Annotated in this window: 49 protein-coding genes, 2 tRNA genes and 1 pseudogene; 28 read left to right on the plus strand and 24 right to left on the minus strand. The window is 72.5% G+C overall.

Going from position 1 to position 56271, the window contains the following annotated elements; all coding sequences use genetic code 11:
* Window positions 1-37 precede the first annotated feature (37 nt).
* Window positions 38-532, minus strand: coding sequence for a DUF3145 domain-containing protein (locus ACFWBF_RS23055; protein WP_385604983.1), 495 nt, complete (start codon window positions 530-532; stop codon window positions 38-40).
* 248 nt (window positions 533-780) lie between these two features.
* On the opposite strand from ACFWBF_RS23055, the gene ACFWBF_RS23060 reads away from it, so the two are divergent.
* Window positions 781-1677: an SGNH/GDSL hydrolase family protein gene (locus ACFWBF_RS23060; protein ID WP_385604985.1), complete on the plus strand. Its 897-nt coding sequence runs from the start codon at window positions 781-783 to the stop codon at window positions 1675-1677.
* A gap of 88 nt (window positions 1678-1765) precedes the next feature.
* Here ACFWBF_RS23060 and ACFWBF_RS23065 read toward each other — a convergent pair whose 3' ends face one another.
* Complete coding sequence (locus ACFWBF_RS23065; protein ID WP_385604988.1) at window positions 1766-4204, minus strand: glycoside hydrolase family 3 protein; 2439 nt, start codon at window positions 4202-4204, stop codon at window positions 1766-1768.
* Window positions 4205-4357: 153 nt separating this feature from the next.
* On the opposite strand from ACFWBF_RS23065, the gene ACFWBF_RS23070 reads away from it, so the two are divergent.
* The 4 genes from ACFWBF_RS23070 to ACFWBF_RS23085 are packed head-to-tail and all read left to right on the plus strand — an operon-like array spanning window position 4358 to window position 7081.
* Window positions 4358-4933, plus strand: coding sequence for a TetR/AcrR family transcriptional regulator (locus ACFWBF_RS23070; RefSeq protein WP_385604990.1), 576 nt, complete (start codon window positions 4358-4360; stop codon window positions 4931-4933).
* Between the two features lie 57 nt (window positions 4934-4990).
* Window positions 4991-6118 carry a low temperature requirement protein A gene (locus ACFWBF_RS23075; RefSeq protein ID WP_385604993.1) on the plus strand — a complete coding sequence of 376 codons (1128 nt, stop codon included), beginning with the start codon at window positions 4991-4993 and terminating at the stop codon, window positions 6116-6118.
* Between the two features lie 4 nt (window positions 6119-6122).
* Entirely contained in the window at window positions 6123-6341 is a 219-nt protein-coding gene (locus tag ACFWBF_RS23080; RefSeq protein WP_385604996.1) for a hypothetical protein, read from the plus strand.
* Window positions 6338-7081 (plus strand): carbon-nitrogen hydrolase family protein, encoded by a 744-nt coding sequence (locus ACFWBF_RS23085; protein WP_385604998.1) that lies wholly within the window; start codon window positions 6338-6340, stop codon window positions 7079-7081. The genes ACFWBF_RS23080 and ACFWBF_RS23085 overlap by 4 nt, the downstream gene beginning before the upstream one ends.
* Here ACFWBF_RS23085 and ACFWBF_RS23090 read toward each other — a convergent pair.
* A complete protein-coding gene (locus tag ACFWBF_RS23090) occupies window positions 7078-7758 on the minus strand; it encodes a TetR/AcrR family transcriptional regulator (RefSeq protein WP_385605001.1) in 681 nt (226 codons plus the stop codon). The two genes, ACFWBF_RS23085 and ACFWBF_RS23090, sit on opposite strands and share 4 nt — an antisense overlap.
* A 105-nt stretch (window positions 7759-7863) precedes the next feature.
* Between ACFWBF_RS23090 and ACFWBF_RS23095 the strand changes: the two genes are divergently transcribed.
* Window positions 7864-8706: a patatin-like phospholipase family protein gene (locus ACFWBF_RS23095; RefSeq protein ID WP_385605004.1), complete on the plus strand. Its 843-nt coding sequence runs from the start codon at window positions 7864-7866 to the stop codon at window positions 8704-8706.
* Between the two features lie 7 nt (window positions 8707-8713).
* On the opposite strand, the gene ACFWBF_RS23100 is transcribed toward ACFWBF_RS23095, so the two are convergent.
* The 3 genes from ACFWBF_RS23100 to ACFWBF_RS23110 form a co-directional block, all read right to left on the minus strand.
* Complete coding sequence (locus tag ACFWBF_RS23100; RefSeq protein ID WP_385605008.1) at window positions 8714-9529, minus strand: EI24 domain-containing protein; 816 nt, start codon at window positions 9527-9529, stop codon at window positions 8714-8716.
* Window positions 9530-9606: 77 nt separating this feature from the next.
* A complete protein-coding gene (locus ACFWBF_RS23105) occupies window positions 9607-10029 on the minus strand; it encodes an organic hydroperoxide resistance protein (RefSeq protein ID WP_385605011.1) in 423 nt (140 codons plus the stop codon).
* A gap of 64 nt (window positions 10030-10093) precedes the next feature.
* A complete protein-coding gene (locus ACFWBF_RS23110; RefSeq protein ID WP_385605014.1) occupies window positions 10094-11113 on the minus strand; it encodes an NADP-dependent oxidoreductase in 1020 nt (339 codons plus the stop codon).
* Between the two features lie 98 nt (window positions 11114-11211).
* On the opposite strand from ACFWBF_RS23110, the gene ACFWBF_RS23115 reads away from it, so the two are divergent.
* Entirely contained in the window at window positions 11212-11634 is a 423-nt protein-coding gene (locus ACFWBF_RS23115) for a MarR family winged helix-turn-helix transcriptional regulator (protein ID WP_385231056.1), read from the plus strand.
* 9 nt (window positions 11635-11643) lie between these two features.
* Here the strand turns inward: ACFWBF_RS23115 and ACFWBF_RS23120 are convergent, their stop codons facing one another.
* The gene (locus ACFWBF_RS23120) at window positions 11644-12396 is read right to left on the minus strand and encodes a hypothetical protein (protein WP_385605018.1); all 753 of its coding nucleotides are present in this window, start codon (window positions 12394-12396) and stop codon (window positions 11644-11646) included.
* Between the two features lie 78 nt (window positions 12397-12474).
* Between ACFWBF_RS23120 and ACFWBF_RS23125 the strand changes: the two genes are divergently transcribed.
* Window positions 12475-13071: a hypothetical protein gene (locus ACFWBF_RS23125; protein WP_385605021.1), complete on the plus strand. Its 597-nt coding sequence runs from the start codon at window positions 12475-12477 to the stop codon at window positions 13069-13071.
* Here ACFWBF_RS23125 and ACFWBF_RS23130 read toward each other — a convergent pair.
* Complete coding sequence (locus ACFWBF_RS23130; protein ID WP_385605024.1) at window positions 13068-13778, minus strand: esterase/lipase family protein; 711 nt, start codon at window positions 13776-13778, stop codon at window positions 13068-13070. The genes ACFWBF_RS23125 and ACFWBF_RS23130 overlap by 4 nt on opposite strands.
* 232 nt (window positions 13779-14010) lie before the next feature.
* Between ACFWBF_RS23130 and ACFWBF_RS23135 the strand changes: the two genes are divergently transcribed.
* The gene (locus ACFWBF_RS23135; RefSeq protein ID WP_365927936.1) at window positions 14011-15048 is read left to right on the plus strand and encodes a rod shape-determining protein; all 1038 of its coding nucleotides are present in this window, start codon (window positions 14011-14013) and stop codon (window positions 15046-15048) included.
* On the plus strand, window positions 15045-16592 hold the full coding sequence (locus tag ACFWBF_RS23140) for a GAF domain-containing protein (protein WP_385605027.1): 1548 nt from the start codon (window positions 15045-15047) through the stop codon (window positions 16590-16592). The genes ACFWBF_RS23135 and ACFWBF_RS23140 overlap by 4 nt, the downstream gene beginning before the upstream one ends.
* On the opposite strand, the gene ACFWBF_RS23145 is transcribed toward ACFWBF_RS23140, so the two are convergent.
* The gene (locus tag ACFWBF_RS23145; RefSeq protein ID WP_385605030.1) at window positions 16581-17024 is read right to left on the minus strand and encodes an Lrp/AsnC family transcriptional regulator; all 444 of its coding nucleotides are present in this window, start codon (window positions 17022-17024) and stop codon (window positions 16581-16583) included. The genes ACFWBF_RS23140 and ACFWBF_RS23145 overlap by 12 nt on opposite strands.
* Window positions 17025-17094: 70 nt before the next feature.
* On the opposite strand from ACFWBF_RS23145, the gene ACFWBF_RS23150 reads away from it, so the two are divergent.
* Together ACFWBF_RS23150 and ACFWBF_RS23155 are read left to right on the plus strand one after the other, a co-directional pair.
* Window positions 17095-17715 (plus strand): lysine transporter LysE, encoded by a 621-nt coding sequence (locus ACFWBF_RS23150; RefSeq protein ID WP_385605033.1) that lies wholly within the window; start codon window positions 17095-17097, stop codon window positions 17713-17715.
* 145 nt (window positions 17716-17860) lie between these two features.
* On the plus strand, window positions 17861-19204 hold the full coding sequence (locus ACFWBF_RS23155; RefSeq protein WP_385605036.1) for a carboxyl transferase domain-containing protein: 1344 nt from the start codon (window positions 17861-17863) through the stop codon (window positions 19202-19204).
* A 31-nt stretch (window positions 19205-19235) separates the two neighbouring features.
* Here ACFWBF_RS23155 and ACFWBF_RS23160 read toward each other — a convergent pair whose 3' ends face one another.
* On the minus strand, window positions 19236-20096 hold the full coding sequence (locus tag ACFWBF_RS23160; RefSeq protein ID WP_385605039.1) for a helix-turn-helix domain-containing protein: 861 nt from the start codon (window positions 20094-20096) through the stop codon (window positions 19236-19238).
* A 48-nt stretch (window positions 20097-20144) separates the two neighbouring features.
* Between ACFWBF_RS23160 and ACFWBF_RS23165 the strand changes: the two genes are divergently transcribed.
* On the plus strand, window positions 20145-20510 hold the full coding sequence (locus ACFWBF_RS23165) for a cupin domain-containing protein (protein ID WP_385605042.1): 366 nt from the start codon (window positions 20145-20147) through the stop codon (window positions 20508-20510).
* A 97-nt stretch (window positions 20511-20607) separates the two neighbouring features.
* Here ACFWBF_RS23165 and ACFWBF_RS23170 read toward each other — a convergent pair whose 3' ends face one another.
* Window positions 20608-21906, minus strand: coding sequence for an MFS transporter (locus ACFWBF_RS23170; protein ID WP_385605044.1), 1299 nt, complete (start codon window positions 21904-21906; stop codon window positions 20608-20610).
* A gap of 216 nt (window positions 21907-22122) precedes the next feature.
* Here ACFWBF_RS23170 and ACFWBF_RS23175 point away from each other — a divergent pair, with 216 nt between their 5' ends.
* A complete protein-coding gene (locus tag ACFWBF_RS23175; RefSeq protein WP_385605047.1) occupies window positions 22123-23280 on the plus strand; it encodes a glutamate--cysteine ligase in 1158 nt (385 codons plus the stop codon).
* Between the two features lie 59 nt (window positions 23281-23339).
* Here ACFWBF_RS23175 and ACFWBF_RS23180 read toward each other — a convergent pair whose 3' ends face one another.
* The 8 genes from ACFWBF_RS23180 to ACFWBF_RS23215 form a co-directional block, all read right to left on the minus strand.
* Complete coding sequence (locus tag ACFWBF_RS23180; protein ID WP_385605050.1) at window positions 23340-24692, minus strand: DNA cytosine methyltransferase; 1353 nt, start codon at window positions 24690-24692, stop codon at window positions 23340-23342.
* 10 nt (window positions 24693-24702) lie between these two features.
* On the minus strand, window positions 24703-26388 hold the full coding sequence (locus ACFWBF_RS23185; protein ID WP_385605053.1) for a DUF6339 family protein: 1686 nt from the start codon (window positions 26386-26388) through the stop codon (window positions 24703-24705).
* A 143-nt stretch (window positions 26389-26531) separates the two neighbouring features.
* Window positions 26532-27428 (minus strand): hypothetical protein, encoded by an 897-nt coding sequence (locus tag ACFWBF_RS23190; protein WP_385605056.1) that lies wholly within the window; start codon window positions 27426-27428, stop codon window positions 26532-26534.
* Window positions 27425-29356, minus strand: coding sequence for a hypothetical protein (locus ACFWBF_RS23195; protein ID WP_385605059.1), 1932 nt, complete (start codon window positions 29354-29356; stop codon window positions 27425-27427). The genes ACFWBF_RS23190 and ACFWBF_RS23195 overlap by 4 nt, the downstream gene beginning before the upstream one ends.
* Window positions 29353-30378: a PD-(D/E)XK motif protein gene (locus ACFWBF_RS23200; protein WP_385605062.1), complete on the minus strand. Its 1026-nt coding sequence runs from the start codon at window positions 30376-30378 to the stop codon at window positions 29353-29355. The genes ACFWBF_RS23195 and ACFWBF_RS23200 overlap by 4 nt, the downstream gene beginning before the upstream one ends.
* On the minus strand, window positions 30375-32933 hold the full coding sequence (locus ACFWBF_RS23205; protein ID WP_385605065.1) for a Z1 domain-containing protein: 2559 nt from the start codon (window positions 32931-32933) through the stop codon (window positions 30375-30377). Before ACFWBF_RS23205 ends, ACFWBF_RS23200 begins: the two co-directional genes overlap by 4 nt.
* Window positions 32934-33409: 476 nt before the next feature.
* Window positions 33410-33483 (minus strand) — tRNA-Ile (locus ACFWBF_RS23210).
* 185 nt (window positions 33484-33668) lie between these two features.
* Window positions 33669-33741: transfer RNA gene (locus ACFWBF_RS23215), tRNA-Asn, on the minus strand.
* A 146-nt stretch (window positions 33742-33887) separates the two neighbouring features.
* Between ACFWBF_RS23215 and ACFWBF_RS23220 the strand changes: the two genes are divergently transcribed.
* From ACFWBF_RS23220 to ACFWBF_RS23235, 4 genes are all read left to right on the plus strand, one after another.
* Window positions 33888-34193 carry a YtxH domain-containing protein gene (locus ACFWBF_RS23220; RefSeq protein WP_385605068.1) on the plus strand — a complete coding sequence of 102 codons (306 nt, stop codon included), beginning with the start codon at window positions 33888-33890 and terminating at the stop codon, window positions 34191-34193.
* A 138-nt stretch (window positions 34194-34331) separates the two neighbouring features.
* Window positions 34332-35786, plus strand: a complete 1455-nt coding sequence (locus tag ACFWBF_RS23225; RefSeq protein ID WP_385605071.1) for an FGGY family carbohydrate kinase — start codon at window positions 34332-34334, stop codon at window positions 35784-35786.
* Window positions 35787-35953: 167 nt separating this feature from the next.
* Entirely contained in the window at window positions 35954-37687 is a 1734-nt protein-coding gene (locus ACFWBF_RS23230) for an ABC transporter ATP-binding protein (RefSeq protein ID WP_385605073.1), read from the plus strand.
* Window positions 37684-39606 (plus strand): ABC transporter ATP-binding protein, encoded by a 1923-nt coding sequence (locus ACFWBF_RS23235; protein ID WP_385605075.1) that lies wholly within the window; start codon window positions 37684-37686, stop codon window positions 39604-39606. Before ACFWBF_RS23230 ends, ACFWBF_RS23235 begins: the two co-directional genes overlap by 4 nt.
* A gap of 92 nt (window positions 39607-39698) precedes the next feature.
* Here the strand turns inward: ACFWBF_RS23235 and ACFWBF_RS23240 are convergent, their stop codons facing one another.
* Complete coding sequence (locus ACFWBF_RS23240; RefSeq protein ID WP_385605078.1) at window positions 39699-40844, minus strand: RNA polymerase sigma factor; 1146 nt, start codon at window positions 40842-40844, stop codon at window positions 39699-39701.
* 93 nt (window positions 40845-40937) lie between these two features.
* On the opposite strand from ACFWBF_RS23240, the gene ACFWBF_RS23245 reads away from it, so the two are divergent.
* Window positions 40938-41549, plus strand: coding sequence for a hypothetical protein (locus ACFWBF_RS23245; RefSeq protein ID WP_385605080.1), 612 nt, complete (start codon window positions 40938-40940; stop codon window positions 41547-41549).
* A complete protein-coding gene (locus ACFWBF_RS23250; protein ID WP_385605083.1) occupies window positions 41546-42550 on the plus strand; it encodes a nucleotidyl transferase AbiEii/AbiGii toxin family protein in 1005 nt (334 codons plus the stop codon). The genes ACFWBF_RS23245 and ACFWBF_RS23250 overlap by 4 nt, the downstream gene beginning before the upstream one ends.
* Here ACFWBF_RS23250 and ACFWBF_RS23255 read toward each other — a convergent pair.
* From ACFWBF_RS23255 to ACFWBF_RS23265, 3 genes are all read right to left on the minus strand, one after another.
* A complete protein-coding gene (locus tag ACFWBF_RS23255; RefSeq protein ID WP_385605086.1) occupies window positions 42516-44594 on the minus strand; it encodes a molybdopterin oxidoreductase family protein in 2079 nt (692 codons plus the stop codon). The two genes, ACFWBF_RS23250 and ACFWBF_RS23255, sit on opposite strands and share 35 nt — an antisense overlap.
* Window positions 44595-44728: 134 nt before the next feature.
* Window positions 44729-45499: a glucose 1-dehydrogenase gene (locus ACFWBF_RS23260; RefSeq protein ID WP_385605089.1), complete on the minus strand. Its 771-nt coding sequence runs from the start codon at window positions 45497-45499 to the stop codon at window positions 44729-44731.
* A gap of 68 nt (window positions 45500-45567) precedes the next feature.
* A complete protein-coding gene (locus ACFWBF_RS23265; RefSeq protein WP_385605113.1) occupies window positions 45568-46182 on the minus strand; it encodes a vancomycin high temperature exclusion protein in 615 nt (204 codons plus the stop codon).
* A gap of 320 nt (window positions 46183-46502) precedes the next feature.
* On the opposite strand from ACFWBF_RS23265, the pseudogene ACFWBF_RS23270 reads away from it, so the two are divergent.
* The 4 genes and pseudogenes from ACFWBF_RS23270 (at window position 46503) to dnaG (ending at window position 52068) form a co-directional block, all read left to right on the plus strand.
* A pseudogene (locus tag ACFWBF_RS23270) lies at window positions 46503-47359 on the plus strand (sirohydrochlorin chelatase).
* 55 nt (window positions 47360-47414) lie between these two features.
* Window positions 47415-48755: a deoxyguanosinetriphosphate triphosphohydrolase gene (locus tag ACFWBF_RS23275; RefSeq protein WP_385605092.1), complete on the plus strand. Its 1341-nt coding sequence runs from the start codon at window positions 47415-47417 to the stop codon at window positions 48753-48755.
* A gap of 93 nt (window positions 48756-48848) precedes the next feature.
* Complete coding sequence (locus ACFWBF_RS23280) at window positions 48849-50123, plus strand: NAD(P)/FAD-dependent oxidoreductase (RefSeq protein WP_385605094.1); 1275 nt, start codon at window positions 48849-48851, stop codon at window positions 50121-50123.
* Window positions 50124-50157: 34 nt separating this feature from the next.
* Complete coding sequence (dnaG, locus tag ACFWBF_RS23285; protein WP_385605097.1) at window positions 50158-52068, plus strand: DNA primase; 1911 nt, start codon at window positions 50158-50160, stop codon at window positions 52066-52068.
* Between the two features lie 21 nt (window positions 52069-52089).
* Here dnaG and ACFWBF_RS23290 read toward each other — a convergent pair whose 3' ends face one another.
* Window positions 52090-52551 carry a gamma-glutamylcyclotransferase family protein gene (locus tag ACFWBF_RS23290; RefSeq protein ID WP_385605099.1) on the minus strand — a complete coding sequence of 154 codons (462 nt, stop codon included), beginning with the start codon at window positions 52549-52551 and terminating at the stop codon, window positions 52090-52092.
* A 168-nt stretch (window positions 52552-52719) separates the two neighbouring features.
* On the opposite strand from ACFWBF_RS23290, the gene ACFWBF_RS23295 reads away from it, so the two are divergent.
* From ACFWBF_RS23295 to ACFWBF_RS23310, 4 genes are all read left to right on the plus strand, one after another.
* Window positions 52720-53421, plus strand: coding sequence for a hypothetical protein (locus ACFWBF_RS23295; RefSeq protein ID WP_385605102.1), 702 nt, complete (start codon window positions 52720-52722; stop codon window positions 53419-53421).
* Complete coding sequence (locus tag ACFWBF_RS23300; RefSeq protein ID WP_385605105.1) at window positions 53418-54692, plus strand: ATP-binding protein; 1275 nt, start codon at window positions 53418-53420, stop codon at window positions 54690-54692. Before ACFWBF_RS23295 ends, ACFWBF_RS23300 begins: the two co-directional genes overlap by 4 nt.
* Before the next feature lie 205 nt (window positions 54693-54897).
* Window positions 54898-55440, plus strand: coding sequence for a hypothetical protein (locus ACFWBF_RS23305; RefSeq protein WP_385605108.1), 543 nt, complete (start codon window positions 54898-54900; stop codon window positions 55438-55440).
* A 132-nt stretch (window positions 55441-55572) separates the two neighbouring features.
* Window positions 55573-56220, plus strand: coding sequence for a class F sortase (locus ACFWBF_RS23310; RefSeq protein WP_385605110.1), 648 nt, complete (start codon window positions 55573-55575; stop codon window positions 56218-56220).
* The last annotated feature ends 51 nt before the right edge of the window (window positions 56221-56271 follow it).

Genomic DNA, 56271 nt, shown 5'->3' on the forward strand with positions numbered 1-56271 from the left:
GCTGCCGGGCGGGGGCCCTCGTACGTGTGCGGTCCGCTCAGACGACCTGGTGGAGCCAGCGCACCGGGGCGCCCTCGCCCGCGTGGCGGAAGGGCTCCAGCTCGTCGTCCCAGGGTTTGCCGAGCAGCTTGGCGATCTCCGCCTCCAGGTCGGTCTCGCCGAGCGCGGCGCGGGCGAGCGCGGCGCGCAGCCGGTCCTCCGGGATCAGGATGTCGCCGTGCATGCCGGTGACGGCGTGGAAGATGCCGAGCTCCGGCGTGGAGCTGTAGCGATCGCCCTCGGCGGTCGGGCAGGGTTCTGCGGTCACCTCGAAGCGGAGCAGGTGCCAGCCGCGGAGCGCCGAGGCGAGTTTCGAGGCGGTGCCCGCTTCGGCCTGCCAGGAGAACTCGGCTCTCCAGGTGCCCGGGGAGGCGGGCTGCCTGATCCAGTCGAGGTTCACCCGCACCCCGAGCACGCCCGCAACAGCCCATTCCACATGCGGGCAGAGCGCGCGCGGTGCGGAATGCACGTACAGAACTCCACGTGTCGTCACCGGGACCTCCAGTGTGGGACGAGGTCGGGAATAAACTCCAGAAAACGGACAGAATGTGACGTGATGTAATTTACCGGAAATGATCCGACATCGCGTCGCGGGACCTGCGGCCGAAACGCCACGGGAAAAAGCTACCGTGCGCCAGGGGTCATGGTGTGACGTACGGTCGCTCCAAGGCCCGTAAACGCAGAGCATTCACTCAGCAGGACGCCCCCGAACGATGCGGGGCGACGAGGAGGGACCACCCGATGCGCACCACCGCTCCGCGCCGCCGCGCGCGCCGGACTCTCGCGGGTGCGGGCGCGGCGGTCGTCGTGCTCGCCGGTGCGCTCGGCGGGTGTTCGTCGGGCGGGTCGGGCACCGGGAGTGACCGCGGGGCGCAGGCCGGGCCGCGGTGGAACACGGCGCCCGCCTCGATCGCGGCGGTGGGCGACTCCATCACACGTGGTTTCGATGCCTGTTCGGTGCTGGCCGACTGCCCGGAGGTGTCCTGGGCCACCGGCAACGACCCCGAGGTCCGCTCGCTCGCGGCCCGGCTGCTGGGTGACGCCGAGGTGCCCGCCCGCAGTTGGAACCTCGCGGTCACCGGCTCCCGGATGGCGGACCTGCCGGGGCAGCTGACCGCGGCCGCTGCGCACAAGCCCGACCTGGTCACGGTGATGGTGGGCTCGAATGACGCCTGCCGGCCGGCGGCTTCCTCGATGACGTCGGTGGCCGCTTTCCGCAAGGGCTTCGAGACGGCCCTGGCCGATCTGCGGACCGCCTCTCCCGCCTCCCAGGTGTACGTCTCCAGCGTGCCGGACCTCCAGCGGCTGTGGGAGCAGGGCAAGGACGATCCGATGGTGCGCAGGATCTGGAGCCTGGGCATCTGTCAGTCGATGCTCGCCGATCCGCAGTCGGCGGCCGCCGGGGCGACGGCCCGGCGCGAGCAGGTGCGGGCGCGGGTGGTCGAGTACAACGAGGTGCTGCGCGAGGTCTGTGCGAAGGACGCACTGTGCCGCTACGACGGCGGCGCGGTGTTCCAGTACCCCTTCGGGGCGGAGCAGTTGAGTCGCTGGGACTGGTTCCACCCGGGCAAGGGCGGGCAGGCGCGGCTCGCGGAACTGGCGCACCGCCAGGTGACGGCGGCCGAGCCGCCGCGTTGACGCGTCCGTGGGCGGAAGGGTCCGGGGGCGGGTGTCAGGGCCCGCCCCCGGACCGGCTTTCAGGGGTGATTTCCGGCCATACGGTGTGTCAGGCGATGTCGAGCGTCACGGTCAGCCGGGTGTCACCGTGCGAGTGGCTCGCGCGGACCTCGTAGGTGCCGCCGACGCGCTGCCAGCCGCGCGCGGCCTCGTCCCAGATCTCGAAGGCCCGGGCGGGCAGCGGTATCTCCACCTCGACGCTCTCGCCGGGGCGGGCCTCGACCCCGGCGAAGGCGGCGAGCCAGCTCGCGGGCCGCTCCACGCGGTCCCCGACCGGAGCCAGGTAGACCTGGACGACCTCGCGGCCGGGCCGGGCGCCGGTGTTGGTGAGACGGACCCGCGCGGCCGTGGCGGTGGTCTCCAGCGACTCGTACGCCCAGTCGGTGTAGCCGAAGCCGTGCCCGAAGGGGTAGGCGGGGGTCACGCCTTGGGCCTCGTACGCCCGGTAGCCGATGAAGAGCCCCTCGCGGTACTCCAGGCGCCCCTCGGCCGGGACCACCTCGGTGACGGGGGCGTCGGCGAACTCCGCGGGCCAGGTGGTGGGCAGTCGCCCGCCCGGCTCAGCGTCGCCGAGGAGTACGTCGGCCAGTGCGGCCCCGCCCTCCTGCCCGGGGAACCAGGTCAGCAGGACGGCGGCCACGTCCTCGCGCCACGGGAGTTCCACCGGTGAGCCGGCGTTGACGACGACGACGGTGTTCGGGTTCGCGGCGGCGACGGCACGGACCAGGTCGTTCTGCCGCCCCGGGAGGGTGAGGTCGCGCCGGTCGAAGCCCTCGGACTCCACGCGCTCGGTGGTGGCGACGACCACGACGGCGGTGTCCGCGGCGCGGGCCGCCTCCACGGCCTCGGCGATGAGCTCGTCGGCGTCGCGCCGCGGGCCGAGGTGGAGCAGGGAGAACATGATCGCCTTGAGCGGCAGCCCGCTCATGTCGGGGACCTGGTAGGTCAGCGAGACCTCGACCGGCTCCCCCGAGGTGAGGGCGATGCGGGCGCGCTCGCTGGGGGCGCCGAAGAAGGCCTCGAAGGGATCGGCCTCGTCGCCCATCTCCTGGACGCCGTCCCACAGGGGCCGGCCGCCGACGGCGAGGGCGAAGGCGCCGAGTCCGCGGGTGCCGAACGCGTGCTCGCCGCTCTCGCGCGGCAGGAACGTACCGGTGACCTCGATGCTCGCCATGGTCTCGTACGACGCGCCCTCGGGCAGGTCGTCGCCGATCCACTGGACCTGGCCGGACGGGAGGCTGCCCTCGCCGAGGACGGCGCCGGAGGCGTCGCGGCAGATCGCGCGGAGCTCGAAGCCCTTGTCGGCGGCGCCGAGTTCCTCGGAGGGGTCGGCCCCGACGGCGAAGGTCAGCGCGCCGTCCGGGAGGGCCGCGGTGAGGCCGTCGAGCGGGGAGACGACGCGCTCGGGGAAGACGGTGGCCGAGCCGCCGCCGAGGACCCGGGCGTCGCGGGCGGCGGCGCCGAACAGGGCCACGGTGCGGCCGCCGGCGGGGTCGAGGGGCAGCGCGCCCTCGTTCCTGACCAGGACGAAGCCGCGGGCGGCGATCTCGCGGGCCAGTGCCTGGCCGTCGATCGGGGCCGGGGGCTCGGCGACGACGGCGGGGGCGCCCTCCAGGACGCCGACGCGGGCGGCGAGGCGCAGGACGTTGCGTACGGCGTCGTCCACGGCGGCTTCGGGGACCTCGCCGGCGCGCACGGCCTCGGCGAGCGGGGCACCGTAGACGGTGGTCGGGCCGGGCATGGCCACGTCGAGGCCGCCGAGGATGTCACCGGTGGTGGAGCGGGCGGCCATCCAGTCGGAGACGTTGTAGCCGTCGAAGCCCCATTCGCCGCGCAGGACTTCGTTGACCAGGTACCGGTGCTCGGTCATCGTCGTGCCGTTGACCTGGTTGTAGGCGGTCATGATGCCCCACGGGTGGGCATTGGCGACGATGGCCTCGAACGGCGCCAGGTACAGCTCGCGCAGCGGGCGCGGGGCGATGACGCTGTCGACGGTGAAGCGCTCGGTCTCGGCGTCGTTGCCGACGAAGTGCTTGACGGTGGTGCCGACCCCGCCCTCCTGGACGCCGTTCACGTATCCGCTGCCGATGGCGCCGGTGAGGTACGGGTCCTCGGAGTAGCACTCGAAGTGACGGCCGCCGAGCGGGGAGCGGTGCAGGTTGACGGTGGGCGCGAGGAGGACGTGGACGCCCTTGCGGCGGGCCTCCTGGGCGAGGAGCCGGCCGGCGCGGCGGGCGAGGGCGGGGTCCCAGGCGGCGGCGAGCGCGGTCGGGGAGGGCAGTGCGACGGACGGGTCGTCGGCGGTCCATCGCACGCCGCGCACCCCGATGGGGCCGTCGGACATGACGAGGGACTTCAGCCCGATCTCGGGGACGGCGGGCAGGGACCACATGTCCTGGCCGGCCAGCAGCCGGGCCTTGGTGTCGAGATCCAGCTTGCCCAGTGCCGCCTCTGCGGCGTCTTCGCGGACCTGATCGGCATCGGTCACGGCCGTGCCTCCTCATCGAGTGCGGTGCGTGCGGTGTGCGGTTGCCCCCATCGTGGACCTGTTCCCTGTAGAACGGTAGGGTTCGTAATCTGTTCGTGATCAGAGGATGTCGTACGGTCCTGCTGGCAGGTGGTGACGGAGAAGGGGGCCGCGATGGTCAGGGCGAGGAGCGAGGAGCGGCGCGAGGACATCGTCCGCGCCGCGGTCGAGGTGATCGCGGAGCGCGGCTACCGGGGCGCGTCCCTGGGCGCGGTCGCCGAGCGCGTGGGCCTGACCCAGCAGGGGCTGCTGCACTACTTCCCCACCAAGGAGGCGCTGCTGGTCGCCGTCCTGGAGGAGCGCGACCGCTGGGACACCGGCGGCGGCCCGCGCGCCTCGGCCGGCGCCTGGCGCCTGGACCTGCTCGCCTCGCTGGTGGACTACAACGCGATGCGGCCGGGCATCGTGCAGACCTTCTCGGCGCTGCTGGGCGAGAGCGTCACCGACGGGCACCCGGCGCGGGAGTTCTTCACCGAGCGGTACGCCCAGGTGCGCGGGGAGATGGCGGAGGTCCTGCGCGCCGAGTTCGGCGACCGCCTCCCGTCGGGCCTCACCCCCGAACAGGCGGCCCCGCTGCTGACGGCGGTGATGGACGGCCTCCAGTACCAGTGGCTGCTCGCCCCGGAATCGGTGGACATGCCGGCCGCGTTCCGCTCCTTCCTGACCCTGCTGCGGGGGCCCGGCGCGTAGGCCCGGGAGCCGACCGGGCATCCTTTCCCCGGGATTGCGACGGGGGGAGAGCGGGAGATGGAGACGGAGACGGAGAAGAAGGTCACGTGGTCGGAGCTGTTCTTCGACCTGGTGCTGGTGTTCGCGGTGACCCAGGTCTCGGCGCTGCTGCACCACGACCACGGATGGGCGGGCACCGGCCGGGCGCTGATCGTCTTCGTGCCCGTGTACTGGGTGTGGGTGGGCAACACCATCCACGCCAACACCCATGACGCGGACCGGCCGCTGAACCGGATCGCCCTCTTCGCGGCCGGGCTGTGCGGCCTGTTGATGGCCCTGGCGCTGCCCGAGGCCTTCGGGGACCGCGGACTGCTCTTCGCCTGCGCCTACTTCTGCGCCCGCCTGGTGCTCGCGGCTCTGGCCCATGGCCGCAGGGGGCACCTGAGGCCGACTCCGGTGACGCTGTCGGTGCTGGTCAGCGGCCCGTTGCTGCTGGCCGGCGGCATCCTCGACGGCAGGGCCCGGATCTGGCTGTGGGCGCTGGCCGCCGCCGTGGAGCTGGCCTCGCCCCGGCTGACGCGCCGCAACATGATGCGGCTGAACTTCGACTCGGGGCATCTCGCCGAGCGGTTCGGCCTGTTCGTGATGATCGCGCTGGGCGAGTCGATCGTGGCGGTCGGCGCCCCCGTGGCCACCTCCCCGCAGTTGGGCGCCGGCTCCCTGGCGGCCGTGGCCGCGGCGTTCACCCTGGTGTGCAGTCTGTGGTGGGTGTACTTCCACCTGGCCGCGAGCGCGGTCCGGCACGGGCTGGAGACGGCGGCCGTACGGGCCGACGTGGCCCGGCAGGTGCTCTCGTACGGCCACCTCTCCCTGATCGCCTCGGTCATCGGGGTGGCCGTCGGCATGGCCGAGGCCGTCGCCCACCCCGGCGCACGCCTCCCGCTCGGGGTGACCGCCCTGCTCTACGGGGGCTGCGCCCTCTTCCTGGCCACCTTCGGGTACACGCGCTGGCACCTGTTCCGCTCGTGGTCGGTGACCCGGCTGGCCGCGGCCGCCGTCACCCTGGCCCTGCTGCCGCTGGCCGCGCTGCTGCCCTCGCTGGGCGCGCTGGTCCTGCTGACCGCGGTGGTGACCGCCCTCAACCTGGCCGAGCTCGGCCTCGTCCGCACCCGCGGCGAACTGCCGGGCACCGCGGCGCCGGTCTAGTGCTGTGACCGGAAAGGTTCACCGCGTCGCGGCGCCCGGCACGGCACTCGCCGCCTGCGCCGCCCGGCCCGATCTGGCGCTGGTCTCCCTGCATCCCGAGGACGCCCCGCGCCGCCTGGTCTACGCCGCCACCCCGCGCGGGCTCGCCCCCTCCCCCGCCGTGGCGGCCTTCCTCGCCCTGCTGCGGGAGACCGCGGCCGGGCTGGCATCCTGGGACGCGTGAAGATCGCCGCCGCGCAGATGACCTGCGTTCCCGCCGACCCGGCCGCCAATGCCGCGCAGGCCGCGGAACTGGCCCGACAGGCCCGGGAGCAGGGGGCCGCGCTGGTGGTGTTCCCCGAGTTGGCCCTCACCGGCTACGAGTTGGCGGCCATTGCCGCCGACCCGGGGCTGTGCCTGACCGACGCGGACGACCCCCGACTCGACCGGGTCCGCGGCGGCGGGATCGCCACCGCCGTCAATGTCGCCCTGCGCTCCGCCGACGCGCGGCGCCCCGTCCTCGCGACCCTGGTCCACGACGCCGACGGCGCGCACGTGACGACGTACGCCAAACAGCACCTGTACCGCCACGAGCAGGACGTCTTCGCGGCGGGCGAGCACCCCGGGCACTTCGAACTCGGCGGGATCCGCTTCTCCTTGGGCATCTGCTACGACAACCACTTCCCGGACGTGCCCGCCGCGGGCGCGGCGGCCGGCTGCCGGGTCCACCTGGCCTCCTCGCTGTACGGGACCGGCGAGGGGATCCGCGAGCGGGCCACCGTCCACCCCGGGATCGCGCGGGACCACGGCCTGTACGTGGCGCTGGCCAACCACGTCGGCCCGGCCGGACCGTGGACGGGCTGCGGCGGCGCCGCCGTATGGGCCCCGGGCGGAGCCCTGCTGGCCGCGGCGGACGACCGTACGCCGTCGGTCGTGACGGCGGAGGTCGCCTCATGCTGTGACCGGAAGGATTCACGGCCCTAGGACTTGGCGCGGTGCGGGCCCAGATCCCGCAGCACGCAACCGAGTTCCTCCGCGGTCAGGGCCGGGCCGGGCAGCGGGCCCGCCGGAGCGCTCGCCCGCAGCCCGTCGAGGAACAGCGCGAGCGGGCGGCGCCAGCCGTCGGGCGCCGTGGCCGCCAGGGCCGGCACGGCGCGGCCGAGCGCGGCGAGCGCGAGGAGCAGGTCCTCCACCACGATGTCGGCCCGCACCGACCCTTCCCGCTGCGCGCGCCCGATCAGCAGCTCCGCCGTCTCCCGGTTGTGCGCGTGGACCGCGTCCAGGGAGCGCACGCCCTCCACTCCCGTCGTCATCAGGTCGTTGGTGCCCCGGTCCGCGGCCAGCCCGGCGAACACGACGTCGAGGTACCCGGTGAGCCCCTGCCAGGCGTCCGCCGCCGCCCGCGCCTGCTCCCCGGCGGCCACCGTGTGGGCGAGGGCGCCGCGGAAGACCTCGTCCACGAGCGCCGCGCGGCTCGGGAAATGCCGGTACAGGGTGGCGTTGCCGACCCCGGCCCGGCGGGCGATGTCGTCGAGCGGGGCGTCCAGGCCGTGGGCCGCGAAGGCCTCGCGCGCCGCCTCGACCAGCAGTTCACGGTTGCGCCGCGCATCACGCCGTACCGGTACGGCCCGCTTCTCGGGCCGCTCTTCGCCGACTGCCATCGCCACTCCTCGGAGGTACCGGGGAGCATTCCCCGGTACCGATGCTATCGTCGGAAGCGAAACCGGGGAGCACTCCCCGTTTCAGGCGACCGAGGGGCGGCGGCGATGGCGGACACGGCGTTGGTGTTGGGCGGCGGCGGAGTCGTGGGCGGGGCCTGGGCGGTCGGCATGCTGGCCGGACTGGCCGAGGCCGGACTCGACCTCTCCCTCGCCGACGTGATCGTCGGGACCTCCGCGGGAGCGCTCATCGGCACCCGGATCGCCTCGGGCGTCCCGATCGAGGAGCTCTACGCGGAGAACTGCGCCGGGGAACGCACGGTCGACGTCACGGTCACCCTGCGCCAGACCGCCGCGTTCCTGCGGGCGGCACTCGGCTCGCGCGACCCGGAGCGCTCGGTGCGGCGGCTCGGACGGGCCGCGCTGGCCTCCCGTACGGTCCCGGAGGCGGCCGTCTTCGACGCGGTCGCCGCACTGCTGGGCGGCGAGGTGCCCCGGTGGCCCGAGCGCGACCTGCGCCTGACGGCGGTCGACGCGCGCACGGGGGAGCTGAAGGCCTTCGACGCGGGTTCGGGCGTCACCCTGCGCGAGGCGCTCGCGGCGAGTTGCGCGGTGCCGGTGGTGTGGCCGCCCATAACGATCGCGGGCGGCCGCTGGATGGACGGCGGCTCCCGCTCGACCTCCAATGTCCACCTCGCCCGGGGCCACCGGCGCGTCGTCGCGATCACACCGATCCCCAAGGCGGTCGGACCGCACCCGAACGCCCACGAGCAGGGCGCCGCACTGGAGCGGGAGGGGTCGCTGGTGGCCGTACTGTCCCCGGACCGCGCCGCCCGCAAGGCCTTCGGCCGCAACATGCTGGACCAGACGCGCGGCCCCGGGGCCGCTCGCGCGGGCCGCGTCCAGGCGGCCGCCTGCGCGCAGGCCGTGGCCGCCGTCTGGCAGGGCTGACCCGCCGCTACTGCGCTGCGGTCCCGGCCCCGGCATCGGCGTCGATCCCGGTCGGCACCTCAGGCACCTCGGCCACCGTCGGCTCCTGCGCCGGCACCAGGTCCCGCGCCATCAGCGTCGCCCCGGCCACCGCGCCCGGCATCAGGAAGACCGCCACCAGCGGCACCAGGAACGACAGCACCAGCGGAACCCCGAAGCCGAGCACCAGCAGCCGCCGCGACCGCAGCAGCGCGAGCTGCCCGGCCAGGTCCATCCGGCGCCGCTGGAGCGCGACGGAGGTGAGCTCCTGGGTCAGGAAGTACCCGGAGACGCAGAACCCGAGCGCCGGGACCACGGTCTGCCCGATCACCGGGACGAAGCCGAGGGCGAAGAGCAGGATCCCGTACAGCAGCACCCGCCCCAGGATCCGCAGGCTGTCCCGGGCCGCGATCCACAGCTCGCGCCAGAGCGGGAGCCCGGACCCGGGCACCTCGCCGCCCTCGCTCCGGTCGACCTGCTCCGAGAGGGACTCGTAGAACGGCTGGCCGATCAACAGGGTCACGGCGGTGAAGGTGATCACCGCGAGGAAGAGTCCGAGGCAGAAGACCAGGGCGGTCAGGAACCCGCGGAAGAGCCCCAGCCACGGCGCGGACCAGCCGTCGGCGAAGGGGGTGGCCCAGCCGGCCAGGTCGTCGGCGCCGTAGCCGAGCCCGACCAGCGCGCCGGCGTACAGCACCAGCGACACCAGCCCCGGCAGCAGCCCGAAGCCGAGCCACCGGCCGTGCTTGAAAACCCATCGCTGGCCGGCCAGCAGATAGCCGAATCCCCCCGCAAGATCACGCATGGTTCCAGCTTAGGACGGCGAACGCCGAAGGCCGCACCCAGGTGTCCGGGTGCGGCCTTCGGGAAGCGGGTGCGAGATCAGACGGCGAGCTCGACCGTGATGTTGCCGCGGGTGGCCTTGGAGTACGGGCAGACCTGGTGGGCCTTCTCGATGAGGTCCTTGGCGGTGGCGGCGTCCACGTTCGGGATCACGGCGGAGATCTTGACGATCAGGCCGAAGCCGTCGTCGTTCTTGCCGATGCCGACCTCGGCGGTCACGGTGGAGCCGGAGATGTCGGCGTTCACGTTCTTCGCGACGACACCCAGGGCGCCCTGGAAGCAGGCGCTGTAGCCGGCGGCGAACAGCTGCTCCGGGTTGGTGCCGGCGCCGCTGCCACCGAGCGCCTTCGGCGGGTTCACGACCACGTCGAGCTGGCCGTCGTTGGTGGCGACGCGGCCGTCACGGCCGTTCTCGGCGGTGGCGACAGCGGTGTACGCGACATCGGACTGCTGGATGGACATGTAAGAAGATCCTCCTGGTAGTCGCCGCGACTCGCGCCCACGATCGCAACGGTGTGGTGTGAGCCTAACCGGTGAAAGAAACGATCATCTTTCCGGTGTTCTCGCCGCGCAGCATTCCGAGGAAGGCGTCGGTCGCGTTCTCGATGCCCTCGAAGACCGTCTCGTCGTAGCGCAGCTCGCCGGAGCGCAGCCAGCCGGCCACATCCTGGACGAACTGCTGCTGCAGCCCGGTGTGGTCGCCGACCAGCACGCCCTGCAGGCGCAGCCGCTTGCCGATGACCAGGGCGAGGTTGCGCGGGCCCGGGGTGGGCTCGGTGGCGTTGTACTGGGCGATGGCCCCGCACAGGGTGGCGCGGCCGTGCACCTTCAGGGAGGAGATGGCGGCCTCGAGGTGGTCGCCGCCGACGTTGTCGAAGTAGACGTCGATGCCCTCGGGGGCGGCGGACTTCAGCTGCTCGCCGACGGGGCCGTTCTTGTAGTTGAAGGCGGCGTCGAAGCCGTACTTCTCCGTGAGCAGCGTCACCTTCTCGTCGGAGCCGGCGGAGCCGATCACCGCGGAGGCGCCCTTGATCTTGGCGAACTGCCCGACGAGGCTGCCCACCGCGCCCGCCGCGCCGGAGACGAAGACGGAGTCGCCCTCCTTGAAGGAGGCGACCTCGAAGAGGCCGGCGTAGGCGGTCAGACCGGGCATGCCGAGCACGCCGAGGTAGGTGGAGAGCGGGGCGAGCGAGCCGTCCACCTTGGTGGCGTGCCGGGCGTCCACGTCCGCGTACTCGCGCCAGCCCAGCCCGTGCAGGACGTGGTCGCCGACCGCGAAGCGCTCGTCGGCGGAGGCCACGACCTCGCCGACCGCGCCGCCGTCCATGGGCTTGTCGAGCTGGAAGGGCGGGACGTAGGACTTCACGTCGTTCATCCGGCCGCGCATGTACGGGTCCACGGACATGTGCAGGTTGCGCACCAGGATCCGGCCGGGGGCCGGGGCCGCGACGGGCACCTCGCGCAGGGCGAAGTCCTCGGCGACGGGCCAGCCCTGCGGGCGGCGGACGAGGTGCCACTCGCGGCTGACGGCGGGGATCTCGGACATGCGGCGCTCCTGGGGTGGTGGAGGGGAATGCTTCAGTACGTGAAACAACCATGCGCCTGCATATTTCATGTTGTCAAGTAAATGGGTACGCTGGATCCATGCCCACTCGTCGCGCAGACCCCCTGACCCTCGAGGTCGTCGAGCTCATCGGCGACGTCGTGGCCCGCTACCACGAGGAGTACGAGCACGCGGCCGCCAGCCACCAGCTCACCGGCGCCCAGGCGCGCGTGCTGAACCTGCTGTCCTACGAGCCGACCGCCATGCGCAAGATCGCGCAGAAGCTGAAGTGCGAGCCCTCGAACATCACCGGCATCGTGGACCGCCTGGAGAGCCGGGGCCTGGTCGAGCGCCGCCCGGACCCGGCCGACCGCCGGGTGAAGCTGGCCGCCCCCACCGAGGAGGGTCTGCGGACCGCCGACCGGCTGCGCGAGTCGCTGGACTTCGCGCGCGAACCGCTGGCCGGGCTCAGCACGGCCGAGCGGGCGGTCCTGCGGGACCTGCTCAGGCGGATGCTGGGCTGACCCGGAGGCTCAGGAGCAGCCGAAGATCCAGAACACGCACGACTTCGTCGGCTTCGGCGTGGGCTGCGGCGCCGGGGGCTGCGGGGGCGTCCCGGGCGGCTGCGCGGTGCCGGAGGTGCTGGGTGCGGGCTGCCCCGACGTCGTGGGACGTACGGTTCCCCCCGGCGCGGGAGTCCCCTGCCCCGGGCCCGCCTTGCCCGACGCGGAGGGCGACGTCGCCGGCCCGGGAGCCCGGCTGCTCCCGGCACTCGCCCCCGGCCCGGCCGACTTCGTGGCTCCGGCGGTGGCCTTCGCGGCCCCGGCGGCCTTCCCCGAAGGCAGCGCCGACGGCGCGGCGGGCGCGCCCTCCTGGCTCGGCAGGGCGTCCGGCGCCTTCGGACCGGCGTCGTCGGTCAGCACCACCGTGGCCGCCCGGTCGGAGCGCTGCCCGTCCATGGCCATCCGGGCCACGGCGAGCGTGCCCGCGGTCGCGAGCAGCAGCCCGAGCCCCATGGTCAGCACGGTCCGGCGGCGCCTGCGGTGCGTGGCACGGCGGCGCGCACCCGCCCTGCGCTCGTTCGGCACGGACAGCACGACGAGCGAGTCGGCGTACACGTCGGCCAGCGTGGGCTGCGGCACGGACTCCCCCGCCACCGCGACGGGCGGCACGGGCGGCACGGGCGGCACGGGCGCGGCGGGTATCAGGTACTCGGCCGGGGTCCCGCACCCGGCGCACGCCAGTGCGCCGTTGAGGTGCCTCCGGCAGGCGGGGCAGTAGTTCATAGGGCCCGCAGGCTACGTGGTCCGCGGCAACATCCGTATCCCGGATACGTAAGGATCCTGTGTGGAATCGTTGACTCCATGACAGCGAACCCGACGCCGGGCACCACCCGGGGCCCGTTCGGGCCGGCCTCCTTCCAACTGGTGCTGCTGCGTCGGATGGCGGATTTCCAGCCCGGTCTCGCCGAAGAGGCCCGCCACCGGCTCGGCGCCACGCTCGCCGAGCAGCGGGAGGCCAACAAGCGCTGGCAGGCGATGGCCCGCTCGCCCCGCTCCCGCGGCGCGCTGGCCCGCTACCGGTCGGTGCTGGGCCCGCCCGAGTCCGCCGAACGTCGCACGATCGGCGATCTGGAGTGCGAGGCCCTGCTGTGGCCGGTCCCGCTCTGGCCGGACCTGCGCTTCGAGGTGCTGGCCGCGCCCGACGGGGCGGTGTGGAACGAGTGGCTGGTCCGGGCCCCGGGCGCGCGGGGGCCCGTACTGGAATCGGCGCAGGACCTGCGGCCCTGGTCGGCGACGGTGGACGAGGTGGCGCGGGCCTTCGCCCCGGCGCGCCCGATGGAGGGCACCGCCCCGACCCGATGGCGCCTCGCGTTCACCGCGCGGGGCAGGCCGTGCGTGGCGGAGTTCACGTACGGACTGCTCCAGGAGGTCTCGGTCGCGGGCGCGGACAGCCCTTAGGAGCGCAGGAAGGCGCGGACGCCCGCCGAGGTGGCGTCGTCGTCCAGCAGGTCGTTGTGCTTGAGGCAGCCGACCGGCGTGTTGGCCGCCCCGGCCAGCGGGACGCTGTCGTCGGGGTTGACGGTCTCGTCGCAGTTCGACCAGAAGGTCGCGTACGCGACCGCGCCGGGGGTCTCGTCGCCGGAGTTCAGGTTCTTCACGACGTACGACCCGGGTGTCATGTCCCGGCACGCCTGGTCCCACAGGGCGCAGGCCCACGCCGTGGAGGTGCCGCGGTTGGGCCCGGCCAGCGAGACCCAGTGGGCCACGGTCCGGTCGCCGCCGCCGAACTTCACGTACCAGCGGCTGACGAGCGAGCCGAAGGAGTGCGCGACCACGTCCACCTTGGCGGCGCCGGTCTGCCGGCGGACCTGGTCGACGTACGCGCCGAGCTGCCCGGCCAGGACCTCGTTGACGGACTGGTGGGTGTCGTATCCCCACGAGAAGAGCCCGGAGTCGCCGTACCCGTCGGCCCGCAGGTCCTCGCGCAGTGCGCCCCAGACGCCCGGATCGGCGTTGTAGCCGTGCACGAAGACCACCGGATTGTGCGATGACGCCTGGTCAGAGGCCTTGGCTGTCACCCGTTCGGCGGCGTGGGCCGGGAGGGGCGCGAGCAGCGCCAGACAGAGTGTCAGGAGTGCGAACAGTCGCTGGCGGGCCGTCAGCATCGAGTCCCCTTTACCTTGTTACGCGTGAGTAGCGTGTGCGGTGCGCGCATCGTCGTGCCTGTCGGTACAGAAATCCACCCCCGTGCAGCACTCCGAGAGGCCTTCCGGCCCCTGACGGCATCCCCCAGCTGGAGTATCAAATCGGGCAATACGCCTGTCGGGCCCGAGAAGATACAAAGGTGACCGGCACCCCGCCGGCCGTCTTGCGTCAGCGCTCTCGGGAGGATCTGCCGTGACCGTCAGTCTTGAGCAGTTGCGCCGCTGCCACGTCGCCGTCGACCTCGGAGCGGCCCGGACCCGCGTGTACGTCAAGGGCGCCGGCCTGGTCGTGGACGAGCCCAGCGTCGCCGCGGTGAACACGCGGACCGGTGCACTCATCGCCGTCGGCACCTTCGCCGAGCGGATGACCGGCCGCACACCCGACTACATCCGGGTCGTACGCCCCGTCTCCGGCGGCACCGTCGTGGACATCGAGATGGCCCAGCGCATGCTGCGCCACCTCCTCGGCGAGAAGCTCCGGCGCGCCCTGCGCCGCAAGCCGCGACTGCGGGCCGCCGCCTGCACCCCGCACGACGCCGACCCGCTGGCCCAGCGTGCGGCCGTCGAAACCCTCGTCGGGCTCGGCGCCCGCCGCGTCGAACTGGTCGACACCCTGATCGCGGCGGCCGTCGGCTGCGGCCTGCCCGTGGAGCAGCCGACCGCGACGATGATCATGGTGTGCGGGGCCGCGGCCACCCAGGTCGCCGTCCTCTCCCTCGGCTCGATCGTCACCGCCGAGCGGATCCCCGTCGGCGGCGAGGCCATCGACCACGCGGTGGTCCAGCACCTGCGCCACGCCCACGAGCTGATGCTGCCCAGCCAGGCCGTCCGGCCCCTCCAGCTGGCCCTGCACGGCAACGGCATCACCGCCGAGGGCCCGGCCTCCACCCTGATCCACGGCCGCGACGTGGCCACCGGCCTCGCCCGCTCCGTGCACGTGGACACCGCCGCCGTCCGCGACGCCATCCACACCCCGCTGACCGCCGTGCTCGACGGCATCGGCAAGGTGCTCAGGGACTGCCCCCCGGACCTGGTCGCCGACCTGACCGACCGGGGAATCATGATGGTGGGCGGCAGCGCCCTGCTGCCGGGCCTGGACCAGATGCTGCGCGACGCCACCGGGATGCCCGTGGCCATCGCGGAGCGGCCGGACGTGTGCGCCGTCCTCGGTCTCGGCATGATGCTCGAGGGAAAGATCGCCCCCATGGTCCTCAACCCGCTGGCCGAATGACGCACCACGAGCCGTCGAGCCTCCCGGTCCTGCTGGAGGCGGTTCTGAGCGTCGGCTCCGAACTCGAGCTGCACACCACCCTCCAGCACATCGTGGACTCGGCGGCCGAGCTCTGCGCGGCACGCTACGGCGCGCTCGGGGTCGTCGACCCCGAGCGCGTCCGGCTGACCGAACTGTTCACGACCGGCCTGACCGAGGCCGAACGGGCCGCGATCCCCCGGCTGCCGGACGGCCGCCGAGGCCTGCTCGGCGCGCTCATCAGCGACCCGCGCCCGCTCATGCTGGCGGACCTCGCCGAGGACCCCCGCTCGGCGGGCTTCCCACCGGGCCATCCCCCCATGCGCAGCTTCCTCGGCGTCCCGATCCGGGTGCACACCGAGGTGTTCGGCAACCTCTACCTCACCGAGAAACGGGGCGGCGGCCCCTTCACGGACGAGGACCTCGCGCTGATGCGCGTCCTGGCCTCCCAGGCGGGCATAGCGATCGGCAACGCCCGCCTGTACGAGACCGCGCGCCGCCGGGAACGCTGGATCGAGGGCGCCGCAGCGGTGACCACCACCCTGCTCGCCGGCCGCCCGGCCGCGGACGCGCTGATGTGCGTGGCCGAACGGGCGCGGCTGCTCGCGGACGCCGCGGCCGGCGTGGTCCTCCAGCCGACCCCGGAGGGCGGCATGGAGATCGTGGCCGCCTCCACGCACGGCGATCCCGGGGACCTGGTGGGCACGGCCATCGCGCCCGGTTCGCCGGTGCTGGAACAACTCCTCGGCGGGGAGGCGGTCTTCATAGAGGATTCCGCCACCGACCCCCGGATGACCACGCACGTGCGCGAGCGCTTCGGGCCCAGCATGATGCTGCCGCTGCAGAGCGGCGGCCAGCTGATCGGGACCCTGGCCCTGCCGCGGGCCCGGGGCGGCCCGCCGTACGACGCGGTCGACCGGCTGCTGGCCTCGCAGTTCGCCTCGCAGGCCGCGCTGGCCCTCGTACTGGCGGACGCCCAGCACGACCGGGAACAGCTCGCCGTCTACGAGGACCGCGACCGCATCGCGCGGGACCTGCACGACCTGGTGGTGCAGCGGCTGTTCGCCACCGAGATGATGCTGGAGAGCACCCGGCGCCGGGCCGCGAACGCGCCGACCGGGGACACCGTGGGCGAGGAGCTCAGCCGGGCGGTCGACGAGCTGGACTCCACCATCCAGGAGGTCCGCACGGCCATCTTCGCCCTCCAGCAGCCGCCGACGGACGCCCCGACGACCTTCCGGGGCCGGGTCCTTCGGGAGACCCGCGGGGCTGCGGTCCTGTTCGGCTTCCCGCCGTCGGTGCACTTCGCGGGCGCGGTGGACGCGCTGCTGCCCGAGCCGGTGGCGGGTGACCTGCTGGCGGCGCTGCGCGGTGCGCTGGCCGCGGCGCACCGGCGCAGCGAGGTCACCTCCATCGACGTGAACGTGGACGCGTCCCCGGCCCGGGTCCGCCTCATGGTGTCGGACGACGGCCGCACGGAGGCCGGGACCCGGGGGACGACCGTGACGTGGGAGTCAGCGCTGTAGGGGAGGCCGGGTGGCGGCGCGCAGCGCGATCCGGGTGCTGGACTGGGCCACGCCGGCCTCCCGCTTGAGCCGCCGCAGCAGGGCGTCGAGCGCCGCGGGGTCGGCGGCCCGGGCCCGTACGAGGTAGTCGTACTCCCCCGTCACGTGCACCACCTCGGTGATCCCGGGCAGCGTGGCGACCCGCTGCTCGAACTCCTCGTTGGTGGTGTCCTGGCGGAGGGTGAGGTCGATGAAGACCACCAGCCCGCCCCTGGTGTCGGCCGCCGGATCCACCACGACGGTGAATCCCCTGATCACGCCGTCGCGGCGCATCCGGCGCACCCGGTCCGCGGTGGCGTTCGCGCTGAGCCCGACGCGGACGCCGAGATCGCGGTACGAGATCCGCGCATCCTCCTGGAGGATGCCGAGGATTTCCCTGTCGAGGCCGTCCATACCGCGATTCTCGCAGTCGACGCCGTTAATCGCGCCCGTTCCCCGCGCCCGGGCGGGGACCCTCGCCGTCATGAACGAACTGCTGACACCGGCCCTGGCCGGGGCCGCCGCGGGCCTGGGCGTGGCCATGCCGATGGGTGCGATGAGCGTGCTGCTGCTCCAGGAGGCGCTGCGCGACCGCCGCGCGGCGGTGGCCGCGGCGGCCGGCATCGCGACCGTGGACCTCGGCTACGCGGCCCTCGCCACCGCCCTCGGCCCCTGGGTCGCCTCCCACGTCTCCCCGGTCGAAGCCTGGGTCCGCCTCACCTCGGCGGCGATCCTCCTCGCCATCGCCGCCCACGGCCTGCTGTCCGCCCGCGGCGGGGTGCCGGCCGGGGAGGCCGCCCCCGGCGGGACCGGGGCGTTGCGGTCGTACGGCACGTACGTCGGGCTGACGGTCGTGAACCCCACCACCGCGCTCTACTTCGCCGCGCTCACCACCGCCCAGGGCGCGAGCCTGCGCGGCGGCGGCGCCGGGGCCGCCTTCCTCGTCGGCGTCGGGCTCGCCTCCCTGCTCTGGCAGCAGGCACTCGTCGCCCTCGGGGCCGTCGCGGCCGGCCGGATCTCCGCCACCGCCCGTACCTGGACCTTCCGCCTCGGCTACGGCCTCGTCGCCGCCTACGCCCTGAAGATCGCCTTCCCGCTGCCGTAGGCCGCGCCCCGGCCCGGCTCGGGCTCGGCCCGGCTCGGCCCGGCCCGGCCCGGCTCAGACAAGTCCCGCCGGGGCCGGTCGACTTGCGGGGCAGGTGTGATCCATCAGACAGGCCCGGGCCCCCGTCACCGCCTAGGGTGACTGCGTGACGACCCGCCTCTCGGCCCGCGCGGCCATCGCCTCCGTGACCGACCCCGGCAGCTTCGCCGAACTCCCCGCGCCGCAGAGGGAGTCCGCCCCGGACGGGCCCCTCGGCTGGAGCGGGTACGACGACTCCCGCGAACGCGCCGCCGCGCGGACCGGCGAGCGGGAGTCCGTGGTCACCGGCACGGCCCTGCTCGGCGGCCGCCGGGCCACCGTGATCTCCTTCGAGTTCGGCTTCCTCGGCGGCTCCCTCGGCGAACGCACCGGCGACCGGCTCGAAGCCGCGTACGCCCACGCCCGCGAGCACCGCCTCCCCCTCGTCTCCCTGATCGCCACCGGCGGCTCCCGCATGCAGGAGGGCATGCTCGCGCTGACCCAGCTCCAGCGCGTGGCCCGCCAGTGCGTCCTCACCCGCGCCGCCGGGCTCCCGCAGATCGCCGTGCTCCGCGATCCCACCACCGGCGGCGGCTGGGCCACCCTCGGCGCCGGGGCCGACGTGATCCTCGCGCTGCCCGGCGCCCAGGTCGGCTTCGCGGGCTCCCGGGTGCGGCCGGCCGACGCGGACCCGGCGGCCTACACCGCCGAGGGGCAGTACGCGGCCGGGCACGTGGACGCCGTCGTGCCCGCCGCCGACATGCCCGCGGCCCTCGCCGACTGGCTCCGCGTCCTGGCCGCGCCCCGCGCGGCCGAGCCCGTCGAGCCCCCGGCCGCACTGGCCGACGTCACGCCGCCGCTGACCGGCTGGGACGCCGTCCGACAGGCCCGGCACCCCGGGCGGCCGCACGCGCAGGCGTACCTGGACGCGTACTTCGAGCTGCGCCTGCCGCTGTCCGGCGACCGCGCAGGTGCCACCGACCCCGGGATGCTGTGTGGCTTCGGGCTGCGGGAGGGCCGGGCCGTGGCGTACGCCGCCCAGTGCGGCACCGCGACCCGCCCGGCGGGCTACCGTACGGCGGCCCGGGTCATCCGCCTCGCGGACCGGCTCGGCATCCCCGTCCTGACCCTGGTCGACACCCCCGGCGCGGCCAACGACGCCGCCGCCGAACACGCGGGCGCGGGCGCCGCCATCGCGGACACCTTCGCGGCGGTGGCGGCGGCCGTGGTCCCCGTGACCACGCTCCTCATCGGCGAGGGCGGTTCGGGCGGAGCCCTCGCCCTGGCCGCGCCGGGGAACACGTGGGTCACCCCGGACAGCTACTTCTCGGTCATCGCCCCGGAGTTGGCGGCGGCGATCCTCAAGCGCCCCGCCCAGGACGCCCCCGCGACGGCGGACCAGCTGCGCATCCGCCCCCAGGACCTGGTGGCGCTGGGCGTGGCCCGCGGGGTGGTGCACCGCAAGGGCTGAGCCGCTCCGGTCGCGCGGGCGGCCGCACCCTTCACGACCGGCCGGACCGGCCGGAGCGGGCGAACCGGGCCGGGCTGGTCCCCACGTGCCGCCCGAAGTGCCGCGTCAGGTGCGCCTGGTCGTGGAACCCGGCCGCCGTCGCCGCCTGCGCCGGCGGCATCCCCGCCAGCAGCAGCCGCCGGGCCACCGCCACCCGGCGCCCGACCAGGTACGCATGCGGCGGCAGCCCGAACGCCTGCCGGAAGCTCCGGATCAGGTGGGTGGGATGGGGGTGTCCCAGTAGCGCGGAAGCCTCCTGGAGGGTGATCCCGCCGATGACCCGCGCATCGAGCAGCTCGCGCAGTCGGATGGCGGTCCCCGTGCTCGGTGCCCCGTACGAAAGGTCCCTTGGCCCCGGTCCGCGTCCGGCCGCCTCCAGTCGGGCCCGCAGCCGCTCCTGCACCAGGGCGAGTCGCGACTGCGCCTCCAGCACGTCCACCGCCCCGGCGGGCAGGTCCGGCGAGCCCAGCGCCCGGTGCAGCCCGTGGACGCCGTCGCGCAGCGCGGCGTCGGCCAGCAGCGGCGCGTCGACGGCGGCCCCGGTCAGCGCCTCGGGCAGCACGGAGGTGTCGAGGTAGAGCACCCGCTTGCGAAAGCCCGCCTCGGTGACCGTGCGGCCGTCGTGCACCACCCCGGGCGGCAGCAGCACCACCGTGTCGGACACGCCCGCGCCGTGCCGCCCCCGGTCGAGGGCGAAGTCCACCCGGCCGCCGTCCAGGATCATCAGCGCCCAGGTGTCGTGCACGTGGGAGGGGTACGCGTGCTCGGTGAAGCGGGCGTGGAAGACCTCGGCGATGCCCGGCACCGGTGGCTGCCAGGCGGAGACGGTACTGGGCGGACGTATCGCGGCCATGTCAGGAACGTACAAGACCGCGGGGCGGCCGGCCGGGAGCCTTGACCCATGACCACACAGCAGGCAGTGAACATCGCGCGGAAGCTGTCCGAGTTCGACGAGCAGTGGGCCCCTCGACGCATAGCCCGCGTCAACGACTACGAGGTCAAGATCGCCAAGCTCCAGGGCGAGTTCGTCTGGCACACGCACGAGGACACCGACGAGCTCTTCCTCGTGATCGGCGGGACCCTCACCATCCAGCTCCGGGACGGTGACGTCGTGCTCGGCCCCGGGGAGATGTACGTGGTCCCGCGCGGGGTGGAGCACTGCCCGCGGGCCGACGCGGATGCGGCGATCCTGCTGTTCGAGCCGACCGGCACGGCCAACACCGTCGACGCGGGCGGCGACCGCACCCGGGAGCCGGTCGACGCCTGAGCCCCGGGCGCCCAGGGCCGCGGGCTCAGGGTGGCGGGCTCGGGGCTGCGGGCTCAGGGCTGCGGGGCTCGGGGCCGCCGGCTCAAGGGCCGCCGGCTCAGGGCTGCGGCGACCGCGCGTCGTACCGGGCGAACGCCCGCCACCGCGCGGCCAACAGCCCCAGCACCAGTACGCAGCCGAGCCCCCCGCCCGTGATCGCCACGGCCGGGGAGAAGAGGTCGGCGGTGGTCCCGGCGAGGAAGTCCCCGAGCCGGGGCCCGCCCGCGACGACCACGATGAAGACGCCCTGGAGCCGGCCGCGCATGTCGTCGGGGGTCGCGGCCTGCATCATCGTGGAGCGGAACACCATCGAGACGCTGTCCGCGCACCCGGCCAGGGCCAGGAAGAACAGCCCGAGCCACAGGTTGCGGGTGAGCCCGAAGGCGGCGATGGCCAGCCCCCACGCGGCGACGGAGAGCAGGATCGCCAGCCCGTGCCGGCGGATCCGCCCCTGCCAGCCGGAGAGCAGCCCGCCCAGCAGCGCCCCGACGGCGGGCGCGGTGACCAGCAGGCCGACGGTCTTGGCGTCGCCGTCGTACCAGAGCACCGCGATGGCCGGGAACAGCGCCTTCGGCTGGGCCAGCACCATGGCGGCCAGGTCGGAGAAGAAGTTCATCCGGATGTTGGGGCGGGTCCCGAGGAAGCGCAGACCGTCGATCACGGACGCCCGACCGGGCTTGCCGGGCTTGCCGGGCTTGCCGGGCTCGCCGGGTGAGCCGTCCCCCCGCTCGGGCCGCATGGACGGCAGCCGCCACATCGCGTAGAGGGCGGCGCAGAAGGTCACCGCGTCGATCAGGTACGCCGCCTGGTAGCCCCACCAGCCGACGATGATGCCGCCGAGCGCCGGACCGATCATCATCCCGAAGGTCATGGCCGCCGAGTTCAGCGCGTTGGCGGCGGGCAGTTGCTCGGCCGGCAGCAGCCTCGGGATCATCGCGGACCGGGCCGGACCGTTGAGCGCCCCGCACGCCGACTGGAGCGCGACGACCCCGTACAGGAGCCAGACCCGGTGGTAGTCCAGCACCGCGGCGGCGGCCAGCGCGATCGACAGGGCGGCCAGGCCGAGGGAGCTGTAGAGCCCGAGCGTGCGGCGGTCCACGGTGTCGGCGATGGCGCCGCCGTACAGGCCGAAGCTGACGAGCGGGACGAGGGAGAAGAGACCGACGAGTCCGACGGAGAAGCTGGACCCGGTGATGGCGTAGACCTGGAGCGAGATCGCGAGGGCGGTCATCGCCTGACCGAGCCGGGAGATGGTGGAGCCGACCCACAGCCGGCGGAAGTCCGGGGAGGACTTCAGCGGTGTGATGTCGGCGAGTATTCGCCGCCGGGGGCGGGAGGGCGCGAGCGTACGGGGCACAGCGGATGATAACCAGCGGATCCTGGGGCCCTGGCGGAGTCCGGTCCCGCGTTCACCGTCCGCGCAACAGCCGCCCCACGCGGACCGGCGGCCCCAGGCCGGGTTCACTCTTGCCGGTAACTCGCCACTATCACCGGACATTTGACCGAATCGACGTGCGCTCCTCGCCCGGTGTTCAGCTCATGATGAAAAGACTCGTATGTCCAGGGAGGCGTAGTGATCGAACCTGGCACCAGCACCACGAGCACGAGTTCCGGCACGAGTTCGACGACCGGCACGGTCCCGCTCACCGTGGGGGTCGAGGAGGAGTTCCTCCTCGTCGACGCCCGCACCCTGCGGGTGGTCCCGGCCGCGCCGCTCGTCCTCGCCACGGCCGCCGGACTCCCCCACGAACTGCACCCCGAGGGCACCCGCTACCAGGTGGAGATCTCCACCCCGGTGGCCGACTCCGCGGTGACCCTGCGGCGGGAGCTCGCCGGCCTGCGGCGGACCCTCGCCCAGGCGGCCCGCGCCCACGGCTGCCGACTGCTGGCCGCGCCCTCGCCCGTCCTGGCCGTGGACGGGCCGCTGCACCTGACCGACGACGAGCCGCGCCAGCGCGAGCAGCACCGCCGCTACGGCGCGCTCACCGACACCCTCGTCAGCTGCGGCCGGCACATCCACATCGGCACGCTCGACGTGGACACGGCGGTCGCGGTGTCGAACCGGGTCAGACCCTGGCTGCCCACGCTGATCGCGCTGGCGGCCAACTCCCCCTTCTGGAACGGCCGCGACACCGGCCACGCCAGCTGGCGGGCGATGGCCTGGTCGGGCTGGCCCTCCGCGGGACTGCCCCCGCACTTCACGTCCACGGCCCACTTCCGGCGCTCGGTGGAGACCCTGCTCGGCTCCGGGGCGGCCCTGGACACCAAGATGGTCTACTGGGACCTGCGCCCGTCGGGGAACTGGCCGACGCTCGAGATCCGGGCGCCGGACATGTCCCCGTACATCGACACGGCCATCCTGCAGGCCGAACTGGCCCGCGCCCTGGTGGCCACGGTGCTGCGCGACATCGCGGAGCAGCGTCCCGAGCCGGCCCTGCGGGAGGACGTACTGCGCCTCGCGCGGTGGCGTGCGGCCCACGACGGCCTGGAGGGCTTCGGCCTCGACCCGTACACGGGCGCGGAACTCCCGGCGGCGGACCTGGCGGAGGCCCTGCTCGACCTGGTGGCCCCCGAACTGGCCTCCACGGGCGACCTCGACCACGCGGCCAGAACCCTGACGGCTCTACTCCGCGACGGCTCGGGCGCCCACCGCCAACGCACGGCCTTCGCCCGCCGCGGCGACCTGACGGACGTCCTGCGCCACTTGGCGGACGAGACGGAGAACTTCTGACGGCGCCGCCGCAGGCCTCCTGCGACCCACCGACACCTCCGGGGCAGCGCCGCTGCGGGCTAGCCCCGGAGGAAGGCGTGGATCGCCGAAGCGATGGCCGTTCCGAGCGGAATGGGAACGGCGTTGCCGATCTGCGTGGCGATCTCGGTCTTCGAACCGCACCAGCGGAACGTCGTGGGGAACCCCTGGATGCGGGCCGCCTCGTAGTGCGTGATCGGGCGCAGTGCGGTGGGGTGGAGATAACGCCCCTTCTCGGGCTTGAAGAACTCCGTCCGAATGGTCACGGACGGATCACCCATGCGAAGGCGGCCCATGACGTCACCGGTCCCGTTGTTGTGCCTGTCCCAGCTCTCCGTCGAGAGATAGGCGACCGGGGTCGTCACGCCGGGCGGATTCGGTTCGTCGAAGACCTGGACGTCTCCCGATTCCTCGACCGTGTACCACTTTCCACGCAGGTCCTTCCGATTCCCGCGCGGCGGAATGGCCTTGTAGCGGGCTATCGAAAGAGGCGCGGGGTTACGGCCGATGTGCAGTTCGGTCGTCCTGAATGTACCCGCGATCTTGGATTCGATCTCGGCGATGCGCTTCTCCCGGTTCGGGAGTTCGGTTCCCCGGATGGTGAGCATCTCTGATTCGTCGAAGACGCTGTCGACGGGAAGCCACTGGGAAATCGCGGCGTCGACCCCGTCGATGGTCTGCACGCCATTACCCTTGGTGTTCTTCGCCGGTCGCGTGTGCGTCGCGACCGGATACGTCATCCGGCGATCCTGGACAGCATCGCGTAGGACGCCGATGACAATGGCGCGCCTACGCGCCTGGACGGCTCCGTGGTTGGCCGAGTTCAGGACGTAGCGCTTGTTCCTCGCCTCTGCCGCTTCACCGACCTCGTGTCCGGGCGGGTCGACAAGCAGGTAATCTTCCAGTAGTCCGCCCTCGCCCACCTCACCGAGCAGGTTGAGGAACTCGTCGGACTTCACGAAACGCTCGACGTTCTCGATCACGAAAACCTTCGGGCGAATTGTGCGGACAACCCGCACGTATTCCTCCCAGAGACGGTTGCGTTCCGCGCCCTTCTTCTTCCGATTCAGGGCAGAGAAGCCCTGACAGGGCGGACCGCCGACCACCACGTCCACGTCGAGTTCGTCCGTCGCCGGCTTCCAGTCCTCGATCGGGCCGACGTGCACGCGGGCCTCGGGCAGACTCTTGTCGGACCGGCCGCTGCCAAAGTTCGCCGCGTACGTGGCAGCGGCAGCCCTGTTGTGCTCGACGGCCGCGATGCTGTGGAAGACGGGTTCCCCGCCCGTGGCTCCCTCGGGCCGGAATTCGTGGAACCCCTGTGTGAAGCCTCCACAGCCGGAGAAAAGGTCCACGACGGTGATCGGCTTGGAGGTGTGGGGACGGGGCTCGTGCATAGGAGTGATCCTAGTCGTGGAGAGCGGCTGCGATGGCACGCCCGACCGCGGCTGCGAGAGGCGGGGGCATCGCGTGCCCGATCTGTCGGTACCTGGACGTCTTGCCGCCGGAGAAGCGCCAGCCCTCCGGGAACGCCTGGATCAGGGCGGCCTGCTCCAGGGTCAGGCGCGGCGAGTCGCCCTCGGGGAAGTCCGCGTCCGGGGTGCTGTCCCCGAGGCTGGTGCCGTTGACCCGGAGGGCGGCCCATGCCTTCTTGCTTCCCGTCGGACCCAGGTCGGCGCCGCCCCGTCGCTCGGAACCACCGACGAGAGCGGGAGCGATCCGGTCGGCCTCCTTGATCCACTGCGCTGCCCCCGGCCAGCCGTCCCGGGACATGGACGGGCCGAGGACCTCACCGACTGTCGGCGGGACACCCTCGTACGGCTCGGGCCAGACGAAGCGGGCGTAATACTCCTCTCGCAGGGCGACGAGGAATCCGCTATTGCGATTCTGCGGCACACCGAAGTCCGCGGCGTTCAGCACCCGCCAACTCGGGTGGTAGCCCATGCTCCGCAGCCCGTTCTCGATCCACTGCCTCTCGTCGGCGAAGTTCGCGCCCTCCACCAGCTCTGGAAGATTTTCCAGCAGGATGGCCTTCGGCCTTATCCGGAGCGCCAGGTCGACGGCGGCCTTCAGGACGGTCCTCTCCTCGTTGTCCTCGGCACGGCCGACGGTGGCGGAGGACTTCACACGTGGTAGTCCGCCGCTCACGAGATCGACACCCAGGATTTCCGGCCGGTCGTGGGGCCGGAAGTGGCTCAGCTCCATGCAGATGACGTCCCAGGCCGGCCGGTTGAGGTCGATCGTGAAGCAGGCGTCGGCCTTGCTGTCGATCAGGACGACCGGGTCGAATCCGGCGCGCTCCAGACCAAGGGCCTGAGCGCCCGCGCCCGCACAGATTTCCACCGACGTGAAACGGCGAGCGGGATCGCCGACCCGCCGAGCCTGTCGGGGCAGGGCCGGCATAAGGGGCTCTGCCCATCCCGGCGGAGCGACTTCCTCGACGCGCCCGCGCAGGTCCGTCATGCCGTCCGGCCGCGGCCCGGCGACGCCTCGCTGGGCCTCGACTGACTCCATGGCCACACTGCGCAGTTCTTCGTCGAGGGCATCCTCCTCGACGCCGTCGAAGAGGACGAACGGTGCGAGTCGCAGCAGCCTCTTGAGGAAATCGCGCAGCGTCTCACGCTCGTTGAGCCCCGCGAGGTCGAGTTCGCTCCAGACACGCAGGATCGCCCGGACCAGGTGGGCGCTTCCGCCCAATGCCGCACGACGTGCGTAGATCTGATCGAACGCTGCCTCCCCGAGGATGTCGAGGGCGTCGTACGGCTCCGGACGGTCCGGGGAGTGGACGAGTTGTGCTCTCCACCACAGGCGCCCGAAGACGTGCCGGGTCAGGTCAGTACCCAAGACGCGGTCCCCGGGCGACTTCGGGTAGCGCCAGAAGGCGACATCGGGCAGTAGGACCAGGGCGAGGAAGGCCCAGACATCGGGCGAGGCCGCCTCGGCCGGCACCATGTCCATCTCTTTGTGCAGGAGGACGGCCACGCTCAGGTCGAAGTGCGCCCTGCGGGTCCGGTCGCTCTCGCCCGGGAACCCGGCCTGCTCCGCGAGAGCCACGACAAGGTCGCGCAGTTCCCTCAGGCGACCAGCGGGCACGCGGTCCCCTCCGGTGGCCACGTAGACCGACGCATCGTGGGCATCAGCCACCCGCCTGGTCAACTCCGGAGTCGTCAGCCGCCCATACTCCTCGAACAGGGGCTTGGCATGCGCAGAGAGCAGTCGGGGGTAGAGGAAACTCATCACGCGACCTCGAAGATTCTGACCGCCGCCTGGAGATCCGAGGCGAACAGCGCCGGCGACTGGAGTCGACGCAGTCGGACATCGGTGATCGACTGCCCCGGGAAGAGCCGGTCGAACAGACTCACCAGGGTCGCGCCCAGAGACCCCTCGGGGAAATCTGTCACGTCGGCGAAGTCGTCGTCGTTGAGACCGTGCTCGATCATCACGCGGGCCACGTCCGCGTACACGGCCGAGAGCACCACACGGTCGACCGGGCGAGGCTTGGCCGCATTCCGGAAGGCGGTGGTCGTCACCGCGTTACGCTCGTTCACGAGCAGCAACAGGGAGCCCATCGTGGCGCTCTCCAGGCTGCCGGTGATCTGCAGGTGCCAGGCGGCGCCCTCGGGAAACGACGTCCGGGCGAAATCGATCACGGCCATGGGGAACTGCGGCGCGTCACCTTGGAGCCGCACCGCCGCACGGTCGCTCCACAGCACCGACCCTGCGCGGCGCGGCGCGGCAGGCCGGGCGGTGTCGAGCCGGTCGGCCAAGAGGAGCGCGGTGTCGAGGCGGACCACACCACCCAGGTCCGCGCCACGGAGCCTTATGTCGAGCGGGATGGATACCACCCCGGAATCCATCAATCTCACCTGCCGCGCCGGCCCGCTCAGCCTGGACCCGGTCGCCGTCCACACCGCAGACAGCATGAGCGCCGCGTCGGCAGGTAGTCCTGACCGGGACCGGGCGAGGTCCAGGTCGACCCGCACCACCCTGCTCAGGTGCAGATCCATGCCGTAGTCCCAGTCCGGCAGGGCCTCGGGTAGCGGCAGCTCCCCGTCGTCGACCAACAGCCGCCAGCCTTCGGCTCCCACGGCGTCCTCGGGCGGGACACGGTAGGGAAGAACACGCCTGCTCACGGTCCCGTCACCGCCTCGACCCGTACGCCGATCTCGGTCATCGTGTCGGCCGCCGGCCGCACGAGGGCCCGCCAGAGACCTTCGCCGCCCTCGATCACACAATCCTCCGGCTCGTGGAAACGCCCTTCGCGGTTCTGCCACCCGACCAGCGTCGGCATGCTCGCCCCCATGGGCGGATCGGTCTCACGTGCCCCGGCCCCGGGGAGCACGACGGCCAGCTCGATCCGCACCCGCTGCCACCCCGAGGTCGGCAGGCGGAACTCCTGGACGAGCAGAGAGTCGTCACCGAGATCCTCGTAGTAGGGCTCACCGAGATACTCCACCCGAGGTCGCCGGCGCGATGTCGCCGGCGAGCCGTTCGTGGCGGGGAAGTCGGTCTGCGGCTCACCACCGAGTGCGGTCGAGGACGACGACGGACGAGGAGCTTCCTTCTCCGGCATCCTGCGCCGGGGAGTTGGAGTGGCCGTGCTGCCGGGTTTCCCGTAGTCGGTCGCCCCGCCGATCCCCCAGGCCCCTCCCACCAGCCCGGCGAAATGCGTGCTGGCCGCTCCCAGGGCAATGGAGCTCGCACCCGGCCGTACGACGCCCTGCAGGCTGAGGAGACCCTCCAGTGCCTCGTCGATGCGCGTGAACGTCGTCTTCACGAAGGTGCTCTCCGGATACGACAGCGACTGGGGATGCCATGCGTCGTGCGTGGGGGGCTCGGCCTTCGCGTACACCTCGTCCATGCTCTCGTCGGCGCGGAAGACCCCGGCGTAGCCCTGGTTCTCGCTCGGAGGCTTCGGCCCTCGTCGATACGTGACGACGAGTTCGGCGGGGCGCATCAAGCAGACGTGGTGGACGAGATCCTCGATGTCCATCAGGCGTGAAGCACGGGTCGGTTCCAGAGGCGGCAGGACCCGCTTCACCAGCCCGAGACGTCCCAGGTAGCGCCTGGGGCTCTTGCACTCCAAGCGGCTGCCGCCCGGTCCCGCCATGTTCTCGTAGGCGGCGACGAACAGGTTGAGAGGGCGCGTCTCCCGAGGGTCCGGCACCGACTGCGGAACGCCGTCGCAGGACACGGAGAATCGCATGGCCGGCGGCTCGCCCCCCACGGAGATCATCTTGGGCCAGAGGTGCCAGGCCAAGGAGTCGGCCAGGTAGGAGGCGGCCTCGGCGGGAGCGAGCCCGTCCAGGCCCGGGTCGACGACCACGATCGTCGTGCCGGTCTCCTCGGCGCCGAACGGCTTGAGGCCCAAGCGGTGTGCAACGGCCTCCGCTTCGTGGCCGACGAGCGGCTCAACGACCTCGCCCGAGGTGTCTCCCCACCAGTGCCGGCCCGTGTACCGGCGGCTCTCCCCGGGCTCGGCCCCCGTATAGCTCTTCCACAGGGTGCACCCGATCAGTCGCGTCTCGGCACCACCCTGCGGGGTCCGGCAGCGCGAGTACACCAGGACCGTACCGGGGCGCGAAAGGAGGAAGAAGATCCCCTTGCCGAAGCCGTACGTACCGCCGCCCAAGGGCGTGTCACGGGGCTCACCGATGTTGCGGATGAAGTTGACGAAGTCACGTTCGGGTCCCACTGCCGCGTCGGCACGAGTCGGCCCCCCGAGACCCCGGGTCCCTCGGTCGGACACGGCCATCACACGGATCGACCCCTGCTTGAGGGTGTCGCGCAGGGGGAACCGCTCAGTTCCGCCGGGCGCACCGTTCAGCAGCATCCGGCGCCAAGCCTCCGCGTGCGCGGGGCCGACCGTCCACAGATCGATCCCGTAGTCGATCGGTACCGAGGAGTTGACGGGACGCGCGTCCCAACTGTTCTGCGCCGACTCGCGCACCAGAATGGTGAGCAGGTCCAGTTCCGGACGCCCCAGCTGGTTACGGATCCCTTCGGCGGCGCTCGCGCCCTCCGGGGGGTAGGGCTGTGAGTACCAGGACGGCTGGGTCACGAGGCTCCCTGCAGCAGGCTCTCGACCGTCCGGGACACCTCGGACGGTTCCATGGGAAGAGGGCTCGCGCCCGACAGGTCGACGGTGTAGCTGACGTCCAGAACGGAGACCGGTATCCCGGCCGCGGTGAGTGCGTGCGAGGTCAGTCCCGGGAATTCCGGGCCGACCCGGTACCACCGCTCCTCGCGAACGACGAACCGCACGTCCTGGTAGTTGTCGGCGTCCGTGACGCGATAGCCGACGCGCGCCAAAGACTCGAGGAGGGCACTCTCGTCGTCGCAAAGACGAAGCAGCCGCTCGACGAGCTCGGGGATCGTTTCCCCGGCGGCAGGGCCGGCGGAGCGCCGCAAGCCCAGCCAGACCAGCGTCAGTGTCCCTGCCGTCGGTGCTTCGAGCTGGTCAAGGCCGTGTATCCGAGCCCGCCTGCCCTCGTCGGCCGTGCTCGCTTTCACCTCGACGGCAGCGGCCGCGCCCGAGAAGTCATGGCGATGGCCCTCGGGTCCGCACCAGAGGCGGTGCGCGCTGGGGTCAGCTTCCAGGAGGCGGTGCAGCACTTTGAGCTCGCCGAACAGCCCGGCGAGCTGTTCGGGGCCCAGGAGCGTGCCCTGCGCGCGGAAGAGGGCCTTCCATCGATCCAGTACGCGGTACAGCGCCTTGACCGGGTTCTCGGGCAGCTCCGCGGCGGCGCGCATGATGTCGATGCACAGTTCGGTGAACAGATCACCAAGGTCGTCGCGCCGGCAGGAAAGATCGGCGTAGTGCTGGTACGTCTCCTCGTCCTCCAGGGGCCGCTTGCGCAGCTGGAGACCGGGTCCGTCGAGACCGGAGCGCAGTCGCCTGTCGGACGGGATCGGAATCAGGATGTGGCGTCGGCCCTCGTAGTCCACTCCGACCGCGAGCGGCCCGTGAACCACGTCGACCGGGAGTCGGGCGACACGCAGACGCCGATCGCCCGAGGGCGTCTCGTCCTCCAGGCCGGACCAGCTCTGCTCCATGATCCGGCGGAAGGTCTCCTTGCTCACGCGTCCTCACCTTCGAGGAGGCTGAAATCCTCCTCCTCCAGCAGGCCCGCGGGAAGCTTGGCGGAGATGTACTTCTCCACCGTGCTGTCACCGTGCCGAGGTGCGGGGAAGACGAGCCCGACGCCGATCACGTGCTCCTCGGCCTGCAAGGCCGAACGCGACTGCTCCTTCGAGGGGTGCGGCTCGGAGTCCTTGTCGATCGGGTACAGCACGAGCAGGCCAGTGTCCGGGGCTTGGGCCCGGCGCAGGTCCATGATGCCCTTCTCGGTCAGCCGCGCCGTGTCCCCGGTCAGGTCGACGGCGGCATCTCGACGGCTCATGAGCGTCTTGATGTCCGCAGTGCCGTCCTTCCCACCCTTGCTCTTGAGTCGGGCACGCGTGATGCGCCCGACGGTCACGCCGGAGGTGAAGGTGAAGTCCCTCTCGCCGGCCGGATTACCGATGACAGCGATGCTCCACCGCCCCAGGGAACCGGCCCTGGAGACTCGCTTGCGGATGTAGTCGATGATCAGATCGCGGTCGTTCTCCGGGGAGTCCTCATGGAACTCGTAGCTCCCCAGGAAGTCGATGACGACGTCGTGCGGCACGTCACGGAAGACGTACCGACCGTCCTCCGGACGCTCATCGGCCCGGACGGAAGAAGCCACCGAGGCCTCCACCAGCGTGCGCGCGGCCTGGGTGTTCCGGCTCAGCCACGCGGCGTCCGTGTGGAAGTAGTGGGTCTGGACGCGCTTGCCTCCGTAGGAGGAGGCTGCAGTGACCGCGTCCCGCATCTTCGCGGCCGCGGTGACCCTCAGAGCCGGGTGTGTCCGCAGGCGCACGGCGAAGGTGAGGGGGTCCTCGCTCTCGGTCAAGTAGACGTCGATGTCACGTCGCATCTCGGTCTCCACCGTGGCAAGGTGGCGGAACCACTCGGCGAGTTCGTCCGTCATCCAGATCCTGGGCAGGTCCGCGTATCCGTTCCGGAAACCGAACCACCGACCCATCTGCAGCAGGGTGTCGTACGCCGAGACGGCACGGACGAAATAACTGACGGACAGTCCTTCGAGGGTGAGGCCGCGCGAGAGGGTGTTGCCTCCCACGGCGATGGCCACGACGGGACCGTTCTCGTAGTCGAGGCGGTCCTCGCTACTGGAGTTGTCCATGATGATCCGGCAGTCGTCCAGGACCGCCGGCAGCTTACCGAGCAGCTTCTCGAAGGGCACCGGCTTCTCGCCGAACTCCTCGGCCGGGACGTGTGCAGTCTCTTCTTCCCACAGCCGCCGCAGACGGGCGAGGCGTTCGGGGTCCGAGAGGGTTTGAGCCGCGCGGTCACGCAGATGCAGCAGAGGCCTTTTGAAGCTGTTGTGGACCGAGGTGTGGACGCTGGTGTGGATCAGCATCGTGTTGTGGGCGTTGCCCGTTCCACGCACGCGCCGGGCGGCCGTGACGAGCCAGAAGTACTCGACCGCGCGTCGTAGCGTGTCGGTGATCACCGGCTCGAAGCCCTCGACCTCGTCCCTCGTGGGGGGACGCACGCACGGCACGTCGTCCTTCGGAACGGAGCGGATCATGTCGTGTCCGTCATCGACCTCGTTCGGATCCTCTCCGTCGAGTGCGTAGCGACCGAAGAGGACCTCCGTGCCGAAGTGCCCCTTCGGCTTCGGCAGGTTGACCACGAAGTTCTGCGGGTACAGGTCGTGGCTGCTCGGGTCGATCAGCAGGTTCGCGAACGGGGAGGCCGTATAGCCCACGTAGGCGGACTTCGGCAGGGACTCCATGATGGACAGGATGAGCGGGTTGATCGACTTCGTCGCCACCGTGGCCTGGTCGGCCTCGTCGTCGATGATCAGCGCCGGACAGTCCTTGAGGTAGTCCGAGGCGCTCTTCAACCACCGGGACAGTTTGCGTAGCACTGTGGCGTTCTTCTTGACCACGCACAGCACGTGGGTCTTGTTGCTGTTGCCGAAGTAGGAGGCCGGGTTCTCCTGCGGGGTGAAGTCCTTGTCGAGCCCGGTCAACTGGGACCACTGCGAAGGGTTCGGCTCCACGAGCTGCTGCACAAGCCGTGCCTGGGTCTGCCGCCGAAGGCCGTTGTGGACGCCGGCGAGCACGATGAACAGCTTGTAGCCACGGTCCGCGGCCTTGGCCATCACCGAGGTGAAGCTGGTCGTCTTGCCCGACTGGACGTAACCGACGACGAGGCCCCTGGTCGAGAACTCCCGCTCCTTGGGGTGGTTGAGGAGGGAGGTGATGCGCGTGGAGGAGTCGTCGAGGCTCCGGATCGCAGGCTCCTGCGGCCAACCGTCCTTACGGAGCAGCTCTACGATCGCCGGCCAGCACTTGTCGCCCGTCTGCGGTCCTGTGTACCAGGTGTCACGGTTGCCCAGGACCACGGACTGCGGTTCCTCGAGCTCCCTGATCCGGACGGTCTGCTGCTCGTGCTGTTCGCGGATCCTTCGCATGATGTCCTGGCTGACACCGAACGCTTCGAGCCGCTTCACCGCTTCCGCTGGGGGGAACCGGTCGAGGAGGGCCACGAAGGTTTCGTAGTTGTCGTTGAAGTCATCGGCCATCGGCTCGACCGCCCCCGGTTCTCGTTCGTCGTGGCCGGTGGGGTCGACGTGACCCTTCTGCCTCCACGGTTGTGCACAGCGAACGACGCGGGCGCCCCGAGGAGCGCACACCGACGTGGCACCCTCATGCAACGTCACACAGTATTCAGCCGATACGTCCCGCGCACAGGCCAAAGGCCATGATCAGCCACGGCTCGGCAACCCCCACGCGCCGTCCCGCCGAGGCTTCCCAGGGGCAGCCGCTGTCAGAACCCCGACAAAACGTCACAGCGCTCACGAGTTCACCCACGGGACCACCTGGAACCCTGGACCAGCCGGCGGCCCCAGAGGCACGGCAAAACGTGCAACGTTGTCTGAAAAGACTCCAGCGCGGCGGTCGGAACACGCCAAAACCGCAGGCGCGATCAACTCCGCACCTGCGGCTCGCCGACCAACCAAGCTGCTAGTCGGATCGTTTCTGCACACACGAGGTGCAGTGGGGCGGGTGGGACTCGAACCCACGGCCGACGGATTATGAGTCCGCTGCTCTAACCGGCTGAGCTACCGCCCCTTCACGGCGTGGCGCGTACACGTGTGCGCGCCGTCTGCCGCAGCATAGCCGCTCATACGATCTCCTGCTCCGGATGCCTCGCATGATCGGCTTCGCCTGCTCAGAGAGACCGCGCCGAGTGCTGCCCGGTTCCGTGGACAGGGCAAAAAAGAAGAGGACCCACTGGGGGTCCTCGTTCTTTCTTGCTCCCCCGACTGGACTCGAACCAGTAACCTGCCGATTAACAGTCGGCTGCTCTGCCAATTGAGCTACAGGGGATTGCTGCGGTGCACCGAACAGCCCACCTCCGGCCTGTGCCGGGGGGCGAGTGTCCGTTGCGAGTCATAGATTAGCGCAAGCAGGGGGGTGCTCCGCCAATCGGTATCGCCAGCAGGCCGGGCACCACACGACGAAAGGTGACAGGCATGCGGTACAAGGTCACGTTCGTGGTCGGACTGGCCCTCGGGTACGTCCTCGGGACCCGGGCCGGACGCGAGCGGTACGAGCAGATGAAGAAGTCCGCCCGGGAGCTCGCGCAGAACCCCGCGGTGCGCAACGCCGCCGAAACCGCGGGCCAGAGCGGGCGGCAGTTCGCGGGCCGGGCCTTCGCCGCCGTGGGCGACAAGGTCGGCGACGCGGTGCCGGCCTCGCTGGCCGGGCGGGTACGCAGCCTGCGCGGCCGGGTCAGGGGCGGTACGGGCGAGGACGAGTGGGGTACGAGCAACACCTGACGGGACCCCATGCCGACCCGCGGTGACCGGCACTGACCGGCGCCGAAACCTCCGGGGCCCCCTGCGCGTCGGGGGCCCCGGAGGTTTCCGGGGCCCGAGGCGGCGGAAGTTCGCCGGGCGTGCGGCAGAATCTCCCGCATGGGGATAGTCGCCGGGCTGGACAGTTCTTCCGCCTTCACTCGCATAGTCGTCTGTGACACCGAGACGGGCGCCGTGCTGCGCCAGGGGTACGCCCCCCATCCGCAGCCCACAGGCGAGGCCGTCCCCCACGAAACCGATCCGCAGGCGTGGCTGCTCTCGCTCGGCGAGGCCGCGAGCGGCGGGCTCCTCGAAGGGGTCCAGGCCATCGGGGTCTCCGCGCAGCAGCACGGCCTGCTCCCCCTCGACGCGCAGGGCGGCCTCGTGCGCCCGGCGCTGGTCGGCAACGACAAGCGCGGGCAGGTCGCCGCCGCCGACCTCATCGAGCGGCTCGGCGGCCGGCAGGCCTGGGCCGAGGCCGTGGGCTCCGTCCCGCACTCCGCGCAGCCCGTCGCGAAGCTGGCCTGGCTGGCCCGCGCCGAGCCGGAGGCGGCCCGGCGGGCGGCCGTGCTGATGTCCGCGCACGACTGGCTGGTGTGGCAGCTGCTGGGCCGCCCGGCCCGGCGGACCACCGACCGGGGCGGCGCCTCCGGGACCGGGTACTGGTCGGCGGCCACCGGTTCGTGGCGCCCCGACCTGGTCGAGCTGGCGCTCGGGCACCGGGCGCTGCTGCCCGAGGTGCTCGGCCCGGCCGACGCCGCCGGGACCACGCCCGAGGGGCTGCTGATCTCCGCGGGTACCGGCGAGACCATGGCCGCCGCCCTCGGGCTGGGCCTCGGCCCCGGCGACGCGGTGGTCTCGCTGGGGGCCTCGGGGTCGGTGATGGCCGTGCACCACGAGGCGCTGTCGGAGCCGGGCGGTCTGATCACCTCCCTCGCCGACGCCGGTGGCATGCACCTGCCGGTGGTGAACACCTCCAACGCGGTACGGGCCCTGCGCGGCACCGCCGAGCTGCTGGGCACCGATCTGGAGGGGCTGAGCGCGCTCGCGCTGAAGTCGACACCGGGCGCGCACGGACTCGTACTCCTGCCGTACCTGGAGGGTGAGCGGACGCCGAACCTGCCGCACACCGCCGGGACCCTGTCCGGGCTGCGGCGGGACTCGATGAAGCCGGAACACCTGGCCCGGGCCTCCTTCGAGGGCATGCTGTGCGGGCTGGTGGACGCCCTCGACGTGCTGCGCAGCCGCGGGGTGGAGATCCGGCGGGTGTTCCTGCTGGGCGCGGCGGCCGAGCTGCCCGCCGTACAGGCCTTCGCGCCGGGGCTGTTCGGTACGCAGATCGTCGTACCGGCGCCGGCCGATTACGCGGCGCTGGGCGCGGCCCGCCAGGCGGCGTGGGCGCTCGGTGTGGCGCAGGGCACGCTGGCCCCGCACATCCCGCCGGTGTGGCCGGCTCCGGCGGCGCAGGTCTTCGAGCCGGACGAGGAGTTCCCGGCGTGGCAGGCGGTGCGCCAGCAGTACATCGCGACGCGGGAGCAGATCCACCCGGGCGCGTTCCAGCCGGGGGGGTTCTAGCCGGGCGCGTTCCAGCCGGGGCGCCGGTCCGGGTACGCCCCGAGACTTGGGACCCCGCGCGGGGCGACTACTCCTTTTGACCGGGCTTTGCGAAAAGCGTTGGGGTTCGGGGGCCCTGTTGGCCGAAGATGGATCGACCCCTCGATCTTGCCGACCGGAGCCTACGCGTGCTCATACGACTTCTGCGGACCCACCTGGGTCCGTACCGGAAACCGATCTCCGTGCTGGTCCTGCTGCAGCTGCTGCAGACCAGCGCGAGCCTCTACCTGCCCACGCTGAACGCGGACATCATTGACAACGGTGTCGTCAACGGCGACACGGGCTACATCCTGCGCTTCGGCGCCCTCATGCTCGGCGTCTCGCTCGTCCAGCTCATCTGCAACGCCGGCGCCGTCTACTTCGGCGCCCGCACCGCCGCGGCCCTCGGCCGGGACGTCCGGGCCGCCGTCTTCGACCGCGTGCAGAGCTTCTCCGCGCGCGAGCTCGGCCACTTCGGCGCTCCGTCGCTGATCACCCGTACGACGAACGACGTCCAGCAGGTCCAGATGCTGGTGCTGATGACCTTCACCCTGATGGTCTCGGCGCCGATCATGTGCGTCGGCGGCATCTTCATGGCGCTCTCGCTCGACGTGAAGCTGTCGAGCGTCCTCCTCGCCGTGGTGCCCGTCCTCGGTGTGTCCGTCGGCGCGATCGTCTTCCGCACGCGGCCCCTCTTCCGGCAGATGCAGGTCCGCCTGGACACCGTGAACCGGGTGCTGCGCGAGCAGATCACCGGCAACCGCGTGATCCGCGCCTTCATCCGCGACGGATACGAGAAGGACCGTTTCCGCGACGCGAACGCCGACCTCACCGGTGTCTCGCTGGCGGCCGGCAAGCTCCTCGCGCTGATGTTCCCCACCGTCATCGTGGTCGTGAACATCTCCAGCGTCGCCGTCATCTGGTTCGGCGCGATGCGCGTCGACAGCGGCGGCATGGAGATCGGCCAGCTGACGGCCTTCCTCGCCTACCTGCTCCAGATCGTCATGTCCGTGATGATGGCCACCTTCATGTTCATGATGGTGCCGCGCGCCGAGGTCTGCGCCGAGCGGATCCAGGAGGTCCTGGACACCGAGTCGAGCGTCGTCCCGCCCACCGATGCGGTGTACGAGCTCTCCCGGCACGGACAGCTGGAGCTGCGCGGCGCCGACTTCCGCTACCCGGGCGCCGAGGCCCCGGTGCTGCGCGGGGTGGACCTGACGGCCCGCGCCGGCGAGACCACCGCGGTGATCGGCTCCACCGGCAGCGGCAAGTCCACGCTGCTGGGCCTGGTCCCCCGGCTCTTCGACGCGACCGGCGGCGAGGTGCTCGTCGACGGGGTGGACGTACGCCGCCTCGACCCGGAGCTGCTCGCCAGAACGGTCGGCATGGTCCCGCAGAAGCCGTACCTCTTCTCCGGAACCGTCGCTTCCAACCTGCGCTACGGCCGCCCGGAGGCCACCGACGAAGAGCTGTGGCGCGCACTGGAAGTGGCGCAGGCCAAGGACTTCGTCTCCGAGCTGGAAGGCGGGCTCGACGCGCCCGTCTCGCAGGGCGGAACCAATGTCTCCGGCGGCCAGCGCCAGCGCCTCGCCATCGCCCGCACGCTCGTGCAGCGCCCGGAGATCTACCTCTTCGACGACTCCTTCTCGGCCCTGGACTACGCGACGGACGCGGCGCTGCGCGCGGCGCTCGCCCGCGAGACCGAGGACGCGACCGTGGTCATCGTGGCGCAGCGGGTGTCGACCATCCGCGACGCCGACCGGATCATCGTCCTCGACGAGGGCCAGGTGGTGGGCGAGGGACGCCACCACGAGCTGATGGCCGGCAATGAGACCTACCGGGAGATCGTGCTCTCCCAGCTGACGGAGGCGGAGGCCGCATGAGCGGGCCCGGAGGACGGATGATGATGGGGCCGGCCCAGCGGTCCATGGACTTCAAGGGTTCGGGGAAGCGGCTGCTGAGCCAGATCGCCGAGGACCGGATCAAGATCTGGGGCATGGTCGCCGCCGTCTTCGGCAGCGTCGCCTTCACGGTGATGGGGCCGAAGATCCTGGGCAAGGCCACCGACCTCGTCTTCGCGGGGATCGTGGGCCGTCAGATGCCCGCCGGGACCACCAAGGAGCAGGCGCTCCAGGGGTTGCGCGACAGGGGTCAGGGCGGGATGGCGGACATGTTGTCCGGCACCGACTTCACCCCCGGCAAGGGCATCGACTTCGGCGCCGTCGGGGTCGTGGCGATCTGGGCGCTCGTCGTGTTCACCCTGGCGGGCCTGCTGATGCTGGTGGCCACCAGGCTCTCGAACCACGTCATGAACGGCACCGTGTACCGGATGCGCGAGGAGCTGCAGGCGAAGCTGTCGCGGCTGCCGCTGTCGTACTTCGACCAGCAGAAGCGCGGCGAGGTGCTCAGCCGGGCCACGAACGACATCGACAACATCGGGCAGACGCTCCAGCAGACGATGGGGCAGCTGCTCAACTCGCTGCTGACGATCGTCGGCGTGCTGGCGATGATGTTCTGGATCTCGCCGCTGTTGGCGCTGGTCGCGCTGGTGTCCGTACCGGTCTCGATCTTCGTCGCGGCGAAGATCGGCAAGAAGTCGCAGCCGCAGTTCGTGGCGCAGTGGAAGTCCACGGGCGCGCTCAACGCGCACGTGGAGGAGATGTACTCGGGCCACACGCTGGTCAAGGTCTTCGGGCGGCAGAAGGAGTCCGCGGCCCTCTTCGCCGAGCAGAACGAGGCGCTGTTCCGTGCCTCTTTCAAGGCGCAGCTGGTCAGCGGCATCATGCAGCCGGTGATGCTGTTCATCTCGAACATCAACTACGTGCTGATCGCGGTCGTCGGCGGGCTGCGGGTCGCCTCGGGCACCCTGTCGATCGGTGACGTGCAGGCCTTCATCCAGTACTCGCGCCAGTTCTCGATGCCGCTGACCCAGGTCGCGTCGATGGCGAACCTGGTGCAGTCCGGCGTCGCCTCGGCGGAGCGTGTCTACGAGCTGCTGGACGCGGAGGAGCAGGAGCCGGACGCGGAGGTTCCGGAGCGTCCGCAGACCCTGCGCGGCCAGGTCACCCTCGACAAGGTGGCCTTCCGCTACGAGCCCGACAAGCCGCTCATCGAGAACCTCTCACTGAGCGTGGAGCCGGGCCAGACGGTCGCCATCGTCGGCCCGACGGGCGCCGGCAAGACCACGCTCGTCAACCTGCTGATGCGTTTCTACGAGGTCACGGGCGGCGAGATCGCCCTGGACGGGGTGGACATCGCGAAGATGACCCGCGAGGAACTGCGCGGCGGCATCGGCATGGTGCTCCAGGACACCTGGCTGTTCGGCGGCACCATCGCGCAGAACATCGCCTACGGTGCCTCGCGCGAGGTCACGCGCGCCGAGATCGAGGAGGCGGCGCGGGCCGCGCACGCGGACCGCTTCATCCGCACCCTGCCGGACGGCTACGACACCGTGCTGGACGACGAGGGCGCGGGCGTCAGCGCCGGCGAGAAGCAGCTGATCACCATCGCCCGGGCGTTCCTGTCGGACCCGGTGATCCTGGTGCTCGACGAGGCGACGAGCTCGGTGGACACCCGTACCGAGGTGCTGATCCAGAAGGCGATGGCGCGCCTCGCGCACGGCCGTACGTCCTTCGTGATCGCGCACCGGCTGTCCACCATCCGCGACGCGGACCTGATCCTGGTGATGGAGAACGGTTCGATCGTGGAGCAGGGCACGCACGAGGGGCTGCTGGACTCGGACGGCGCGTACGCGCGGCTGTACGCGGCGCAGTTCGCGCAGGCGGTGGCCGAGGTCGACTGACGGTTGCGTTGCATGGCAACGCATTGCACGGCGCAGGGGGTGCCCTCATCCGGGGGCACCCCTTCTCGTCTTCCCGTGCCGTCTCATCCGTCTCAGTCGAGATATCCCCGCAGCTGGTCGGCGAAGGCGTGATCGCGCAGCTTGTTGAGGGTCTTGGACTCGATCTGCCGGATCCGCTCGCGGGTCACGCCGAAGATCCGCCCGATCTCCTCCAGGGTGCGCGGCCGCCCGTCTGCGAGCCCGTACCGCAGCTGCACGACCTTGCGCTCGCGCTCGCCGAGGGTGGACAGCACGGCTTCCAGGTGCTCGCGCAGCAGGAAGAACGCGGCCGACTCCGCGGGTGAGGCGGCGTCCCCGTCCTCGATCAGGTCCCCGAGCGCGACGTCGTCCTCCTCGCCCACCGGCGCGTGGAGGGAGACGGGCTCCTGGGCGAGGCGCAGCACTTCGAGGACCCGCTCGGGGGTCAGCTCCAGGTGGATCGCGACCTCTTCGGCGGTGGGCTCGTATCCGCGCTCCTGCAGCATGCGGCGCTGGACGCGGACGACGCGGTTGATCAGCTCCACGACGTGGACCGGCACGCGGATGGTCCGGGCCTGGTCGGCGAGGGCCCGGGACATCGCCTGGCGGATCCACCAGGTGGCATAGGTGGAGAACTTGTAGCCGCGGGCGTAGTCGAACTTCTCAACGGCCCGGATGAGGCCGAGGTTCCCCTCCTGGACGAGGTCCAGCATGGTGAGTCCGCGGCCGACGTAGCGCTTCGCGACGGAGACGACGAGCCGCAGGTTCGACTCGATGAGGCGGCGCTTGGCCATCCGCCCCATGACGACGAGCTTGTCCAGGTCGAGCGTGAGTTGAAGGTCGAGGGCGGCCCCGCTGCCGAGCTTCTCCTCGGCGAACAGGCCGGCTTCCACGCGCCGCGCGAGCTCGACCTCCTCGACGGCGGTGAGCAGCGGGATCCTGCCTATCTCGCGCAGGTACTGCCGGAACAGGTCGGCGGAGGGTCCCGCCCCGCCCGCGCCGTCGGTGCCGCGTTTTCGCTGCGGCGGCACCTGCTGCTCGGTCAACTCCTGGACCTCGGGCTCCTCGTCCACGGCATCGGCCTCTGCCTCGGGCTCTTCGGCCAGGGCGGCGTCGGCGGGCGGGCTCGCGTTGACTGTCAGGATCTGGGTCTGCACGGGGGCGACCTCCAGGGCTCCGAGGACGGGGGCGGCGCCGCACCTCAGTGTGGGGTACGACACATCGCTGCCACGAGGGGCGTGCGAGCACTTTCTGAGTCCGGCGCGTGACCGGATGGTTACCCCCCGCCGAGAACCCCGATGCGGATCGGACGCATGTCCGAGAAGATCGATTCCATGGCCGAGTACGAAACCCACGTGACGGTGCGCTGCCCCGGCCCGCCGGAGCTGGCACGTCTCGAAACGTGGGCCGGGGAGCAGCAGTTGAAGGTGACGCACATCGTGCTGGCCCGGGGCCGGATGGTGTCGCAGCCGATGCTGACGCTGCCGGACCGCACGGGGCACGAGGCGCTGGTGCCGCGGCTGCGGGCGGCCGGCTTCGAGCCGGTCCGGGTCAAGGTGGAGACCGTCCCCTGGACCACGGACCGCCCGGGGCCGGGCGGCGGCTACTTCGAGCACCACCTCAAGCTGCTGCTCCCGGCCGACTGGGACCGCCCGGCCCTGGAGTCCCTGGCCTCCCGCCACGCGGCGCACGTGTCCTGGAACGCCCGCCGCGCCGCCGCCGGCCTGGCCGGGGGCCGCCACGAACGCTTCGTGACCCAACGCTGCCGCGGCACGGCCCCGCAGGCCACGGCCGCGTGCGACGCGCTGGCAGCGGCACTGGCGGGGGCCGGGTACGAAATCCGCTCGGAGGAGCGGGAGTTCGTGCTGTACGACAGTGACCTGTCGGTGGACGACGGGTGGATCGAGCAGGGGGACGCGCGATGACGTGGGGGAAGTTCGACTGGAGCGACGACGAGCTGCCGAGGGAGCCGCTGGGCGAGGAGACGCGCAGGGCGCGGGACCTTCCGCTGACGCTGCGGCCCGTGGCCGGGAGCGACGTGCGGCAGCGATCGGTCTTCGACCCGTCCCTGAAGCACTTCAGCCGCGCCTATCGGGCCGGTGACCCGGTCTTCGACGATCCCGAGCGGACGGCCGCGTGGCTGGCGGCGCGGCGGGCGGCGATGGACGCCGTACTGCTGACGGTCTCAGAGTCGCGGTGGGGGGACGCACTGGTGCTGCGAGGGAGCGTGCTCCTCGCCGACTGGTTCGGGGAGGCCGCGCGGGAGCCCGGGGATCTGGACTTCGTGGTCGTACCGCGGAGCTGGAACATCGACGACGCGCAGACGGCGCGGATGCTCGAAGGGATCGCCGCCGACGCGGCCGGGCGGGCCGGGGTCAAGGAGTCCGGCGCGGTCTGCGAGGACATCTGGACGTACGACCGGGTCCCCGGCCTGCGGATGGTGCTGCCCTGGGAAGTACCCGGGCTGCCGGCCGGACAGGTCCAGATGGACTTCGTCTTCAACGAGCGGCTGCCCGCCGAACCCGAGCCGGTGGAACTGGTCTGCGGAGCAGTGGTCCTGGCGGCCTCGCCTGCCCTCTCCCTGGCCTGGAAGCTGCTGTGGCTGGTCGGCGACGCCCACCCGCAGGGGAAGGACCTGTACGACGCCGTCCTGCTGGCCGAGCGGTATCCCCTGCCGTACGCGCTGCTGGACCAGGTGTTCCGGCTCGCGCCCGAGCAGCCGCTACCGAACCCCGGGGTCACCCTGGAGGACATCGCGGCGTACGGGACCGTCGGCCACGAGTGGCGGCACTTCATCGCCGAGTATCCGGGGATCTCCGGCTCCGAGGAGGACCACGCCCGGCGCCTGCTGACGGCACTGGCGCCCACCTTCGCGGCAGCCCCGAAGGCTCCTAGGCCGGCTCGACGCGGACCGCGCAGGTTTTGAATTCCGGCATGCGGGAGACCGGGTCCAGGGCCGGATTGGTGAGGGTGTTGGCGCGGCCCTCGCCCGGCCAGTGGAACGGCATGAAGACCGTGTCCGCGCGGATGGCGTCGGTGATGCGGGCCGGGGCCACCGCGCGGCCGCGGCGGGAGGTGACCGCGAGCGGGGTGCCGTCGACCGCGCCGATACGGGCCGCGAGGCGCGGGTGGAGTTCCACGAAGGGGCCCGGCGCCGCCTCGTTGAGCTCGGCCACGCGGCGGGTCTGCGCGCCCGACTGGTACTGGGCGACGACCCGGCCGGTGGTGAGCAGGAGCGGGTACTGCGCGTCGGGGACCTCGGCGGCGTCGCGGTGGCAGGCGGCGGTGAAGCGGGCCCGGCCGTCGTCGGTGGCGAAGGCGTCCAGGAAGAGCCGCTCCGTGCCGGGGGAGCCTTCCGGGCAGGGCCAGAAGACGCCCTGCTCCGCCTCGATGCGGGCGTAGGAGATGCCGGAGTAGTCCGCGGGGCCGCCGGCCGAGGCGCGCCGCAGTTCCTCGAAGACCTCCTCGGGGGCGGTGGGGAAGCCCTTCTCGACGCCCAGCCGGGCCGCCAGGCCGTGCAGGACCTCCAGGTCGCTGCGCACGCCCGGCGGCGGGGACAGGGCCCGGCGGCGCAGCAGGACGCGTCCCTCCAGGTTGGTGGTGGTGCCGGTCTCCTCGGCCCACTGGGTGACGGGCAGGACCACGTCGGCGAGGGCGGCGGTCTCGGAGAGGACCACGTCGGCCACCGCGAGGAAGTCCAGGGAGCGGATGCGCTCCTCGACGTGTCCGGCGTGCGGGGCGGAGACCACCGGGTTGGAGCCCATCAGGAGCAGGGCCTTGACGTCCGTGCCGAGCGCGTCGAGGAGTTCGTACGCGCTGCGGCCCGGGCCGGGGAGGGTGTCGGGGTCGACGCCCCACACGCCGGCGACGTGCGCCCGCGCCGCCGGGTCGGTGAGCTTGCGGTAGCCGGGGAGCTGGTCGGCCTTCTGGCCGTGTTCGCGGCCGCCCTGGCCGTTGCCCTGGCCGGTGAGGCATCCGTATCCGGAGAGCGGGCGGCCGGCGCGGCCGGTGGCGAGGCAGAGGTTGATCCAGGCGCCGACGGTGTCGGTGCCCTTGGACTGCTGCTCGGGGCCGCGGGCGGTGAGGACCATCGCGGCGGAGGGCTCGCAGAACATCGCGACGGCTTCGCGGAGCTTGGGCACGGGTACGCCGGTGATCCGCTCCACCAGCTCCGGCCAGTGCGACATCGCGGCCGCCCGGGCCTCCTCCCAGCCGGTGGTGCGCGCGGCGATGAACTCCTCGTCGGTGCGCCCCTGCGCCACCACCAGGTGCAGCAGGCCCAGGGCGAGCGCGAGGTCGGTGCCGGGGCGGGGGGCGAGGTGCAGGTCGGCCTGCTCGGCGGTCCGCGTGCGGCGCGGGTCCACCACGATCAGCGTGCCGCCGTTCTCGCGCAGTTCCCGGAAGTAGCGCAGGGCCGGGGGCATGGTCTCGGCGGGGTTGGATCCGACGAGGATCACGCAGCCGGTCCGGGGGATGTCCTCCAGCGGGAAGGGCAGGCCCCGGTCGAGCCCGAAGGCCCGCTGGTGCGCGGCGGCCGCCGAGGACATGCAGAAGCGGCCGTTGTAGTCGATCTGCGAGGTCCGCAGGGCGACCCGGGCGAACTTGCCGAGGGCGTAGGCCTTCTCGTTCGTCAGGCCGCCGCCGCCGAAGACGCCGACCGCGTCCGGTCCGTACGCGCGCTGCGTGCGGGCGAGTCCCCCGGCGACGGCGTCGAGCGCGTCCTGCCAGGTGGCCGGGGCGAGCTGCCCCGCGCGGGTCCGCACGAGCGGCTCGGTCAGCCGTGCCCGGGAGGACAGAACGGCGGGGGCGGTGCGGCCCTTCCCGCACAGCGCGCCCTGGTTCACGGGGAAGTCCCGCTCCTCCACCGTGACGCTGCGGCCGCCCGGCTCGGGGCGCAGGTTCATGCCGCACTGCAGCGCGCAGTACGGGCAGTGCGTGGCGGTGGCGGCGGCAGCGTCCGGGGTGTGCATACGGCCCAGCGTGCGACGGCGGTGTTACGGGCGGCCGCCGCCCCGCGTTACGGCCGGGGGTGTTCGGCCTCAGCGCCGCCCGGCGGTCCCGGTGAGGGGGCCGGGGGCGGCGCGCGCGTACCGCGCCCCCGGGGCTACTGCCCGGTGAGGTGCTTCGCCGTCAGGCCCGCCGTCCAGCCGCCGTCGACCGCGAGTTCCGCGCCCGTCACGTAGCCGGCGGCGTCGGAGAGGAGGAAGACGACCGCCGACGCGATCTCCTCGGGCAGGGCCACCCGGCCCAGCGGGGCGCCGGGGTGGTTGCCCTCGCCGGCCTGGATGCCGACCGGGGCGGTCATCGGGGTGAGCGTCATGCCGGGATGTACGGAGTTGACGCGGATCCGGGCCTCGGCGAGTTCGACCGCGCCGATCTTGGACAGGCCGCGCACGCCCCACTTGGAGGCGCCGTACCCGGCGGTGAGCGCGAGGCCGGTGAGCCCGGCGGCGGAGGAGATGTTGACGATCGAGCCGCCGCCGTTCGCGCGCAGCAGCGGTATCGCGGCCTTCATGCCGATGAACACGCCGACGAGGTTGATCTCGACGACCCGGCGGAAGTGCTCGACGCTCTCGTGCTCCAGGAACTGGCCGGTGGCGATGCCGGCGTTGTTCACCAGACCGTCGATGCGGCCGAACTCGGCCACGGCGTGGTCCAGGGCGGTCTGCCAGTCGGCCTCGCTGGTCACGTCGTGCCGCAGGAAGCGGGCCGCGTCCCCGAGCTCCGCGGCGCTCTGCGCGCCCTCAGCCTCCAGCACGTCGGTGATCAGCACCCGGCCGCCACCGTCGACGACGGCCCGCGCGGCCGCCGCGCCCAGACCGCGGGCCGCGCCGGTGATGACGACGACCTTGCCGCTCAGATCCACGACGGCCACGGTTCCCCACCCCTGATGCTCGTGCGTGCGTGCGTGCTTGCGGCTGTTCGAACCAGCCGGGCGGCGCGTCAGTCTGCCAGAGCACCCAGGGCCCGCGACACCCCTTCCTCCTTGGGCCCCAGGAAGCGCGGCTGCGGCTGGAAGACCGCGTCCAGCACCGCCTTGCCCGCCGCGAAGACCTCGCGGGCGCCGCCGTAGTACCAGGTCGCGTCGTGTACGTCGGCCACCCCGACCCCGTACGCGTCCAGGCCCGCGGCCTGGCACAGGGCGACGGCCCGGCGGATGTGGAAGCCCTGGCTGATCAGCACCGCCCGCCGCACCCCGAAGATCTTCCGGGCGCGGACGCAGGAGTCCCACGTGTCGAAGCCCGCGAAGTCGCTGACGATCCGCCCGTCCGGCACCCCGTGGCCCGTCAGGTACGTGCGCATCGCGTCGGGCTCGTCGTACTCGGTACGGCTGTTGTCCCCGGTGACCAGCACCACCTTGACCTTGCCGGCGCGGTACAGCTCGGCGGCGGCGTCGAGCCGGTCGGCCAGGTAGGGCGTGGGGCGGCCGTTCCACAGGCCCGCGCCGAAGACCACGGCCACCTCGGCGGCGGGCGCGTCGGCCGTGGTGCGCAGCCTCGGGGCGGCCGCCGCGTGCGTCCAGGCCGAGGGGAGCAGCGCCAGCACGCAGGCCGCCATGACGGCCTGCACCGTGCGCCGCCGCGCCCGTACGGTGCGCGGCAGCAGCGCCCCGGCCCGGCGCGCGATGCCGTTCGGCAGCGGTCTCAGGCACGTGAGCGGTCTCGGGCGCGTGAGCGGTCTCGGGCGCGTTCTGCGCATGACGGTTTCCCCCTGGTAGTACCGGTCGTACCTGCTCAGGACGCCGGCCGCGGGCACGCGGTTTCAGCCGCCGGTCACGCCGCCGCCGCACGCGGCGCGCCCCGGCCCGGTGAGGAGGTGGAAAACACCTGTCACCCCCGCGCAACGCCCACGCAACCTCCGCCCCGCAGGATCGGTTCATGACGGAGCCGGTGCACCCTCGCGAGTCCCTGCCCCTCCCGCTTCCCCCCGCCACCACCGCGGAGCTGCTGTCGCGGATCACCACCCAGCTCGGCACGCAGCTCAGCGGTCTGCGCCCGCCCCGGTCACGGCCCCGAGAGCACGGAGTCCCCGTATGCAGCCCACCCTCGTCGCCGTGGCCCACGGCAGCCGCGACCCCCGCGCCCCGCACACCGTCCTCGCGCTCCTGGAGCGGGTCCGCGAGCTCCGCCCCCGTCTCGACGTCCGGCTCGGGCACATCGAGCTGAACCGGCCACTGCTCGGCGACACCCTGCGGGATGCCACCGGGTCGGCCGTCCTGGTGCCGCTGCTCCTCGGGCGCGGCACGCACGTCAAGCGGGACCTGCCGGCCGCCGCCGCCCGCGCGGGGCACCTGCGCACCCGGATCGCCGCCCCGCTCGGGCCGCATCCGCTGCTCGTCGAGGCTCTGTTCGAGCGGCTCCTGGAGGCCGGCTGGACCCCGGGCACGGCGGTCGTACTGGCCGGCGCCGGGTCCCGTGACCCCGACTCCGCCGCCGACAGCCGGCACACCGCCGCGCTGCTCGGCGAACGCCTCGGCGGGGTGCCCGTCGTGCCCGCATACGCCTCCGCCGCGCCCTCCGTGCCCGAAGCCGTGCGCGCGCTCGCCGCCCGGGGCCGCCACCGGGTCGCGGTCGCCTCGTACTTCATCGCGCCCGGCCGCTTCGCCGCCCAGTGCGCGGCCGCCGCTCCGCTCGGCGCCCACCCGGCGCTGGCCCGGCTGGTCGTACAGCGCTACGAGGAGGCCCTGGCCCACCCGGGCCACCCGCTGGAACTGGCCAGCGCCTCCCTCGCGTGAGACCCCGTCGGTTCGGATTGCTCGGATTGTCGGTGTCTGCGGTTAACGTCTGAGCATGGAAGGCACAGCGCACGCCCCCGCATCCGCCCCGGCATCCGACCCCGCACCGGCGGCCTACATCCCGGCCGACACCGAGCGCTGGGCCGCCGAGCCCGACAAGCGCCCCGGGCGCACCGCCTTCCAGCGCGACCGCGCCCGCGTGCTGCATTCCGCCTCGCTGCGCCGCCTCGCCGGGAAGACCCAGGTCGTCACCCCCGGCACGCGCTCGTACGACTGGGACGCGAGTCCTCGTACGCGGCTCACCCACTCCCTCGAATGCGCGCAGGTCGGCCGCGAGCTCGGCGCGGCGCTGGGCTGCGACCCCGACCTCGTCGAGGCCGCCTGTCTGTCGCACGACATGGGCCACCCGCCGTTCGGGCACAACGGCGAGGAGGCGCTCAACGAGTTCGCCAAGGACTGCGGCGGCTTCGAGGGCAACGCCCAGTCGCTGCGGCTGCTGACCCGGCTGGAGCCCAAGCGGTTCGTCACCGATCCCGCGAGCGGCGAGCTGGTCAGCGTCGGCCTCAACCTCACCCGGGCCTGCCTGGACGCCGCCACCAAGTACCCCTGGGCCCGCGGGGACCACCCCACCGACCCCGGTTCGGTGAAGTTCGGGGCGTACGACGACGACCTGCCGGTCTTCGAGTGGCTGCGCCGCGGCGCGCCGGCGGACCGCAAGTGCTTCGAGGCCCAGGTGATGGACTGGGCCGACGACGTCGCGTACTCCGTCCACGACTTCGAGGACGGCCTGCACGCCGGCCACCTCGACCCCAACCTGCTCTTCGCCGAGCCCGAGCGCACCGCCATCTGGCGGGTCGCGATCGGCCGCTACGTGCCGGCCGACACCGAGCCCGAGGAACTGCGGGAGGCGCTGGACCGTTTGCTGGAGCAGGAGTGGTGGCCGCACGGCTACGACGGCTCGGCCGTGGCCCAGGCCCGGCTGAAGGACGCCACCAGCCAGCTGATCGGCCGCTTCTGCCTGGCCGCCGAGGGCGCCACGCGCGAGGCGTACGGCTCCGGCCGCCTCACCCGGTACGCGGCGGAGCTGGTGGTCCCGCGCGAGGCTCGCAACGAGTGCGCGGTGCTCAAGGCGGTCGCCGACCTGTACGTCATGCAGCGCGACGAGCAGGAGCGGATCCGCGCCGACCAGCGCATCGTCCTGGCCGAACTGGCGGAGGCGCTCAGTGCCCGCGCGCCGGAGGGCCTGGACCCGCAGTTCCGGGCGATCTTCGATGCCGCGCCGGACGACAAGGCCCGTAAACGCGCGGTCATCGACCAGATCGCGGCTCTCACGGACGCCTCCGCGCGCTCCCTGCACGCGCGCCTCACCCTGCGCACGCGACGCGCCGAAGGGTGAGCTGATCGGGCCACTCCCCCTTCACGCGGCAGGCTCAGTGCGGGACGCTCGCATGTGGTCGCATGTGGCGGAGAGGTTATGAGGAGGCATCAGGTGGTCGACGCACACCGGACGTTCGTCATTGTCGGCGCAGGGCTCGCCGGGGCAAAGGCGGCCGAAACGCTGAGGTCCGAGGGGTTCACCGGGCGGGTGATCCTGATCGGTGACGAGCGCGACCATCCCTACGAGCGACCCCCGCTGTCCAAGGGGTACCTGACGGGGAAGGAGGAGCGCGACAGCGTCTTCGTGCACGAGGCGTCCTGGTACGCGCGCTCCGACATCGAGCTACACCTGGGCCAGCCGGCGGTGCAGCTGGACCGGGACGCCAAGAAGGTGGTCCTCGGCGACGGGACGGCGCTGCACTACGACAAGCTGCTGCTGGCCACGGGCGCCGAGCCGCGGCGCCTCGACATCCCCGGCACGGAGCTGGTCGGGGTGCACCACCTGCGCCGGCTCGCGCACGCCGAGCGGCTGCGCAAGGCGCTGGCGGGCCTGGGCCGGGACAACGGCCACCTGCTGATCGCGGGCGCCGGCTGGATCGGCCTGGAGGTGGCCGCGGCGGCCCGCGGGTACGGGGCCGAGGTCACCGTGGTCGAGCCGGAGGCCACTCCGCTGCACGCGGTGCTGGGTCCCGAGGTGGGCCGGCTCTTCGGGGACCTGCACACCGACCACGGGGTGCGCTTCCACTTCGGGTCCCGGCTGACCGAGATCGTCGGGCACGACGGCATGGTGCTGGCCGCCCGTACGGACGACGGCGAGGAGCACCCGGCGCACGCCGTCCTCGCGGCGATCGGGGCCGCGCCGCGGACCGCGCTCGCCGAGACCTCCGGGCTCGCCCTGGTGGACCGGGAGCACGGCGGCGGCATCGCCGTGGACGCCTCGCTGCGCACCTCCGACCCGGACGTCTTCGCCGTCGGGGACGTGGCCGCCGCCCACCACCCGGTGCTCGGGGCGCGGCTGCGGGTCGAGCACTGGGCCAACGCGCTCAACGGCGGTCCGGCCGCGGCGCGGGCGATGCTGGGGCAGGAGGTCAGCTACGACCGGGTGCCGTACTTCTTCTCCGACCAGTACGACGTGGGCCTGGAGTACTCGGGGTACGCCCCGCCGGGCGGCTACGACCAGGTGCTGATCCGCGGCGACGTGGGCAAGCGGGAGTTCATCGCCTTCTGGCTGTCGGACGGGCGGGTGCTGGCCGGGATGAACGTAAATGTGTGGGATGTCACCGAACACATCCAGTCCCTGATCAGGTCGAAGGCGCCGGTGGACCGCGAGAAGCTGGCGGACCCGTCAGTTCCGCTTTCGTCACTGGTGCCGGCGGAGGGGGCCTGACGGGTTTGTCGGTGTCCGGCCGTAGACTTCGTGCGTGGCAGGACGGATCAACGACGACGACGTGAAGGCGGTACGGGACGCGGTCCCGATCGACGCCGTGGTCTCCGACTACCTCCAGCTGCGCAATGCGGGCGGCGGCAACCTCAAGGGCCTGTGCCCCTTCCACGACGAGAAGTCCCCGTCCTTCCAGGTCAGCCCCAGCAAGGGTCTCTACCACTGCTTCGGCTGCCAGGCGGGCGGGGACACCCTCGACTTCATCATGAAGATCGACCACCTCTCCTTCTCGGAGGCGGTGGAGCGCCTGGCCGGCCAGGCCGGCATCACCCTGCGGTACGAAGAGGGCGGCTACACCGCCGGCACCAGCGGCCGCGGCGAGCGCATCCGGCTGGTCGAGGCGCACAAGGCCGCCGCCGATTTCTACGTCGAACAGCTCGACGGCGCCGAGGCCGAGATCGGCCGCAAGTTCCTGGCCGAGCGCGGCTTCGACCAGGCCGCGGCCGCCCACTTCAGCGTCGGCTACAGCCCGGCCGGCTGGGACCACCTGACCCGCTTCCTGCGCGGCAAGGGCTTCAGCGACAAGGAACTGATCACCTCCGGGCTCGCCCAGGACAGCCGCAGCGGCAAGCCGATCGACCGCTTCCGGGGCCGGCTGATGTGGCCGATCCGCGACATCAGCGGCGAGGTGGTCGGCTTCGGCGCGCGCAAGCTGCGCGACGACGACAACGGCCCCAAATACCTGAACACCCCCGAGACGGCCATCTACAAGAAGTCCCAGGTGCTGTACGGCATCGACCTGGCGAAGAAGGAGATCGCGAAGACCTCCCGGGCGGTCGTGGTCGAGGGCTACACCGACGTGATGGCCTGCCACATGGCCGGGGTCACCACCGCGATCGCCACCTGCGGCACCGCCTTCGGCGGCGACCACATCAAGATCCTGCGCCGGCTGCTGATGGACAACGCCACCGCCGAGGTGATCTTCACCTTCGACGGCGACGCGGCCGGGCAGAAGGCGGCGCTGCGCGCCTTCGAGGACGACCAGAAGTTCGCCGCCGAGACCTCGATCGCCATCACCCCGGGCGGCATGGACCCCTGCGACCTGCGCCTCGCCCAGGGCGACGCGGCCGTGTCCGGACTGGTGGAGTGCCGCACTCCGCTGTTCGAGTTCGCGCTGCGGCACATCGTGGCCCGGCACAACCTGGAGAACCCGGCGGGGCGCGCCGCCGCGCTGGACGAGGCGGCGCCGGTCGTCGCCAACATCAAGAACATCGCCATCCAGCACGAGTCGGCGGTGCAGCTGGCGGGGATGCTCGGCATCCGCGACGAGCAGTTCGTCGTCAAGCGGGTGGCGCAGCTGGCCCGCTGGGCCCGCGATCGCGGCGGCCAGCCGCAGCAGCAAGGCAGGGGTGGTGGCGGCGGCCGTTCCTACGAGGCCGCCCCCTCGCCCGCCGACCGGCCGGCCGGCGGCCCCGCCCTGAACCTGCGCAGCCCCGCCCACCGCACCGAGCGCGAACTGCTCAAGCTGGCGCTCCAGCGCCCCGCCCTGGTCTCCCCGGCCTTCGACGCGTACGGGACGGACGAGTTCACCGCCCCGCCGTACGCCGCCGTGCGCCAGGCCGTCCAGGACGCGGGCGGCGCCTCGCTCGGCACCGAGGACTACCTGGCCCGCGTCCGCGAGGCCGCCCCGAACGACACCGTCCGCGCGCTCGTCACGGAGCTGGCGGTCGAGGCCATCCACGCGAAGACGGTGGACGAGATCTACGCGGGGGTCCAGCTGGTCCAGGTGCGCCTGCGCGCCGTCGACCGCCGGGTCCACGAGATCCAGGGCACGATGTCCCGGCTGGGCCCGCAGGCCCCGCCGGAGCAGCTGGCCGCCGTCCAGGAGGAGTTGTGGGTCCTCCAGCAGTACGGGCAGCGCCTGCGCAACCGCGGGGCCGAGGGCCTGTAGGACCCCGGCGGGGCCCCGGGTTCAGCGTCTGAACCAGTCGCCGCCCGGTATCTCGGTGCCGGACTCCCGCAGGTCGCGGGCGAGCAGCGGGGACGCCAGGTAGACCCAGGCGCGTACCGGCGTGCCGTCGGGCCGCAGCGCCTCGCGGGCGATCCGGTCGTATACGTTGCCCGGGCGGCCCGGGCCCCCGTACTCCTCCAGCAGGTCGAGTTCGGCCAGCAGCTCCCCGTACGCGCCCGGCGCGGCGGTGATCAGCTCCCCGACCACGGTCGAGCCGGGGCGGTCCGTCGCGTACGGGTATCCGGGGCCCGCGTACAGCGCCGCGTCCGGGAGCCGGGCGGGCTCCTGCGCGACGGTGCGGCCGCGCAGGAAGAGGTCGTGGTTGACCTCGCCCGGGCGCAGCGTCCCGTAGACGAAGAACGGCAGCGGCGCGGTCGGAGCGGGCGGATCGGGTGGATCGTGTGGCCGAACGACCGATGTCATGGGGCCCTCCCTCGGATACGACGGGGCAGTCGGCGTGCCTGGCCGAAAGTACCGAATCGGCCTGCGGACTCCACCGTACGCACCCCTGTTACACAACCTCCCGGTACCCGTGACCCTCGGCGTCTACCGTCGGTCACCACTGCTCCCGGCCCCCTCGGTTCTGCCTCCATGACGCCTTCGTCCCGCCGTTTCACCGCCGCCCTCCTGTGCGCCTGCGCACTCGCCGCCGGCGGCTGCGCCGCACCCGGCGGGCTGGGCCCGGGCGCCCGGGTGTCCCCGGTGTCGGTCCAGCCGCGCCCCGAGTCGCTGTGGCCCGCCTGGGTCGAAGCGCCCGGCGCCGCGGTGGGCCGGCGGGAGGCTCCGCCGACGCCGCTCAAGGACGCGCCCGAGGTGGGGCCGCAGGGGCTCGCCGCGGTGGATCCGGCCGAGGTCATGCGCGCGGACCCGCGGATGCGGCCGTACGCGGACAAGGGCCGGATCACCGGTCCCGGGCGGGCCGGGCTGCGTCCGGCCGTCCACCGGGACCTGACCGGGGACGGGAAGCCGGAGCTGATCGTCGCCGCCGACATCGCGACCGGCCGTACGGTGCTGGCCGTGTACTCGGTGGTGCGCGGCAAGGTCGTCGCCGTCCTCCACACGGTCGGCCGGCAGATGGCCGTCGAGGCCGTCGGCACCGACCTGCTGGTCCGCACCGCCTCCGACGACGGCGCCGAGCAGGCCGTCCGCTACCACTGGGACGGCGACCGGATGACGGTGGTCAACGACGAGAAACGTTTCCTCAAGCCCGGCCCCGGCTGCGAGACCGACACCGACGTCAGACCGGCCCCGACACCCGGCTGCCCCGCCGAGAAAGGACGGAGCGCCCCGTGAAGCCCGCCCTGATCCGCTGCCGCCACCTGCTGCGGGCTCTCGGCCTGCGCTGGAAGATCTCCGTCCTGCTCGCCGTCGGCTGCTCGCTCGTCGCGGTCGCCATCGGCCTGCTGATCCACGACGCCCGTGCCCGCCAGATCGGCGAAGCGGCGCGCGAGAGCGCCACGAACCAGTTGATCCGGGTCCGGCAGGTGTACGAGCTGACCGGCCGGCTCGACGCCGACAAGGTCGGCGAGGCCGATGCCCGGGTCGACTCCGAGGAGTTGCCGGACGCGCTGCGGGCGGCGGCCCTCAACGGGAGCCGCACCACCTACCTCGACATGAACGGCCCGGAGCCCTCGGTCTGGGCCGCCCGGCCGCTCGGCGGCGAGCACGTGCTGTCCGTACGGCAGTCCCTGGCGGCCCAGCGCGAGGAACTCGCCGAGCTGGACGGGCAGCTGGTGGCGTACGGGGCCGTGATCGTGGCGCTCGCGGCGGCCGGCGGGGCGGTGCTGGCCAGCCGGCTGAGCAGGGAGCTGCGCACGGCGGCGGAGACGGCCCGCCGGATCAGCGCGGGCGAACTGGACGCGCGGATCGGCCCGTCGGGGCTGCCCGGGACGCGGGACGAGGTCGCCGAGCTGTCCTCGGCCGTGGACACGATGGCGGCCAGCCTCCAGCGGCGGCTGGAAGCGGAGCAGCGGTTCACCGCCGACGTGGCGCACGAGCTGCGCACCCCGCTGACCGGGCTGCACACGGCCGCCGAACTGCTGCCGCCGGGGCGGCCCACGGAGCTGGTACGGGACCGGGTCTCGGCGCTGCGCACGCTGACCGAGGACCTGCTGGAGGTGGCCCGGCTGGACGCGAACCGAGAGGAGGCGCAGTTGGAGGCGCACCTGCTGGGGCCCTTGGTGGAGTCGATCACCCGGCGCTCGGGGGTGGCGGCCGAGGTCGAGGGCGCGCGGGGGTCGGCGTACGTCAGCACCGATGCGCGGCGCCTCGAACGCATCCTGACGAACCTGCTGGTCAACGCGCGGCGGCACGGTCGGGGCCCGGTCACGGTGACGGTGGCGGGGACGACCGTGACGGTACGGGACCGGGGCCCGGGCTTCCCGGAGAAGCTGCTGCGCGAGGGGCCGCAGCGCTTCCTGACGGGCGCCGCCGAGCGGGGCCAGGGCACCGGGCTGGGCCTGACCATCGCGCTCGGTCAGGCCCAGGTCATCGGCGCCCGGGTGGCCCTGGCCAACCCCCGGCCCACCGGCGCCTGCGCGACGGTGCTGCTGCCCCCGGCCTGACCCTTGGGACGGCGCGGAATCACCCGGACGGGGTGGTGGTCGCGGGTGGCCTTGTGACCTGGCCTGACCTGCGGAAACAATCCCGGAGTGGGGGGAGCGCGGGCCGAGCTGACGGGGCATCAGCAGGCGCGTGCCCGGCGGTCCGGGTTACCTCGGAGAACACGACCCCGTGTCCCCAGGACCCCGTGTCCCCAGGAGAGCCTCCATGCGCCGAAGCACCGCCCACGCGCTCACCGCCGCCGCGCTGACCGCCGTCGCGTTCACCGGCCCGGTGGCCGGTGCGGTCGCCGCCGTGGACCTCGGCATGGTGAGCTTCGCGCCCGGCGACTTCGCCCGCCTGGAGGTGTGGCCCAAGTCGGCCGCCCCCGGCACCACCGTCACCGTGAACACCACCGCCTGCGGCCACTCCAGCCATGCCGACGGCGATGCGACGACGGTCGGCGGCGGCCGCTTCAAGCTGGTCCCGGGCACCCACAAGGAGGTGGTCGTGGGACAGTTCCAGGTCGCCCGCGACACCCGCCCCGGCACCTACGGCATCGGCGCGACCTGCGCGAACGGCAAGTTCGCCACCGGCGACCTCGTCGTCACCGAGCGCGGCCCGCAGGGCCACGTCAACACCGGGGTGGGCGGTGGCACGACCACCACCACCAACCCCGCCAAGATCGCGGCGGGAGCGGCAGTGCTGGCCGTCACCGCCGTCGGCGGTACCTGGCTCCTGCGTCGCCGGGCGAGCGGCACGCGGAGCTGACGGACGCCCACCGCGGCTCCGGCCGCGGTCCGACCGGTACCGTCCCCCGTCGCCCGCCCCGCGAGGTCCCCCCCGTTCGCGGGGCCGGGCGACGGCCACTCACCCCGCACCGATACAGCCGAGGGGGCACGCATGGGTGGCGCCTTCCGGAGCGACCGGACCCCCACCGCCCGTCACGTGGGGCTCGTCGCACTCTCCGCCTGCGTCGGCATCTGGCTCGTGAGCAGCGGCTCCCAGGAGCGGATCGGGCCGCCGCTGCCCTCCCCCGCCGAGGCGCTCAGCGCCCTGACCGCCCAGGCCGCGGGCCCCGGCGTCACCCCGCTCCCCGGCTCGCCGCCGACCCGGATCCGCATTCCGTCCATTCGGGTCGACGCCCCGCTGACCGGGCTCGGCCTGGAGCGCGACGGCAGCCTCCAGGTACCGCCGCCGGCCCGGGGCGACCTGGCCGGGTGGTACCGCGAGGGCACCACCCCCGGCGCCACCGGCACCGCCGTCATCGCCGGGCACGTGGACAACGCCACCGGCCCGGCGGTCTTCTACCACCTGGGCGCGCTGCGCCGCGGCGCCGTCATCGAGGTCCCGCGCGCGGACGGCCGTACAGCCGTGTTCACCGTGCACGCGGTCGAGGTCTACGACGCCCAGGCCTTCCCCGATTCGCGGGTGTACGGCCCGTCGGCGCGCGCCGAGCTCCGGGTCATCACCTGCGGCGGCGGCTTCTCACCGCGCAGCGGCTACCACGGCAACGTCGTCGTCTTCGCGCACCTGACGGGGACGTACTAGTGTCCTGCGCCGGAGATTCGTCGGCAGAAACGGGCGAGGGAGTCGAGGATC

Origin of the sequence: Streptomyces sp. NPDC060028, from assembly GCF_042736725.1 — a bacterium.
GTDB lineage: Bacteria > Actinomycetota > Actinomycetes > Streptomycetales > Streptomycetaceae > Streptomyces.

Coding starts and splice junctions, on each gene's coding strand:
- ACFWBF_RS23060 (WP_385604985.1), top strand. CDS start 781: ATGCGCACCACCGCTCCGCGCCGCCGCGCGCGCCGGACTCTCGCGGGT.
- ACFWBF_RS23070 (WP_385604990.1), top strand. CDS start 4,358: ATGGTCAGGGCGAGGAGCGAGGAGCGGCGCGAGGACATCGTCCGCGCC.
- ACFWBF_RS23075 (WP_385604993.1), top strand. CDS start 4,991: ATGGAGACGGAGACGGAGAAGAAGGTCACGTGGTCGGAGCTGTTCTTC.
- ACFWBF_RS23090 (WP_385605001.1), bottom strand. CDS start 7,758: ATGGCAGTCGGCGAAGAGCGGCCCGAGAAGCGGGCCGTACCGGTACGG.
- ACFWBF_RS23095 (WP_385605004.1), top strand. CDS start 7,864: ATGGCGGACACGGCGTTGGTGTTGGGCGGCGGCGGAGTCGTGGGCGGG.
- ACFWBF_RS23100 (WP_385605008.1), bottom strand. CDS start 9,529: ATGCGTGATCTTGCGGGGGGATTCGGCTATCTGCTGGCCGGCCAGCGA.
- ACFWBF_RS23105 (WP_385605011.1), bottom strand. CDS start 10,029: ATGTCCATCCAGCAGTCCGATGTCGCGTACACCGCTGTCGCCACCGCC.
- ACFWBF_RS23110 (WP_385605014.1), bottom strand. CDS start 11,113: ATGTCCGAGATCCCCGCCGTCAGCCGCGAGTGGCACCTCGTCCGCCGC.
- ACFWBF_RS23115 (WP_385231056.1), top strand. CDS start 11,212: ATGCCCACTCGTCGCGCAGACCCCCTGACCCTCGAGGTCGTCGAGCTC.
- ACFWBF_RS23120 (WP_385605018.1), bottom strand. CDS start 12,396: ATGAACTACTGCCCCGCCTGCCGGAGGCACCTCAACGGCGCACTGGCG.
- ACFWBF_RS23125 (WP_385605021.1), top strand. CDS start 12,475: ATGACAGCGAACCCGACGCCGGGCACCACCCGGGGCCCGTTCGGGCCG.
- ACFWBF_RS23130 (WP_385605024.1), bottom strand. CDS start 13,778: ATGCTGACGGCCCGCCAGCGACTGTTCGCACTCCTGACACTCTGTCTG.
- ACFWBF_RS23140 (WP_385605027.1), top strand. CDS start 15,045: ATGACGCACCACGAGCCGTCGAGCCTCCCGGTCCTGCTGGAGGCGGTT.
- ACFWBF_RS23145 (WP_385605030.1), bottom strand. CDS start 17,024: ATGGACGGCCTCGACAGGGAAATCCTCGGCATCCTCCAGGAGGATGCG.
- ACFWBF_RS23150 (WP_385605033.1), top strand. CDS start 17,095: ATGAACGAACTGCTGACACCGGCCCTGGCCGGGGCCGCCGCGGGCCTG.
- ACFWBF_RS23160 (WP_385605039.1), bottom strand. CDS start 20,096: ATGGCCGCGATACGTCCGCCCAGTACCGTCTCCGCCTGGCAGCCACCG.
- ACFWBF_RS23165 (WP_385605042.1), top strand. CDS start 20,145: ATGACCACACAGCAGGCAGTGAACATCGCGCGGAAGCTGTCCGAGTTC.
- ACFWBF_RS23180 (WP_385605050.1), bottom strand. CDS start 24,692: ATGCACGAGCCCCGTCCCCACACCTCCAAGCCGATCACCGTCGTGGAC.
- ACFWBF_RS23205 (WP_385605065.1), bottom strand. CDS start 32,933: ATGGCCGATGACTTCAACGACAACTACGAAACCTTCGTGGCCCTCCTC.
- ACFWBF_RS23220 (WP_385605068.1), top strand. CDS start 33,888: ATGCGGTACAAGGTCACGTTCGTGGTCGGACTGGCCCTCGGGTACGTC.
- ACFWBF_RS23225 (WP_385605071.1), top strand. CDS start 34,332: ATGGGGATAGTCGCCGGGCTGGACAGTTCTTCCGCCTTCACTCGCATA.
- ACFWBF_RS23235 (WP_385605075.1), top strand. CDS start 37,684: ATGAGCGGGCCCGGAGGACGGATGATGATGGGGCCGGCCCAGCGGTCC.
- ACFWBF_RS23245 (WP_385605080.1), top strand. CDS start 40,938: ATGTCCGAGAAGATCGATTCCATGGCCGAGTACGAAACCCACGTGACG.
- ACFWBF_RS23250 (WP_385605083.1), top strand. CDS start 41,546: ATGACGTGGGGGAAGTTCGACTGGAGCGACGACGAGCTGCCGAGGGAG.
- ACFWBF_RS23255 (WP_385605086.1), bottom strand. CDS start 44,594: ATGCACACCCCGGACGCTGCCGCCGCCACCGCCACGCACTGCCCGTAC.
- ACFWBF_RS23265 (WP_385605113.1), bottom strand. CDS start 46,182: ATGGCGGCCTGCGTGCTGGCGCTGCTCCCCTCGGCCTGGACGCACGCG.
- ACFWBF_RS23275 (WP_385605092.1), top strand. CDS start 47,415: ATGGAAGGCACAGCGCACGCCCCCGCATCCGCCCCGGCATCCGACCCC.
- ACFWBF_RS23290 (WP_385605099.1), bottom strand. CDS start 52,551: ATGACATCGGTCGTTCGGCCACACGATCCACCCGATCCGCCCGCTCCG.
- ACFWBF_RS23295 (WP_385605102.1), top strand. CDS start 52,720: ATGACGCCTTCGTCCCGCCGTTTCACCGCCGCCCTCCTGTGCGCCTGC.
- ACFWBF_RS23305 (WP_385605108.1), top strand. CDS start 54,898: ATGCGCCGAAGCACCGCCCACGCGCTCACCGCCGCCGCGCTGACCGCC.
- ACFWBF_RS23310 (WP_385605110.1), top strand. CDS start 55,573: ATGGGTGGCGCCTTCCGGAGCGACCGGACCCCCACCGCCCGTCACGTG.